Raw genomic sequence first — 56,344 nt, 5'->3', positions numbered from 1 at the left:
GCCTTTTCTTCACCTCCCCCGGGATCGCCGCCTATATCTGGCTGAGCGCCGTTTTGATCCTGCTCGCCCTGTTATGGGGATAAAGGATGATAGAAACGTTTGTTTGAGACATACTAAGAGTATTAGCTAAAAATGAGGGATTCGTTTGCAACGAGAAAAATTTTCTTCCCGCCTCGGCTTTCTGCTCATTTCGGCGGGCTGTGCAATCGGTTTGGGGAACGTCTGGCGCTTCCCCTACATCGCCGGGCTCTACGGGGGCGCGGCCTTCGTGCTCATCTACCTGTTCTTTTTGGTGATCCTGGGGCTGCCCATCATGGTGATGGAGTTTTCGGTCGGCCGTGCCAGCCGCAGGAGCGCCGCGGCCTCCTTTCGGGTGCTCGAGCCGCAGGGCTCGCACTGGCACCTGTTCGGCTATGTGGCGATGGCGGGCAACTACCTGCTCATGATGTTCTATACCACCATCGGTGGATGGATGCTCGCCTACTTTTTCAAGATGCTGCGCGGGGAGTTTGTGGGCCTCAGCCCGCAGGAGGTGCCGGGGGTCTATGACGCCATGCTCGCCGACCCCAAGGGGATGGTCCTTTGGATGCTGCTGGCCGTGCTGCTGGGGTTTGGCATCTGCTCGCTCGGGCTGCAGAATGGGGTGGAGCGGATCACCAAGGTGATGATGTCCAGCCTCTTCGTGGTGATGCTCGTCCTGGTGGTGCGCGCCGTCACCCTGCCGGGGGCCGGCGAGGGGCTGCGCTTTTATCTTTACCCCGACTTTTCGCGCATGCGCGAGCAGGGCTTTGCCACCACCGTCTTTGCGGCGATGGGCCAAGCCTTCTTCACGCTGAGCATAGGCGTCGGATCAATGGCGATCTTCGGCAGCTATATCGGCAAGGACCGCCGTCTGACGGGCGAGGCGGTCAGCGTCACCGCGCTGGACACCCTGGTCGCCCTGCTGGCGGGGGCCATCATCTTCCCCTCCTGCTTCGCCTTCGGGGTCAATCCGGACAGCGGGCCGGGACTGGTCTTCAAAACCCTGCCCAATATCTTCGGCGCCATGCCGGCCGGGCGGCTGTGGGGGACGCTCTTCTTCGTCTTCATGACCTTTGCCGCGCTCTCGACCATCGTGGCGGTGTTTGAAAACATCCTCTCCTTCGCCATGGACCTCTGGGGGTGGGGCCGCAAAAAGGCGGTGGTGATCAATATCCTGCTCATCTTCCTGCTCTCGCTGCCCGCGGCCCTGGGCTACAACTATCTTTCCGGGATCACACCGCTGGGGGCGGGAAGCACCATCCTCGACTTCGAGGGCTTCCTCGTCTCCAACAACTTCCTGCCGCTGGGGTCGCTGGTCTACCTGCTCTTCTGCGTCACCCGCTACGGCTGGGGATGGGACAACTTCATCGCCGAGGCGGACACCGGCAAGGGGCTGCGCTTCCCGAAGTGGGCGCGCTTTTATGTGACCTTCCTGCTGCCGCTGATCGTGCTGGTCGTTTTCGCCTATGGCTACCTGGAAAAGTTTTTCCTAAAGGGATGAACGGGCTGATTTTAAAAACCGAACGCCTCCTTCTCTGCCTGCCCGGAGGGCAGCAGCGCGCCGCGCTCCAGCGCCTGCCGCACTTTCCCGGATGGCTGGGCGACGAGGGCCAGCCGGAGGGGTATGGCTGCCTCGCGGCGCTGTGCAAAAATGAGCCGGCGGGCGCGATGGGGCTATTCTCCTGCACGCTCGGCGGCCGGCGGCTGTGCGGCCTCTACTACGGGCTGCTGCCCGCCTTTTGGGGCCGGGGCCTTGCCGCCGAGGGGGCGGCGCGCTGTCTGTCCTATGCCTTTGAGGCCCTGCGCTCCCCCTTCGTGGTGGCGCCGGTACCCGCTTCGGACCTGCCCGCGCGCCGGGTGGCCGAGCGGCTGGGAATGAAAATCGAAGGGGAGCAGGGCGGGAAGCTGGTCTACTGCCTGCACGCCCCGGGCGATACGGGGACAATATAAGGCCAAACGCCGATATGATGGATAAAGGAGTAGCTATGGAACTGCAAGCCAAGACGGTCGCGCAATCGCGCACCGAGCAGATACAGATTTTGATGCCCGAGCACATCAACGGCTACAGCCGCCTCTTCGGCGGCAAGCTGATGGAATGGATCGACGTGGTCGCCGGGGTGGTGGCCCGCCGCCACTCCGGGCGGGAGGTGACCACCGCCGCGATCGACAACCTGCAGTTCAAGGCCGCGGCCCACATCAACAGCACCGTCGTGCTGATCGGGCGGATCACCTATGTCGGGCGCACCTCGATGGAGGTGCGGGTGGACGCCTTTGTCGAGGAGCTCGACGGGCGGCGCCAGATGATCAACCGCGCATACCTGGTAATGGTCGCGCTCGACGAGCACGAGCAGCCCACCCCGGTGCCCCCGCTGATCCTGGAGAGCGAGGAGGACCGCACCGAGTGGGAGGCGGGGGTGCGCCGGCGCAACCTGCGCCGGGAGCGCCGGGCCGAAAATTATTGAAGAGGAGGAGCCCGGTTTGTTTTGCTGTCCGCTCTGTCAGCGGCCCCTGTTTGTGCGGCAGCGCGCGCTGTGCTGCGCCGCGGGGCACAGCTTCGACCTGGCCGCACAGGGGTACGTGAACCTCCTGCCGCCCAACCGCGGCGGCAGCCGCGACCCGGGCGACAACGCGGGGATGATCCGCGCGCGCACCACCTTCCTTGAAAGCGGGGGCTACGCCCCGCTGCGCGAGGCGCTCTGTGAGACGATCGGCGCGCTGTGCACCTCCCCTTCCCCCGCCATCCTGGATGCGGGCTGCGGCGAGGGGTATTACATAGACGGGCTCTGCGCCTACCTGCAAGCCTTGGGCTGGGAGCCCACCCTCTACGGGATCGACCTGTCGAAACACGGGGTGCGCCACGCCGCGCGGCGCTGCCCTAAGGGGCAGTTCGCGGTGGCGAGCATCTTCGAGCTGCCCTTCTCCGGGCACTGCCTGGATCTCGTTTACAACGTCTTTTCCCCCCTCTGCCCGCAGGAGTTTCACCGGGTGCTGCGCCGGGGCGGGCACTTTGTGGCGGTCTATCCGGCGGCGCGGCATCTCTACTCCCTCAAGGAGGTGCTCTACGAGCACCCCTATGAAAACGAGGAGAAGAGCTTCGAGCTCGAGGGTTTTTCCATCACCGGGCGCCGCCGCCTTTGCTACGACTTCACCGCCGAGGGGGCGCAGGTGCTGCAAAGCCTTTTCATGATGACCCCCTATTACTATAAGACCCCCATCGAGGGCGCAAAGCGGCTGGCCGGGCTCGAACGCCTTCGCACCACGGCGGACTTCTGGCTGGTCAGCTACCGCAAGCGGGGAAAGTTATAGGAGCCCCTTCATTTCCTTATCCTTTATCACAAAATAATATAGTGAATTTGTCTAAAATTAAATTGACATTTTATGAAATTATGGATAGAATGGAAACAGGAAACCGATCACCATCGCGCACACGGACAGAAGGAGGCTTTTTACCATGCCGAAAGCAAACGACAATCCACTATTGCTGCTAGACAACGGGAACATGATGTCGGTCGTCAACGAGGGGGAGTTTAAGTGCTCCAACCTCTCCTTCCATGAGGCGAAGGCCATCATCGAAATGTATGATGAGAAGGATATTATCAAGTGCTTCACCAACAATGGGATCGAGGACATCATCTTCAATTACCTCGGGATCGCGCGCAAGGAGTACGAGTATAAGCATGTGCGCAATATGCGCCCCGGGCAGGACGCCATCGCCTTCAAGTTGTACGAGACCCCCTCCGAGACCCAGCCGGTCATCGAGGCGGGCGACGGGGTGGAGGCCAAGAAGATCAAAAACGTCTATGTCTACTGCCAATACATCGCGCGGATTAAATAAAATTAAGTAACCGGCCCCGGGCAAAAGCCCGGGGCCGGTTCTTTGCATTGGCGCGCATCTTATTCCAAGGGCACTTTTACCGCGCGCCGCGCCTTGGGCTTGCGGTAGTCGAAGAGCAGCGCACACCCGGTCCGCTCCCTCCCCGGGGAGAGCAGGTCGAAGGAGAAGACCTCCAGATGGGTGATCCGCCGCAGCACGGCGGGGTCCTCCCCCTCATAGTCCGGCAGGTACCTCCCGCGGTTATGAGGCTCCTCGTAAAAGGTCCGGATGGGGCGGTACCACTTTGTCTGGTCCCGGCCGGCGAGGCAGGCGGGCAGCTTCTTCGGTTTGCCCTCCAGACAGATATCCAGCAGGATGAACTCCCCCAGCAGCGGGCCGTCGGCCCCGCAGCGCTGCGTGCCGAAGGCGTAGAGCCAGTCGTAAAGGGTGGTGCGCGAGAGGCTCTCCCCCGTCCAGCCGCCCTCCTCGAGAAAGCGCCGCAGCGCATGAAAGGTGTCAAACGCGCCCCGGCCCTCGAGCAGGAAGCGAAGCGTATGCGCGAAGGCGCCGCTGTTGTAGTAGCTTTCGACCATCTCTTCCACCCCCTTGAGGGTAAAGAGCTCGTCCGCCGAAAGGTGATCGGTAAACAGCACCTCATAGGGCGGGCAGGCGCGGGAGACGATCCCATAGCGGGGCGCATCCCGCTCCATCCTTGAGCCGGGCAGCACCTTTAAAAACCCGAGCTGGAGCTGGTCCGGCCCCAGCGAAAAGACGGTGTCGAAGGAGCGGGCAAAGTTTTGGTAGTCCTCCAGCGGCAGCCCGGCGATCAGATCGAGGTGCAGGTGGATGTTCCCATTTTCGCGCAGCCGGGACATTACCTCGCGAAGATGCGAAAGGTCGGCGCCGCGCCGGATGGCGCGCAGGGTGTCGGGGTTCACCGACTGCACCCCGATCTCGAACTGGAAGAGCCCGGGGCGTGCCCGGCCCAGGAGCCCCAGCTCCTCCTCGCCCAGCAGCTCGGCGGTGATTTCAAAATGGAAGTTGGTAAACCCGTTGTCCCGCTCCATCAGGTAGCGCCAGATGGCCATGCAGTGCTCCCTGTCGCAGTTGAACGTGCGGTCGCAAAATTTCACCTGCCGCACCCCGGCGGCGAGGAAGCGCCCAAGCTCGGGCAGCACCAGCTCCAGGGGCTTTCGGCGCACCCGGCGCTCCAGCGAGCTCAAACAATAGGTGCAATGAAACGGGCAGCCGCGCGAGGACTCGTAGTAGACGATCTGGTGGCGCAGCGCGGCGAGGTCGGGATAGCAAAAGGGCAGCTCGCGCATCTCCATCGGCGCGCACAGCGGGGTTTCGCAGACCTCCCCCTCCCGCCGAAAGGTCAACGACGGGACCGACGAGAGGTCCCCGCCGCTCCTGAGCGCGCGCAGCAGGCGGTAGAGCGGCTCCTCCCCCTCGCCGCGCAGGATGCCGTCGGCAAATGGCAGAGACGCCAGCAGCTCCTTCGCATGGAAGGAGACCTGCGGCCCGCCGAGGTAAATCGCCGCCCGCGGGCAGAGGGTGCGCAGGTCCCGCACGAGACGGCACACCAGCTCCCAGTTCCAGATATAGCAGGAGAAGAGGTAGCAGTCCGCCCTCTCGGCATAGAGCGCGCGCAAAATCGCATCGGGGTGCTGGTTGATGGTAAATTCCATTGCGCGCACCCCGTCAATCCCCCGCTGTGCCGCATAGGCGGCCAGGCCGCGCGCGGCGAGCGCGGTGTGGATGTATTTGGCGTTAATCCCGGCGATGATTGTTTTCATCCCTATCCTTACCCCTCTCTCGGGAATTGCGTGGCTGGCTTCCATTCTACCCCACCGGAAGGCAAAAATCCAGCGGGGACGAAAAGAATGTGTTTTCTTTTGCCAGAAACTGTGATAAAATGTTTTTATACCGGTTGCTGATTGGAGGGGGACTTTTTGGCAACTCAGATAACGGCTACAAATCCAAACGCCATGCGCGAACAGATCAAAAAACAGCTGGACGCGCTGCAACGCAAAAAACGCCGCCGGCGCAAGATATTCGTCCTGCTGCTGGCGGCCGTCATCGTCTGGCTGGTGATGACCTATGTCGTCGGGCTGGTGTTCGTTTCCGGCAATTCGATGTATCCGACCCTGAGCGACGGGGACCTGGCGCTCATCCTGCGCCTCTATAAGACCCCGCAGGCGGGGGACATTGTCTTCTTTCGCCCCGGCGAGGGCGAGGCGCCCGTCTTCAAGCGGGTGATCGCCACCGGCGGACAGACGGTGGACATTAATTTTAGGCGGGGCACGGTCCTGGTCGACGGCGAGCAGCTCGACGAGCCATACATCAGCACCGGGACCAAGCAGAAGTACGACGTCGAATTCCCGCTCGAGGTGCCGCCGGGGCAGATGTTCGTCCTGGGCGACAACCGCGAGATATCGCTCGACAGCCGGCACAGCTCGGTGGGCATGCCGGACGATTCCGCCCTGATGGGCAAGGTGATTTTCCTATTTCGTATGGGAGTGAAGTGACCATGAAGGCTTTTAAGGAAGCGGGTCAAACGTTGGCCTTTCTTTCTGTCGGCCCGCTCGGGGAGCGCCGCGCATATATGGACCTGTTGCTGCTCGCCGACCCCTGCGTGGAGATGGTGGAGCGCTATCTCGGCCGCGGGGTCATGCTCGCCGCAATGGAAAATGGGCAGGCTGTGGGCGTAATTGTCGCGGTGCCCGAGGCGGCGGAATGCTGGGAGATCAAAAACCTTGCGGTGCGCGAGGACATGCACCGCAGGGGCTTTGGCCGGGCGCTGATCGCCGCCTGCGAGCGGGAATGTCAAAAGCGCGGCGCCTCCCGTATGACGGTGGGCACGGCGGACACCAGCCACGGGAACCTGGACTTTTATGAAAAATGCGGCTACCGCCGGGAGCGGGTGCTCAAGAACTTTTTCACCGACAATTACCCCGAGCCGGTCTACGACGAGGGCGAGCAATGCGTGGACATGATCTATCTCGGCAAAACCTTATGAATCGACGGTCCCCGCCGGGGAAGCCCGGTGGGGACCGGTTTTTATCTTTATCTGGAAACGGAGTAGTACAATGGAAAAACAAATCTGGAAGCCCGGCACCCTGCTCTCTCCGGTGCCGCCCGCCATCGTCACCTGCGGGTCGATGGAGCGCCCGAACCTGCTCACCGTGGCCTGGACGGGGATCGTCAACTCCAATCCGCCCATGACCTACGTCTCGATCCGGCCCGAGCGGTACTCCTACGGGCTGATCAAGGAGAGCGGGGAGTTCGCCATCAACCTGACCACCGGCGCGCTGGTGCGCGCGGCGGACTTCTGCGGGGTGCGCTCGGGGAAGGACCTGGACAAGTTTGAAGCCGTCCATCTCCATCCGCAAAAGGCGGAGAAAATCTCCGCCCCCCTGCTCGCGGAGAGCCCCTTGAGCCTCGAGTGCCGGGTTGTAAAGGCGCTGCCGCTCGGCTCGCACGAGATGTTTTTGGCCGAGATCGTGGCGGTGCAGGTGGATGCCTCTCTGGTGGATGAAAACGGCAGGCTCAACCTCGGCAAATGTAACCTCGCCGCCTACGCCCACGGGGAATATTTCGCGCTGGGCAAGCGGATCGGCACCTTCGGCTTCTCGGTCAAGAAGCGCCGCCGGAGCCCGCCCTCCCGGAAAAAGCAGGCGAAATAACAACGGCCCGGCATTCTGCCGGGCCGCTTTGTTCTTACCGTATCAACCACTTACACCTCGATCGTGCGCACATGCGCGGCATCTGAAAAGAGGTTCATGATGTCCGCGACGTCGTACGCTTCGGGGAACTTGGCGGTGAATTCCATGTCGATCGCCCCGCTCTTGTGCCTTTTCGCCTTGACACCCAGCACCTGAATGCCGTGCTCGCGCAGGATTTCCCGCAGCGCGTCGACCGTCTCCACCGAGGAGTCGTCCAGCTCGATGTAGATCTGCTCGGCCACCGGGATCTTCATCCAGCGCAGGTCCTTGTGCAGCAGCACCTGCACCAGGATGATCAGCAATGTGGAGGCGATCCCGATGACGTACATCCCGCCGCCGATCGCCATCCCGACGCCCACCGTCGCCCATATCCCCGCCGCGGTGGTCAGCCCGCTGACCCCCTGCCGGCGCACAAAAATCATCCCGGCTCCCAGGAAGCCGACGCCGGTGACGATGCCCGCGGCCACACGGGAGGGGTCGAGATTTATGCTGTCGTAGATCACCACGTCGTAAAAACCGTACTTTGAAATGAGCATCATCAGCGCCGAAGCGAGGGACACGATCAGGTGGGTGCGTATCCCCGCCTCCTTGAGCCGGTTCTTGCGCTCGAAGCCGATCAGCGCGCCGCAGACGGCGGCTATCACCAGGCGAAGCAGGTACTCCAGTTGGGTCAGGATCAGTGCGACGGTTTCGCTGTCCATTTTGTCAGCCTCCAAAATTTACAATAGGATCAGTATACCATTTTTCTTCGTTTGAGACAAATCGCTGCATTCCAAACGGCGCGGGGCCCCGTTTTGCATAAAACCCTGCAGCTGTCATTTTTTTGCCCGGATGATCACCGTACCGCGGTTTTCGTAGAGCGCCTCCGCCTTCTGAAAGCCCGCGTTTTTCAGAAGTGTCAGCTGGTGCTCCAGGGTCAGCGGGATGTCGATGTGGACAAACTGCCCGGGCGGGATGCCAAATTTCTGCCGCCGGTATTCGTACCCTTCCAGGCAGAGCCGCTTCTCCTCGTCGCAGCAGGCGACATAGTCGCATTCCAGATAGCACCCTCCCCGCTTGATCGCGCGGCAGAGCTTTTCGTAGAGCGCCTGCTTTTTGTCCGGCTTAAAGTGGTGCAGCGTCTCAAAGGAGAGGGCCGCACCGAAACGCTCCTCCCCCAATGGATATGCAAAATAATCCGCCTGAATGAGCGTGATCCGGCGGCCGGGATACTTTTCCCGGAGCTTCCCCAGCATGGTGCCCGACAAATCGATTCCGGTGACCTCGATTTGGTCGAAGCGGCGGAACACCGAAGCGAGCTCCAGCCCGGTGCCGCAGCCGATGTCCAGCAGGCTCCGGGGGTCCCCCGGAAAATAGTCGGCGATGTGCTCGTATTCCTTTGCCCAGCGCCCGAGGTGTCTGTCCTCGTAAATGCCGATCCTGTTGTGAAAAAAATCCGCCATCTCCTCGGGCGCCTCGTCCCGCACCGAGCTTAGCCACTCCCGAAGCTCCTTTAGATAGGCTTCCTGCTCCTGTGGCGTTCTGACTTTACTTTCCAGCATAGGCCGCTCCTTTTATAAATGTCGTTGTATTCTCCATTATAATACAAAAAGCCGGGATGGGCAAAAGAAGCGCCAAAACCATATGGTTTTGACGCTTCTTTTTTGTCAGCCGTTAAAAAATTCCGCGGTACCGATTTTCTTGATGTTCACCTTGATCCGCTCGATCGAGGCGAGCAGGTGGCTCGGGCTGTCGTCGGTAGCCAGGTATTGCAGCTCGGCGGTCAGCGAGGTGATCTCGTCGAGCTGCGGATGGCGGATGAAGCGCAGCAGGCGCTCCTCCCTATCCTCCCACTGCTCGCCGTATAGGCGGCACATTTCAGAGAGCTCATCCGGGCCCGCCTCCCCCGAAAGGGCGGCCTGCTCAATCCTGTCAAGCTGGGCGGTCATCTCCTCGGCCGCGGTGCTGTACTGGTGCAGCGAAAAGGTACAGACTCCCAGGATTGCCGCCAAGAGCGCCAGGGAAATATAAAAGCGTCCCATCAGGCCACCTTCTCCTTCTTAATGATGTGGTAGTTCGCCTGCCGGTTGCAGGTCATTAAAAAAATGTCCTCGAGCCGCACCTTCTGATCCCCCAGGGTCTTTTCCAGCCACTCATGGCGCAGGTTGCAGTAGCGCAGCGCCTCCTCGATGAGCTGCCCGTCCGAGATCATTACCACCGGCGGGGCGCTCTCCTGCCCGTCACTCGGCAGGTTCAGCATTTCGGCGGTGACATTGCGGGCCTCGAACTTTTGATAGACCGACACCTTTCCGGTGGTCTCCACGATGGCGAAGGCCACGTCCGCGATGTCAAAGACGTTGTTCTGGCGCAGCTGCTCCATCAAATCGTCGATCGAAAAGCGCAGGTCGCGCAGCTGGCGCTGGTCGATCACCCCGTCGCGGATCACGATCTTGGGCGACCCGGAGAGAATCTTGCGCGCACGCTTACTCTTGAGCGCCACCGTGGACATGATCACCTCGCAGCTGACCAAGGTCAAAATCGGCAGGATGCCGGTCAGCAGCGGGATGTCAACGTCCTCGATGGGCAGGGTCGCGATGTTTGAGATCAGGATGGTCACCACAAATTCCGAGGGCTGCAGCTCGCCGAGCTGGCGCTTGCCCATCAGGCGCAGCCCGACGATGATCAGCGCATAGAGGATGATGGTTTTGAAAAAGATTGTAAACATCCGGCCTTACACTCCAATCCGTTTTGTACGTTTAACTTCCATTAGTATTGTTTTTCCCACCATAAATATACCCGCCAAAGCTGGTAATAATAGCGTTAGCTGTGCCCGCTTATGTTGATAGGAGGCGATTCGTTTGTTTTCATTTTTAAAGAAAAAGGTGCGCCAGGAAAAACGCCGGGAATACCAGCCGCCGAGCCCCGTGCCGGGTGAGAATGAACGGCTTGTGGCCTCGCTGTCCGACAACATGATCAAAATACGGGGGCTGTGCGGCAATTCCTCCGATTTGACCGACCGGCGCATCGCGGTGGGCGGGGTCGAGATGGCGGTGCTCATCAGCGAGGGGATGGTGAGCCTCGCGACCTTTTCCGAGATCATGGCCGAGCCGCTGATGAACTCAGGCCTCGGGCCGGACAGCACCCCGCAGGAGGTGCTGCAGTTTACCCGCACCCTCTCGCTGCTCGGGATGGACCAGAAGGAATTTTATACCTATGCGGAGCTCTTCACCTTCCTCGACTCGGGCTTCGCGGTCCTGCTCATCGAGGGCGAGGCGCTCGGCGTCGCCTGCGGCATGCAGGGCTTTTCCTTCCGTTCGATCTCCGAGCCGTCGAGCGAGGTGAACGTGCGCGGCAGCCGGGAGGGGTTCGTTGAGCCCATGCGGATCAACATGACCATGATCCGCCGGCGGATCAAATCCCCGGCGCTGCGCTTTGAGATCATGTCCTGCGGAGTGCGCTCCAAGACCGACATCTGCCTGGTCTACATGTCCGACACCGTCTCGGGCTCCCTGCTCGACAAGGTGCGTGGGCGGCTGCGCAGCGCCAAGCTGGACGTGGTGCTCGAATCGGGCTACCTCGAACCCTTTTTGGAGGAGGGGCCGCTCTCCCTCTTCCCCGGCGTGGGCACCACCGAGCGCCCGGACACCCTGGTGGCCAAAATCTGCGAAGGGCGGGTGGCGGTGCTGGTGGACGGCACCCCCTTCGCGCTGATCACCCCTTACCTCTTTAACGAAAACTTCCAGAGCATCGACGACTATACCCACCGTCCCTATTACGCCACCTTCATCCGCTTCCTCAAATATGCGGCGTTCTTTCTGACCATCCTGCTGCCCGGGGCCTATGTCGCGCTGGCCACCTTCGACCCCGAGCTCTTCCCGAACGCCCTGCTCTTCAACATCGCCACCAGCGAGGAGAGCACCCCCTTCCCATTGATGTTCGAGGCGCTGATCATCCACTTCATCTATGAGCTGATGCGCGAGGCCGGGCTTCGCCTGCCCCGCCCCATCGGGCATGCGGTGAGCATCGTCGGCGCGCTGGTCATCGGGGATGCGGCGGTGACGGCGGGCCTCATCGGCGCGCCGATGGTGATGGTGGTCGCCGTCACCGCGATCAGCTCGTTCGTCATCCCCACCCTTTACCAGTCGATCACCGTGCTGCGTTTCGCCTTCATCCTCATCGGGGGGACGCTGGGTGTGTTCGGGATCACCCTGGGGCTGACGGCAATGCTCTGCAACCTCTGCGCCAAGCGCCCGATGGGGATCCCCGAGACCGCCCCCGCCTCCCCCTTCTCGGCCTATCCCATGCGCGACATCTTCACCCGGGTGAGCTGGCGTACCCTCGGCCAGCAGCAGCTCCAGGTGCAGGACCTGCCAGGCAGCGAGGTCGACGATTCAAGGCAATAAAGAAAGGAGTCCTGGCTTTTGCCCCAGATCACAGTTTCACAATTTTTCATCATGCTCTTCCTCTGCCGCTCCTTTTCCTTTTTCACCATCGTGCCCGGACTGCGCGAGTCGGCGAGCGGGTCGGCGGGGCTCGCGAGCCTGGTCCTCTTTGTCGTATTCAGCGTGCTCATCATGCTGCCGAGCTTTCTGATCCTGCGACGCCAGAAGGGGGTCGGGCTGATCGAATTCGCCTACCAGCGCTCCCAGGGCGCGGGCTTTGCCTGCGCCACCCTCTTTGCGCTGCTGGCGCTGAGCGTCGCCATCGACAACGTGGTCCATTTTGCCGTGTTCATCACCTCGGCCGTCTATCCCAACGACTCCAACGTGATCTTTGTGGTGCTGTTCACCCTGGTAGCGCTCTACATGGTCTATCTGGGACTGGAATCCACCGCCCGTTTTTCGGGGCTGGCGCTGATCCTGCTGCTGGGCTCGCTGGTGATGATCGTCCTCTCCCTGGCCCGGGAGTTTGACACCGTTGGGCTGATCTCCCCCTTCATCAATGGGATCAGGCCGGTGGTGCAGGGCGGGGCGGTCACCGTCAACGAATCCAGCGAGCTCATGCTGGTCCTGCTCTTCATCCCCTACCTCAAGGGGAACGTCAAAAAGGGGTTTTTGTGGTGGGTGCTGGGGGTGTTCGCATTGCTGGAGGGGATGATCTTCGTCACCCTGTGCACCGTTGGGCAATACGCCGTCACCCAGTCCTATCCGCTCTACGCGGTGGCCAAGATGGCGCGGCTGTTCTACTTCCAGCGCATGGATGCGGTCCATATGGTCATCTGGACGATGATCGGGCTGATCAAGAGCGCGCTCTACCTCTTTATCGCGCAGCGCTGCCTGTGCTTCCTCTTCGGCGCCAAGCGCAAAAACACCATCCTGCTCGCCCTGGGTGGGATCACCATCCTCTGCTCCCTGCTGCTGGCGCACTACTTCACCGCCTACCAGGCGCTGTATAACTTCACCCTCACCGGCATCCCGCTCTATGTGGCGGTCCTCCTGGTGCCGGTGCTGCTGATCCTCATCCCGGGGCGGCGCAGGAAGGAGGATAAGGCATGAAACGTTTGTCTTTGCTGATTGCCCTTGTGCTGTCCCTTTCCTTGCCGCTTTGCGGCTGCATGGAGACCATCCGCCTCAAGGACCGGGCCATCGTGCAGGCCGTCGGGGTGGACTATGAGGACCAAAAATTCCAGCTCACCTTCCAATACTTCGTACCCAGCGGCAGCGGCGGGCAGACCGCCTTCGACGCATCCGAGCTCAACAACAACATCATCCGCAGCGAGGGCGACACCATCACCGAGGCGGTGAGCGAGGCCACCCGCAAGGAGGGCAAGCAGATCTTCTTCGGCTCGAACAAGATCATCGTCATCGGAAAGGCGATGGCCGAGGAAAACCTCAAAAAAGCGGTGGACTACTTTAACGCCAACCATCAGCTCCATCCGAGCGTCTACCTGATGATCGCCGAGGAGTCGGCCTCGAAGATCGTCACCGCGCAGATCAGCCGGGGGATCGTCCCGGCCTCGGCCATCGAGCAGGTGGCCGACAACGCGATGAACCACCGCCACATGAACGGCGGGCGGATGGTGGACGTGGTGTCCAAGCTGGAAACCGGCCACGACTCGGTGGACGTGCCGATGGTAAAGCTCAGCCAGCAGAGCGGGAAGCCCGAGGTGGAGATCGACGGCGGAGCGCTCATCAAAAAGGACAAGATGGTGGACACCCTCACCGAGCAGGAGATCCAGGGGATCATCTGGTTTTTGGGCAAAATGGAGGACGCGACCATGACCGTCTCCCTGCCCGAAAAGGGCAGCGCCGCGCTGGAGATACTGGAGTGCTCCTCGCGCATGAAGCCCCGCCTTGAGGAGGGCAGGCTGGTTTTTGATGTGAAGATCCGCTGCGACAGCGCGCTGCGCGAGCTGATCTCGGACGAGGGCGGAGACATCACTCAGGAGATCGTTCCCCTGGTGCAGCAGATGCAGGAACGCAAAATCCGGCAGCTGATCAATCTCGCACTGAACAAAACCCTGCGCGGGCACGGCGCGGATATTTTGCGCCTCACCGACCACGTCAAGAAGTATCTTCCAAACTATTACAACGAACACCGCGACAATCTTGAAGCCATGTTCGAAAATTCGGGGTTTAATTTTGAAATTGTATGTAATATTAGCAGAATGGGGCTTGAAGCATCCGGAAATTAGGGTTAAAATAAGGATGGTACAATTTTCCTGAAAATAATACAAATTCTAGTATTTTATGCCTTTAATTTTCCTTCCGGGAGCAAGAAAATTTTGCGGCTTGGAAATATCCCGTGCCGGGAGGCACGCGGAATTTCTATCTAAAAGCAAAAGGATTTGCCTATCATATTATCGCCCGACCCGTGGGAAATTAAGTTTGGATTGTCTGGTGCAATCCAAATCAAAATGTTTGCCGGATGGCATCCGTCTGTTTCAGGCGGGCGGGAAAGGCGGTTATTCCAATGAGAAGGTTCTACAAGGCGGTGGCAGGCGTGCTGTCCATCTGTGTGATGGGCGTGCTGTCTCTCGCCATATACGTCGGGAACACGCTTCCAGACCAGTTCTACGTCGCACAGGGCGAACAGCTCAAAATCCATTATCCGTTTGAGCTGCACCCCGAGGCGCAGAACACCATGCTGCCGATCGAATCCTACGACACGGCGGGCAACACCTACGCGCTCAACCTGCGGATGTTCGGCGGGGTGAGCGTCAAGCAGGTGCAGGTGCAGGTGGTGGACCGCAAGATGGTGGTCCCCTGCGGGATTCCCTTCGGGATCAAAATGTTTACCGAAGGGGTGATTGTGGTCGGCATGTCGGACGTCGACACCGACGCCGGGCTGCTCAATCCGGCCAAGGCGTGCGGGATCCAGATCGGCGACATCGTGATGAGCATAAACGGCACCAAGGTCTCCTCCAACGAGCAGGTCGGCGAAATCGTGCAAAAGAGCGGCGGCGTGCCGCTGAGCGTACAGCTCAAGCGCGGGGATGAGGTCTTTAATCTAAAGCTGAGCCCCATCCTTTCCAGCATAGACGGCCAATATAAGGCCGGGATCTGGGTGCGCGACTCCTCGGCGGGGATCGGCACCATGACCTACTACGACCCCAAATCCGGCTGCTACGCGGGGCTGGGGCACGCGGTATGCGACATCGACACCCAGATGGTCATGCCGCTGTATTCCGGCGAGATCGTGCGCGCCAACATCAGCGGCGTCTCGCTCGGGCACGCGGGCGCGCCCGGCGAGCTCAAGGGGATGTTTGTGGACAACCGGGCGATGGGCACGCTGGACGTGAACAACGAGACCGGCGTATTTGGAAAGCTCTATTCCTCTTATCCCTACAACCAGCCGGTGGAGATGGCCCATTCCTATGAGGTCGAACGTGGACCGGCCAGCATTTTGTGCACCGTTTCGGGCGAAACGCCGGAAATCTATTCGGTGAATATCGACCGCCTCAACGGCGCCAGCGAAACCGACACCAAGAATATGGTTATTTCGATTACCGATCCTAAATTACTTGCCAAAACCGGCGGAATCGTACAGGGCATGAGCGGAAGCCCGATCCTGCAAAATGGCAAGCTGGTCGGCGCGGTAACCCACGTTTTTGTCAACGATCCGACAAAAGGTTACGGGATCTTCGTCGAGAATATGGACCATACCATGAAGGGTGTCGCAGTGGAAGAAGCAAGGGCTTCGTGATATATTACAAAATTTTCCAGAAATGTTTGAATAACTATATAATGTATATTTTACGACAGCCACTTGCAATTACTACCAATATATGGTAAACTACGGTCATCAGGGAATGTAAGAAAATTCCAATTAGACAATCGGAGGTAACATCATGAATTCCAAAATCAAGGTTCTCATCGGCGACGACTCCAACAAAGATTTCTGCGCACAGCTCGCATCGATCCTGCGCCACTACGGGGTGAGCATAGTCGCCTGCCCCAAGGACGGCAAGCGGGTGGTCGAGATGATCAAAACACAGCATCCAACCGTGGTGCTGATGGATGCCTTCATGCACAATCTGGACGCGATCGGGGTGATGAAGGAGATCGCCTCGAGCGACCTGCCCGACGCGCCCCTCTTCATGACGATGTCCACCTGCGACAACAAGGTGCTCCAGCGGGAGCTGACCGCCACCGGTTCGGTCTATCATTTCCTGCAGCCGTTCGACGTGGAGGTGATGGCGGAACGCATCGTCCAGATGGCGGGCAACGAGCATCCGATGGACCTCACCAGCAAGAGCGGGAACCGTGAGGTGGACCTCGAGGTGATGGTCACCGAGATCATCCACCAGATCGGCGTGCCCGCCCACATCAAGGGCTATCACTACCTGCGGGATGCGATCATCATGTGTGTGCAGACCCCGGAAATCATCAATTCGGTGACCAAGCAGCTCTATCCCAACGTGGCCAAGCTGCACGACACCACCTCCTCGCGCGTGGAGCGCGCCATCCGGCATGCGATCGAAGTGGCCTGGGACCGCGGCGACGTGGACACCCTCAACAGCTACTTTGGTTATACCATCCACAACCAGAGAGGTAAGCCCACCAACAGCGAATTTATCGCCATGATTGCGGATAAGCTCCGCCTGCGGCTCAAGGTCGCCAACTAAGCCTTCGAGATTGTCTATCCGGGCGGGCAGCATACGCTGTCCGCCCTTGTTTTTATTGCCGGAACGCCGGCCACAAAAATTTTAAAAAGGAGGGAAACGAATGCTCACCTACCGCTTGGCATCCCCCGCGGACGCCCCGCAGCTCGCGCGGCTGCGCTGGCTCCACGAGTGGGAGCAGGATTCAAATCAGCCGATGGCAGAAGCACAGTTTCTCCCGCTGTGCGGGGCTTTTCTGGCAAAAGCCTTGGAAGAAAAATCCTATTTTTGCTTTTTGGCCGAGGAGGAAGGGAAAATCATCTCGAACGTCTGGGTCTGCCGGGTACCGAAGATACCGAGCCCCCGCGAGGCGCAAGGACAGATCGGCTACGTCACCAACGTACATACCCTGCGGCAGTACCGCAGCCGCGGGATCGGCAGCGCGCTGATGGAACGGGTAAAAGCCTTTGCAAAAGAAAACGGATATGAGCTGCTCTTTGTCTGGCCGAGCGGGCGGGCCGTCCCCTTTTATGAGCGGCAGGGCTTTCGCGCCGAAAATGAAATGATGGAATGTCCTCTCGCCTGCGAATGATTGCATCTCTTCTGCTTTTGGTTTATGATAAAACCAAACGGAGGCGGACAATATGATAAAGAACACCTGGTGCATCTACTTCAGCCCCTCGGGAACGACCAAAAAAACCGTCAATCAAATCGCGGCCGGGATTCAAAAAGAGTGGCGGGAATGCGACCTGCTGGCCCAGCGCGAGCCTATGCCGGAGCTCGGTCCGGACGATCTGCTGATCGCCGGGGCGCCGGTCTTCGCCGGGCGGATTCCCTCCCCCTGCGCCGAGCGGCTGCGCGGCGTCCGCGGCGACAAAACGCCCGCGATCATCGCGGCGGTCTACGGCAACCGGGACTATGACGACGCGCTGCTCGAGCTGCAGGAGCTGCTGGAAGGACAGGGCTTCCGGGTGATCGCGGCGGCCGCCGCGATCGCGCAGCACTCCATCTTCCCCGACGTCGCCGCCGGGCGGCCGGACGAGGAGGATCTGCGGCAGCTTCAGAATTTTGCCGGTAAGTGCGCAAAGCTGTTGGAGAGCCTGCCGCAGCCGGGCAGGCCCAGCGTCAAGGGGCACGCCCCTTACCGCGCGCCCGCTCCGGTCCCGCTGAAGCCCTCGGCGGACCGCTCCTGCACCCGCTGCGGGGCCTGCGCTAAAATTTGCCCCACCGGGGCGATCGACCCCAGGTACCCCCAGGAAACCGACAAGGAGCGGTGCATCTCCTGCACCGCCTGTATCGCGGCCTGCCCGCAGCATGCCCGCGCCTTTCGCGGGCCGGCTTACAAGATTGCCAAGGCGGGCTTCGTCAAAAAGTTTTCCGCCAGAAAAGAGCCCGAATTTTTCCTTCTTTAGGCGCTAAAAGCCCCGCCCCGGCAAACGCCGGGGCGGGGCTTTTCTAATTTTGATTTATCCCTTGACCGCGCCCGAGGTCAGGCCCGCGATGATGTACTTCTGGAAGATGAGCGCCAGCAGCACCGGGGGCAAGCTCGCAATTACGCCGGAGGTGCAGGTCAGGATGTAATCCGCGCCGTACTTGCTGGAAAACTCGGTGATCAGCACCGGCAGGGTCTTGGCCGCCAGCGAGGTGAAGTTGAGCGCGTAGAAAAACTCGTTCCAGGAGATGATGAAGGCGAAGATGGTGGTGGCCGCCAGCCCTGTCGAGGCGACCGGCAGCACGATCAGGAAGAAGGAGCGCAGCCGCCCGCAGCCGTCGATCATCGCCGACTCCTCCAGCTCGGTGGGGATCCCGTCGATGTAGCCCTTCATGATCCAGATGACGAAGGGGAGCACGAAGGAGAGATAGACCACCGTCAGCGCCCAGATGTTGTCCAGCAGCTTCGCGCGCAGCATGATCATGTACAGCGGGATGATGATCGCGATCGGCGGGATCATCTGGGTAAAGAGGATGGCCATGAAGGTCTGTTGCTTGAAGCGGAAGCGGAAACGCGAGAAGGCGTAGGAGGCGAGGATCCCCACCGCCATCGAGACGGCGGTCACGCAGACAGTGACGATCGCACTGTTTTTCATCGCGTACATGAACTGCGAGGCCGCGTCGGTGGTGGAGTTCGAGGTCCCCAGCAGCATATCCTTGTAGTTTTGCAGCGTCGGGTGCCGGGGGATAAACTTGAGCGGCACCTCCATCAGGTCCACCTTGGTGGAGATGCTCGAAATCACCATCCACAGATAGGGCGCCAGGACATAAACGACGATCAGCAGCACCAGCGCATAGAGCCCGGTGCGCTTAAGGACGTGTTTGAGTTTTTTGTTCATCTTGCTCCCTCCTCTAATCTTCCTTGCTGGCGAACACCTTGATATAGATGAATGTCAGCACGAAGCAGACCATCGACAGCATGTAGGACATGGCCGAGCCGTAGCCGAACTTGAGGAACTTAAAGGTGTTCTTGTGAATGAAGAAGGTCATCAGCTCGGTGCCCGAGGCGGGGCCCCCGCCGGTGAGGATGAAGACCAGATCGAAGGTCTGCAGCGCCCAGATGGTCTTGGTGATGGCCAGAATCAGCACCACCGGCTTGATCAGCGGCAGGGTGATGGTACGGAAGGTGTGAAAGACGTTCGAGCCGTCCACCCTGGCCGCCTCGTAGATGTCCGGGGAAATATTGGCCAGCGCCGCGATGGTCAGCAGCACGACGTAGGGGGTCTCCTTCCAGATGTTGGCGAAGAGCATGCAGTTGAGCGCGCTCAACGGGGTGCCCAGCCAGACCTGGTAGCTGTCGATCAGCCCCAGCTTCAGGAGCAGGGCGTTGAAGACGCCGTAGTTGGCGTTGAAAATCCACTTCCACATGACCGCGTTGACCACCGTGGGCAGGGCCCAGGGCAGGATCATGATCCCGCGCACAAAGCCGCGGCCCTTGAATTTCTGGTTGAGCACCAGCGCGATCCCGACCCCCATGAAGATTTCGGTGAAGACGGTGATTACCGTAAAGTAGACCGTCAGCGAGATCGATTTGAGGTAATAGGTGTCCTGGAACATTTCGATGTAATTTTTGAGCCCCACGAACTGGTAGGTATTGCTGGAGAAGTTGATCTCGTGGAAGCTCAGATAGATCGAATAGAGGATCGGCAGGATCAGCACGCCCAGGATGATCAAAATGCTTGGCGCAATCAGAAGCTGGGGCAGATGCCTATCCAGGAACGGGCGGCCGTCATGCCGCTGCCCGCCTTGGTTTTTGCTCATACTTCATCACATATCCTTTCACAGCGGGACAGCCGCCACCGCTTTTAAAATTTCATAGAAGGGTTTGCCCTTTGGACACCGGCAATCGCTGCGGCTGATGCCTTGCTCCGCCGGTTTCCCCATGGAACCCCTTCCGTTCGCAAATCGGCTCCGCAGGCCCACAGGGCCTGCTCACCGCCAGTTTGCTCTGAAGGTGTCCCTACGGCAGGCAAAGCCCGCCTGCGGGACAAACTTGATAGCCAGTGCGGCGCGGGCATTTACCCGCGCCGCCGGCAATCCACAGCCCCTACGCCTGGGGCTGGATCTTCTTGCACTGCTCTTCCATCTCCTCGAGCCCGTCGTCCACCGAGACCTGGCCGAGCAGGATCTTCTGGGACTCCACCAGCACGACGTTGGCAAACTCGTCGTACCAAAGCAGGCTCGGCAGGCCCTTGGAGTTGGCCGCCTGCTTGCCGAAGCCGGACCAGTGCGGGTACTTCGCCAGCAGGTCGGGGTCGTTAAAGAGCTCGCTCCAGATCGGCAGCGCGCCGATCTCCTCGGCCTTGCGCTTGTCGAACTCCTTGGAGGACATGTATTTAATGTAATCCCAGGCCGCGTCGTAGTTCTTGCTCGCCTTGGGGATGGCCATCGCTTCCGGCAGGGTCAGGACCGCCTGGGTCTGCCCGTCGCCCGAGACCGAGTAATCGGCCACGGCGATCTCGCCGACCACCTTGGAGGTGCTCTCGTCGTTCGAGGACTGATAGATTCCCGGCCACGCCTGCACGCAGAAGGCGGTGTCGCCCATGTTGAAGATATTGGCGACCGTCTCATAGTCGGAGGTCATCGAGCCCGGGTCGACGATCTTGTCGGTGTTGAGCCCGTTCGCCACGAACTCGTAGGCCGCCTTGACCCCGGGGTCGGTGGTGATGGTGAGGTTGCCCTCGCTGTCAAAGAAGTCGCCCCCGAAGGAGTAGACCACGAAGAACATCTCGTTGACACAGGATTGCGCCTGCATATAGGAATCCGAGTAACCGAACTTGGTCAGCCCCTTCTCCTGCATGACCTTGGTCTGCTCCTTCAGCTCCTCCCAGGTCTTGGGGGGCTCGCTGAAGCCGGCCTGCTCGAGTTTGGCCTTATTGTACATAAAGAAGCGGGTATCGTTGTTCCAGGTGATCCCGTAGAGCTTGCCGTCGTAGGAGAACTTGTCGATCAGCCCGGGCAGCATGCCGGTCTTCATCTCGTCGGTGACATAGTCGTCCAGCGGGATGATCCAGTTGTTGGTGACGAATTTCGGCACCCAGGAGTTGTCGAACTCGATCACATCGTAGGAACCGCCGCCCGCCGCCATCTCGGTGGTGATCCGGTCGGCCACGTTCTCCCAGCTCATGTTGATCAGCTCGACCTGGTTGCCCGACTCGCTTTCATAGCCTCGGGTTTCCTTCTCCATGAAGCCGATGTTGTCCATTTCATGCTTGGGCATGAGCACCGTAATCTTGCTCGCCCCTTCGGACGAAGCTTCTGGCGCCGCTTCGCCGCCGGCCTCGGAAGCGGGGGTCTTGGGTTCGCCGCTCGCGGCGGGCGTCCCGCTCTTGCTCGAGCAGGCCGTCAGGGAGCTGGCCGAAGCCAGCATGCAGGCCGCCAACAGTATGGAAAGTATCCTTTTTTTCATCTTGCTCGTTCCTCCCTTTATTTCGGTTGCATATAAAGCCGGGCGGGGTGCCGCGATCTGTCTGCCGCCGCTTTGCGTGATTTTATTGTAGCACCGGCTTTCATAAAAAAGCTATCTCCCGTTTCGGTTTTCGTTCCCAAAATCCAGCATTTTCCCATCGCCCAAATCGGCACTCCATCGTCAATATTTTGTTTCGGCGGTCCACCAAACCGCATGACGGCGGGCTTTTCGCCCGTTGGGGCGGAGGATGGGCCTTTTTAGAGAAGTGCGCAAATACAATCGTTGTGTTATACTGTACTTGTGCAAATGGCAGAGTAGAGGGGGCAAAGCGTTGGAAAAATTCGTACCGAACCGCCGCAGCGTCATCTTTAAATGGCTCCTGTCCTATATCTCAATTTTGATCGTGCCGCTGCTGGTGAGCGGGCTGGTCTATATGGGCTACTCCCGCGCGCTGCGCAGCGAGATCAACGATGTCAACGCGGCGCTCCTGCGCCAGGTCAAGAGCGATGTGGATGCGCGCCTGTCCGACACCGAGACCCTCTCGGTGCAGATCGGCTGGAATCCGCGGCTCAAGTCCCTGATCGCCGACCGTTCGGAAAACTATCCGGCCGACGCTTATAACCTGATCATGCGGGACTTCAAGGTCTACCGGATGTCGAACAGCTTCATCGAAAATTTTTACATCCTGCTCAAGGATAAAAACGCCGCGCTCTCCAACGTCACCGTGCTGCGCGACGATTTGTACGAGCAGATGATCGACCGCTACCGTCTGCTCTCAAACGGCGAGCCGCTGCGCCCGCTGTTGTGGAACAAGCACGCCAGCGAGTTCATCACCCTGCAGGAGGAGAGCCGTCCCGGTGAGGAGCGCACCGTGGTGGCGCTGCTGCAATCCCTGCCGCTGGACAGCTCGGTGGACGTGAACGCCACCTTGCTGATCCTGCTCAACAACTCCCAGCTCACCGACACCATCCGCAACATCCAGTGGATCGACCGCAGCGTCGTGCTGCTGCTGGACGAGAACGACAACATCCTCGCCTCCAGCGAGCCGTATACCCTGCCCACTGAATTGCGCTACTCCAATCTGGACGAGCAGAACGACCTGTACACCTACACCGACGAAAGCGGCCGGGCGTACACCGTCGCGCACACCACCTCGGACGTGATCGGCTGGAAGTACGTCTCGATCACCCCCAACGAGGTCTTCTTCGAGAAGTCCAACGACATCAGGCGGATCACCTATATCACCATCCTGTGCAGCCTGCTGCTGGGGCTGGTGATGTCCCTGTTCTTCGTCAAGAGCAACTACCTGCCGGTGCGCAAGCTCGTGGGGGTGCTCGCCGACAAGGCGGGAATCCCGTTCGATCAGCGGCACAACGAGTTCGGCTTCATCGAGGACGCGCTCTCCTCCACCCTGGGCGACAAGCAGAAGGTGGACCGGGTGCTGGATAAACAGCTGCAGCACCTGCGCCAGAGCTTCCTCGGCAGGCTCTTAAAGGGGCGGGTGGACCCCTCGATGAGCGTGCAGGAGGCGCTCTCGCTTTACGATCTGCACTTCTCCTCGGACGATTTCGCGGTGATGGTCTTCTACATCAAGGAGATCGAGGGCAAGGCCCTGGGCGGTATGGACCGCGAAAAGCAGTTCCAGCTGGCCCGCTACATCATCCGCAACGTGTTCGAGGAGCTGATCGGCCGTAAGCACTTCGGATTGATGACCGAGGTGGACGATTTGCAGGCGGCGCTGTGCAACCTCTCGCCCGGCGCTGCCGACCCCGAGGGGGACCTCGCCGACGCGGCGCGGGAGGGCCTGCAATTCTTGCAGGAAAACTTCGGGATCCACATCAGCGTCACCCAGAGCACCGTCATGCACTCCCTGGAAGAGATCCCGGCGGCCTATACCGAGGCGTATACCGCGACCGAATACAACATCCTGATGGGCCGGGCCGACCTGACCTCCTACCGGGACATCGAGCTCGGGCTCAAGGAGGGCAACCAAACCTACTATTACTACTACCCGCTGCAGGTCGAGGTCCAGCTGACCAACTTCATCAAGTCCGGCGACTACAACAACGCCAAAAAGATTTTAAACGAGCTGTTCGAGATCAACTTTAAGCAGTTTTCCCTCCCGAGCATGATCACCAAGTGCTTCATGTTCAACCTCACCAGCACCATCATGAAGACCATCTATGAGATCACCGCCCCCGACCACAACGACCTCAGCGAGCTCGGCGCGGTCGAGCGGCTGCTGGGCTGCCAATCGGTGACCGAGATGGACATGGAGCTCAACAAAATCCTCATCCGGCTGTGCGAGTACACCCGAGAAAAGAACGAGGCGAGCGATTTGATCCGGCGCGCCGTGCAGTATATCCAAAAGCACTACAGCGACGAGGCGCTTAGCATCACCCAGATCGCCGAGCAGCTCAGCCTGTCCCCCTCCTATCTCTCCAAGCGCTTCAAGGAGGTGCACGGCCTCGGGCTGCTCGACTACATCAACAAGACGAGGATCGAGGCGGCCAAGGTCCTGCTCACCGGCACCGAGCGCACCATCCAGGAGATCGCCGAGTCCTGCGGCTTCACGGGGAGCAACACCTTCATCCGCACCTTCAAAAAATACGAGGGGATCACTCCCGGGAAGTACCGCGAGGTCTCGTCCTCCCCCCAGGAATAAGCGGAAGCGTTACCATTGTTTTTTCGGATTTTGCGAATTTTCGTTTTCCCCGCCTCGATGGCGGGGAATTTTTTTGCCCGGGTCCGCTCTAAAATTTCCTTCATCTGCTTATCCGGCTCTCAAAACAGGAATACTAATCAAAAAGGGCGCGTCCGCAACCTATCTTTGCGCCCTTTTGAGTGTGCCCGGAAGGAGTCAAGTTCTGATGAAAAAATCTTACGGCCGCATCTGGATCGGGCTGCTGCGCCTGATCGCCTGGATTTCGCTGTGCGGCAGCCTGCTCGGCGGGGCCGCATGGCTCTGCTATGATTTTTCGCCCGGCGGCGGGATCGCGGCGGGCTCCCTTTCCTTAGGAGGTTTTGTATGGTTTTGTCTGCTCATGTTCGGCGCAAGCCTCGCGCAAAATATCTGCCAGATGCGCGCCCTGCTCGAAAGCCGGCACACCCGTTCGCTGCTCAGCGGGCAGCCGAGGGTGGTGGAGGTACCCGTCGCACCCGCCCCCGCCCCGGCCATGTCGGCCTGCCGGGGCGGCGGGTATCCCGCCTATCCGCCCGCGCCGGCGCGCATGGGGGCGGACCCCGCCTTCATCCAGGCGCAGATCGGCGCGCTCGACGATTTTTGCAGCCGCGGGGCGATCTCCCGTTCTGCCTGGCAGGCTCTGCGCCGGGAGTGGCAGAGCCAGCTTTAAAGGACGGGCATACCGCCTTGTGCTGCGCGGAATGGAACGCCGGGGAGCCGAATATATTTTTGATGCGGCGCCGTCCGGTCTGAGCCAAGCGGCGCCGCGCAAAAATGACAGAGCGAGGCGGCGATACGATGTATCCGGTTTATGAATATCTCGGCACCGAGCAAAAATGTGAAGACATCCCGCTGGCGTTCCCCCCGCAGCATCAGGACGTCCAGCCCGGGATCGAGGCGGTGATGACCCCCCGGCCGATCAGCGAGAACCCCTACCGCCAAGAGGGTGGCAAGCTCGCCGGGCGGGTCGCCCTGATCACCGGCGGGGACAGCGGGATCGGGCGGGCGGTGGCCTATGCCTTCGCCGCAGAGGGGGCGGATATCGCCTTCGTTTTCCTGAACGAGCAGCAGGACGCCAAGGAAACCCGCGAACACGTCGAGGCGATGGGCCGGCGCTGCCTGGCGCTGCAATGCGATCTGCGCAAGGAGAGCGAAGCGCAAAAGGCGGTGCGCCAGGTTATCAGTGCCTTCGGGCGGCTGGATGTGCTGGTCAACAACCACGCCGTGCAGTTCGTGCAGAAAAGCATCCTCGACATCAGCGAGCAGCAGCTGGAAAACACCTTCCGCACCAACGTCTTCGGCTTCTTTTTTATGATCAAGGCCGCCCTGCCCTATCTCAGGCGCGGGGCCTCGATCATCAACACCACCTCGGTCACCGCCTACCAGGGCGAGCCCACCCTGATCGACTACAGCGCCACCAAGGGGGCGATCCTCGCGCTGACCCGCTCGCTCTCCCTGTCCCTCGAGAGCGCCGGGATCCGGGTCAACGGGGTGGCCCCCGGGCCGATCTGGACCCCGCTGATCCCCGCCTCCTTCTCCCCAAAACAGGTCGAAACCTTCGGCACCGGCACCTCCAAGGTGCCGATGAAGCGGGCGGGGCAGCCCTATGAGGTGGCGGGCAGCTATGTTTTCCTCGCTTCGGACGATTCCAGCTATATGAGCGGGCAGGTGCTCCATCCCAACGGCGGGACGGTGGGCTGCTCCTGACGATCTCCCATGCGGGCCGCCAAAGCTTTGGCGGCCCGCCGGCGTTTGGATGATTTTTTTCGTTGTACACTGTTTTTAGTTGTGATATAATAAAAAATAGCTCTTTGAGCTATTTTTTAAAATTCTCATGGCCAGCCTACGGCCATGTCCAATTTTATTGCTTTGCTTACGCTGAGCTATATTTAAATTCTTATGGCTGTAGGCCGATCACCGGAGGGAACCACAGTTGTTTTTTGATAAGCTTGAACGGGTCATCCTGGTCACCGGGCACTACGGCAGCGGGAAGACCAATTTTGCCGTCAACCTGGCGCTGGATTTGCAGAAGGCGGGGCGGCGGGTGGCGGTGTGCGATCTGGACATCGTAAACCCCTATTTCCGCACGGCCGACTTCACCGCGCTGCTGCAGCAGCGCGGGATCGAGACGATCATGCCGCCGTTCGCCAACACCAACCTGGACATCCCGGTGCTGGGCGCGGGGGTGTCCGCCGCGCTGGGCGACCGGGAGAAAACCGTGATCGTGGATGTGGGCGGAGACGACGCGGGGGCCATCGCCCTCGGGCGGTACGCGCCCGAGATCGCGAAGCGCCCCTACAGCATGCTCTATGTCCACAACCATTACCGTTTCCTCGAAAACGGGGCCGAGGAAACCAAGGAAATATTGGACGGGATCAACGGAGCCGCGAGACTTACCTGCGGCTTCCTCGTCAACAACTCGAACCTCGGCGAGGAGACGAGCGCCGCAGTGATCCAAAGGGCTTTGGGGCCCGCCTGGGAGCTCTCCGCCCTGTGCGCGCTGCCCCTGCTTTGCACCACGGCCCCGCGCGCGCTTTGTGGGGAGCTGCAAAGTGTCGAGGATATTTACCCCATCGACCTGTATGTCGACAAGCCCTGGAACAGGCAGCATTTATAGATTATTCGATAAAGGAGGCATATGAAATGCCGAAAGTTACCATTGATGAAAACGTCTGCAAGGGCTGCGGCCTCTGCGTACATACCTGTCCCAAGAAGGTTTTGATTCTGGACCCGGACAGGCTCAACGCCAAAGGCTATAACCCGTCCATCGTCAAATTCGCCGATCTTTGCATCGGCTGTGGGATGTGCGGGATGATCTGCCCAGACAGCGCGATAACCGTAGAAAGGTAGTTGATTAGCAGTGAGCGAACGAGTTCTGATGAAGGGGAACGAGGCTCTGGCCGAGGCCGCCATCCGCGCGGGCTGCCGCCACTACTTCGGATACCCCATTACCCCGCAGACCGAGATCGCGGCCTATATGGCCAAGCGCATGCCCAAGGTCGGCGGGACCTTCCTGCAGGCCGAGTCCGAGGTCGCCGCCATCAACATGGTGCTCGGCGCGGCGGCCGCCGGCGTACGGGCGATGACCTCCTCCTCCTCGCCGGGGATCTCCCTCAAGAGCGAGGGCATTTCCTACATAGCCGCCTGCGACCTGCCCTGCCTGATCGTGGACGTGATGCGCGGCGGGCCGGGCCTGGGCGGGATCCAGCCCTCCCAGGCGGATTACTGGCAGGTCACGAGGGGCCTCGGGCACGGCGACAAGCAGCTGCTGGTCTTCGCCCCCTCGACCGTGCAGGAGATGGTGGACACCGTCTTTAACGCCTACCATAAGGCCGACACCTACCGCATCCCCGCCGTCATCCTGGCGGACGGTATGCTCGGTCAGATGATGGAGCCGGTCTCCTTCCCGGACGAGGACAAGGCCGAGGCGATCGAAAAGCCCTGGGCCACCAACGGTCACAAAGGAAAGAGGACGCACAACATCGTCAATTCCCTGCTTTTAAAGCCCGAGCAGCTCGAGCAGACCGTCTTCGAGCGCGCCAAGCGCTATGAGCAGGTCAAGCAGAATGAACAGCTCTGGGAGGAATACAGGATGGAGGACGCCACCCTCGCGGTGGTGGCCTACGGCGCGAGCGCGCGCATCGCGATGAACGCGATCGACGCGGCGCGGGAAAGCGGCCTTCAGGTGGGCCTCATCCGCCCGATCAGCCTCTGGCCCTTCCCCGAGAAGGCGATTGAGGCGGCCACCGGCAAGGTCCAAGGGTTCCTCTGCGTGGAAATGAGCATGGGCCAGATGATCGAGGACGTGCGCCTGGTGGTCAGCGGCCGTAAGCCGGTCGCGTTTTACGGGCGCACCGGCGGGATCATCCCGACCCCGGACGAGGTGCTTTGTGAGATCAAGAAGCTGATGGGAGGCGAGAGATAATGGCCATCGTATATAAGAAGCCCTCCACCCTGACCGACGCGACCCTCTCCTACTGCCCGGGGTGCACCCACGGGATCATCCAGAAGCTGGTCGCCGAGACCATCGAGGAGCTGGGGATCGACGGGATCACCATCGGCGTGGCGCCGGTCGGCTGCTCGGTCACGGCCTATGATTACTATACCTGCGACATGGTGCAGGCCGCCCACGGGCGGGCCCCCGCCGTCGCCACCGGGCTCAAGCGTTCGCTGCCCGACAACGTGGTTTTCACCTACCAGGGCGACGGGGACCTGGCCGCCATCGGCACCGCCGAGACGGTGCACGCCGCGACCCGGGGTGAAAACATCACCGTCATCTTCGTCAACAACGCCATTTACGGCATGACTGGCGGCCAGATGGCCCCGACCACCCTGCCCGGGCAGGTCACCCAGACCACCCCCTACGGGCGGGATCCGAAGGTGGCCGGCTGGCCGGTGCATGTATGCGAGATGCTCGCCACCCTCGACGGGCCGGCCTATCTCGAGCGGGTGACCGTCTGCGACATCCCGAACATCCGCAAGGCCAAGGCCGCCATCAAGAAGGCTTTCCAGACCCAACTCGCGGGCAAGGGCTTCTCGATGGTCGAGGTGGTTTCAACCTGCCCGACCAACTGGGGCCTCACCCCGGTGGAGGCGCTGGATTGGCTCAAGGACAACATGCTGCCCTACTACCCGCTGGGGGTATACAAGGACAAAACCGGGGAGGGGGAAAACTGATGGCTGCGACAAACATTCTTCTTGCCGGCTTCGGCGGACAGGGGATCCTCTTTGCGGGAAAGGTGCTCGCCTACGCGGGGCTGATGGAGGAGCGCCAGGTCAGCTGGCTGCCCTCCTACGGCCCTGAGATGCGCGGCGGCACCGCCAACTGCAGCGTCTGCATTTCAGACCATCCCATCGGCTCGCCGCTGGTGCTCGCACCGGACGTGCTGGTGGCGATGAACACCCCGTCCTATGACAAGTTCATCGACGCGGTGGTACCCGGTGGACTGGCCATCCTGGACAGCGCGCTGGTGGACCGCAGGTGCGAAAGAGAGGACATCACCGTCTGCTACGTCCCCGCCACCAGCCTCAGCAAGGAGCAGGGGCTCGACGGGCTCGCAAACATCATCCTGATCGGGAAGATGATTGCCGAGCGTCCCTTCGTGAGCAATGAGAGCATCGACAAAGCGATCGACAAGTGTGTGCCCGCGCGCAAGGCGCATTTAATTGACGCCAACAAGCGCGCCATCGCCCTGGGGGCGGCTCAATAACGTTTTACACCCCCCAACACCTATATAAATCCAAGGCCGCCGGAACGTCCGGCGGCCTTTTTGCAATTAAAATGACCGCAAGCAACGCATGCTTGCGGTCAGGATTTCTAGGCCTTTCCCCATAAACTGGGAAATTCAAAACAGTTTCATGGAAATTTTGACTTAATTTTACCATATACTTGCATTTTTTTCAAGCGTCCCGGCTATTTTGCTCTCCTGCAGCCCGGTTCCCGCGCTTTGGCGACCGCAAGCATGCGTTTCTTGCGGTCATGAAGGAAGGGAAATATCCGATGAAAAAGATCAGGTTATACTGTCTCGCCGCGCTCGTCCTGCTGGGAACGCTCCTCGCCGCCACTGCGGCGGCAGGGGCGCAGGCCGCCGGGTATCAGAGCGTGCGCGGGATCGAGGTGGAATTCACCCCCTCCCCCCGCACCGGGCGCTACCGGTTCGAGGTCTATGAGGCGGGGAGCCAGGAAACCGCCTGCTCCAAGTCCTTCGACTCGCTCACTGGAGAGCAGGCGGTTTTCCTGCCGGTCGAATGCCTGCCGGAAAAGACCTATACGATCAAGGTCACCGCCCTGCCCGAGCCGGGCCGCGAGGGGCTGGACGCCGCCTCGAGCAAGGAGCAGGCGTTCACACCCCAGCCGGTCTGCGGGCATACCGCCGCGGAGGGCGGCTTCCTCTACGGCAGCGGCACGGCGGACGATCCCTATATCGTCTCCTGCCCCGCACAGCTGCGACACCTCGACCACGACGCGCACAGGCGGGCCGGACAGTACTTTCTCCAAAGCCGGGACATCGACCTGCTCGACCCTGCGTTTTACCGGGATGGGGAGCCCTTTGATGCGGACAGCGACCCCGAAAACGGCAACTGGGTGCCGATCGCCAAGCAACACTCTGCCAATACCGGTTTCATCGGGCAGTACGACGGCGCGGGTCATTCCCTATACAATCTGAGCTACTGCGCCACAGGCAACGCGACGGATATGGGCACATACGGTTATGATTCAGGGGTCTTCGGCTACGTCTCCGAAGGCATCATTCAAAATCTTGGAGTCGAAAACTTCTCGTTCTCCGGAAAGTTGTTCGGCGCCGGTGGGATTGTCGGCGCCTCTCATTATAATGCCAGCATCCGGGGCTGCCGGGCCATCAACGGAACACTTGAGGCCCCCTCCTGTGGAGGCATCGCGGGCTATTTTCATGCCTCAAGCGGCAACCTGGCGCTTTCTGATTGTTACAGTGCGGGTGTCGAAGTAAAAATTACCATCTCTAATTCAAGTTATACCTATCATGCGGGCGGTGGCATCGCCGGGTATCTCTTTTGCAGCACGGGCTATTCTGCGCAGCTGCACAATTCTTATTCGCTCCCCAATGCCATGGGCGGCACCGCCGTCCCCGGCGCAGTGGTGGGAAGCCGCCTGCTCCACTCCTCCTTCAACTATGGCTCGGTTTCGGATTCCTATTATTTGTCCGGCTCCGCCAGCTATGGGATCGGTTCCCCGGCCTCGAACAGCGGAGCCGCACCCCTCGGAGAAGCCGCCTTCGCCGCCGAGAGCTCCTTCCCCGGCTGGGACTTCGTGGACACCTGGACGATGGGAGAAGTGATCTATACCGATGTCTCAGGCAGCGAGCGCACCATCTCAGCTCCGGTGCTCCAGGCCTTCGAGCGCCGCGAAAGCGGCGCGCGGACGCAAGGCGTGGCTTCGCCGGAAAGGGCCTCCATCGGCCTTTCCCAATAAAGAGAACAAAGAAGGGCAGCCCGTCGGCTGCCCTTTTTTGTATTTCTTTATTCCGCGGCTTTCATTTTCTCGATGTACTTGACCACGTCGCCCACAGTCTTGATGGTCTGGATGTCCTCATCCGGAATCTCGGTATCGAACTCGTTCTCCAGCTCCATGACCAGATCCACGAGATCCAGCGAATCGGCGCCCAGATCCTCGGTGATGGAAGCCTCCATGGTGACCAACTCGGCATCGACGTCCAGCTGCTCGACTAAGAGCTGACGTACCTTCTCAAAAATATCCATTGATTTTCCTCCTGATTATCTGTTTTTAAATATCAAACAACCGGGTTTATTCGGTGTATTCCCCGATTAATCTGAACTTATCATATCGTTTCTGTAACAAAATATCAATAGGCAATTTGTTTAATTTTAACAGAGTGCTCCGTAGATATTCAGCGATATTACTAGCCATCAGAGGCGGGTTCATATGCGCCCCGCCGGCAGGCTCGGCAATGATCGCCTCGGCAATCTTCATTTCCACCAGGTCGGGCGCGGTGATCTTCATCAGATTGGCCGCCTCCTTTTCCCGGCTCGGGTCCTTCCAGAGGATGCTGGCAAATCCCCGCGGGGAGATGACCGAATAGACCGCGTTGGAGAGCATGGCCAGCTCGTCGCAGACGCCCAGCGCCAGCGCGCCGCCGCTGCCGCCCTCGCCCAACACGATGGACACGATGGGGGTACGCAGCTGCATGAGCTCCATCAAATTTCGGGCGATCGCCTCGCCCTGCCCGCGCTCCTCGGCGCCCACGCCGCAGAACGCGCCGGGGGTGTCGATGAAACAGATCACCGGACGGTGAAACTTCTCGGCCTGCTTCATCAGCCGCAGGGCCTTACGGTACCCCTCGGGATGGGGCATGGAGAAGTTGGAGCGCTTGTTTTCCTCGAGGTTGTGGCCCTTGACCTGGGCGATGACGGTGACGGGCATCTCGTCTATCTTGGCGATCCCGCCCCAGATGGCATGGTCGTCACCGAAGCAGCGGTCGCCGTGCAGCTCGTAGTGCCGGTCAAAGATCATCGGGATATAGTCGGTCGCGGTGGGCCGGGTCTTCTCCCGCACGATCTGCAGGCGGTCCCACGCGCTGGGCTGTGCAGTTTTAGCCATTCTCGCCCACCTCCCCGGCCGGTTTTTCAATGTGCATTTTCAGGATATGCCCAAGGGTGCGGCGCAGCTGGTGGCGCGAGACGATCATATCCACGAATCCATGCTCGAGCAGGAATTCCGCCGTCTGGAAGTCGTCCGGCAGCTTTTCCTTGATGGTCCCCTCGATCACCCTGCGCCCCGCAAAGCCCACGAGCACCTTCGGCTCGGCGATGATGATGTCCCCGAGGGAGGCGAAGCTCGCGGTCACCCCGCCGGTGGTGGGGTCGGTGAGCACCGTGATATAGAGCAGCCCCGCCGCATTGTGGCGCGAAACGGCGCCGGCCGTCTTGGCCATCTGCATGAGCGAGATGATCCCCTCCTGCATGCGCGCCCCGCCCGAGGCGGTGAAGAGGATGACCGGCAGCCGGAGCTTTGCAGCGTGCTCGAAGGCGCGCGCGATCTTCTCCCCCACCACCGAGCCCATCGAGGCCATCAGAAAGCGGGAGTCCATGATCCCAATCACGCAGGGATGCCCCTTGATGGTGCATTCCCCGGTGAGGATGGCATCCCGAAGGCCGGTGCTCCTTTGCAGCTGCTCGAGCTTTTTGGGATAGTTGCGGAACTCCAAGGGGTTGACGCTCTTCATGTCCGGGTCAAGCTCCACAAAGGAATCCGGATCGGCGGTCAGCGCCAGCCGCTCGAAGGCGGAGAGCCTGGAGTGGTACGAGCAGCTCGCGCAGACCTTGTGGTTCTTTTCATAGTCGTCCATCATCACCACGTTGCCGCAGCGCGGGCAGCGCCAGAGCAGGTCGGTCGGCACGTTTACCTTCTTGTCGGCGGCCGAGATGATGGGCATGGCGACCCGGCTTTTGACCTGCTGGAACAGTTCCTGGATCAAGCACAGTCACTCCTTTCGTGAAAGCCGGAGCCTATTGCTCCAGCTTGCGTGTTAGATAGCCGTTGTCATAATCCCCGGCGATAAAGTTGGGGTCCGCGATAATCGAGAGCTGATAGTCGATGTTGGTCTGCACCCCGTCAACCAAGAACTCGGCCAGCGCCCAGCGCATCTTGGCGATGGCCTCCATGCGCGTCGGCGCGTAGGCGATCAGCTTGGCGATCATCGAATCGTAGTACGGGGTGATGGTGTAGCCCGCATAGACCGAGGAATCGATCCGGATCCCCGGGCCGCCGGGCATGTAGAGGGAGCTCACCTCGCCCGGGCAGGGCCGAAAGCCGTGCGCGGGGTCCTCGGCGTTGATCCGGCACTCGATGGCATGGCCCTGCGGGGCGATCTCCTCCTGCCTAAAGGTGATCGGCTCGCCCGCCGCGATACGGATCTGCTGCTTGACCAGGTCCACCCCGTAGACCATCTCGGTGATGGGGTGCTCGACCTGTATCCGGGTGTTCATCTCCATGAAATAGAAGTTGCCCTCCCCGTCCAGCAGGTACTCCACCGTCCCGGCGTTCTTGTATCCCACCGCCCTGGCGGCGGCGAGGGAGGCCTCGCCCATTTTTTGACGCAGCGCGGGGGTCATCTGGGGCGAGGGGCAGGGCGTCTCCTCGAGCACCTTCTGGTTGCGCCGCTGCAGTGAGCAGTCCCGCTCGCCGAAGTGCACGGCGTTGCCGTGCTCGTCGCAGAGGATCTGCACCTCCACATGGCGGGGGTTCTCGATAAACTTTTCTAAGTACACCTCGGCGCTGCCGAAGAAATTGAGCGCTTCCTGCTGCGCGGCGGTATAGGCCTTCTCAAGCTCCTGCTCGTCCATCACCTTGCGGATCCCCCGTCCGCCGCCGCCGGCGCTGGCCTTGACCATCACCGGATAGCCGATCTCCCGTGAGATCGCCTTGGCGTCCTCCAGGGAGCGCACCACCCCGTCCGAGCCGGGAATGACCGGCACGCCGGCGCGCTTCATGGTAATCTTGGCCTGAGCCTTGTCGCCCATGCGCTCTATACTCTCCGCGTCCGGACCGATAAACTTGATGTCGCAGCGCTGCAACAGCCGCGCAAAGGCCGCGTTCTCGGACAAAAACCCAAAGCCCGGATGGACCGCATCCGCGCCGGTGACCTCGCAAGCCGAAACGATGGCCCGCATATCGAGATAACTCTCCTTGGTCGGGGCAGGGCCAATACAGACCGTTTCATCCGCAATCTGGGCGTGCAACGCCTGGCGGTCCGCCGTCGAGCAAACCGCCACCGTGCGCACTCCAAGCTCGCGGCAGGCGCGTATGATCCGCACTGCGATCTCGCCGCGGTTGGCAATCAGGACTTTATCAAACATAACCGACACACCTTGCTGTAAAAAATATAAAGCCTACTGGTCGTTGGCTTCGGAGTAAGCGAAGGTCATCTCACAGGTGACCGCCCGCTTGCCGTCCACCGTGGCGGTCCCCTTGCCGACCCCGATCGAGGCGCGGGCTTGCGCAATCTCAACCTCCAGGCGCAGGGTCTCCCCCGGCAGCACCTGGCGGCGGAAGCGCGCCTTGTTCACCCCGGCGAAGAGCGGAATCTTCCCCTCGTTGCCTTTGACGCTCATCCCGCAGACGGCGGCCGTCTGGGCGAGCATCTCGACCATCAGCACCCCGGGGGTCACCGGGTAGCCGGGATAGTGCCCCTCAAACCAGAAGCTGTCCGGCGCAATGTATTTCTGCGCCACGCAGCGCACCCCGGGCTCGAGCTCGAGCACCTCGTCGATCAAAAGAAAGGGATCGCGGTGCGGGATGATTTTCTTGATCTGTTCCTTATCCATCAATGCCATTTACTGCTTGCCTCCTATTCCATGCGCAGGATGCGCTGGCCGTACTCCACCGGAGTGCCCGACTCGAGCAGCACCTCGGCCACCACGCCGTCGCACTCGCTGGTGACCTCGTTCATCAGCTTCATCGACTCGATGATGAAGAGCACGTCCCCCTTGTGCACCACGCTGCCGGCCTGCACGAAGGGCGCCTGGTCCGGCGCGGGCGCGGCATAGAAGGTGCCCACGATCGGGGAGGTCACATAGCTGCCCTCGTCCCCCGCAGCCGCCTGAGGCTCCGCCTCGGGCACGGGCTGCGCCGCCGCGGCCGCGGCGGGGGCCGGAACGCTCACAAAAGTCTCGCCGCACTCGCGGCGCAGTTTCAGGGAATACTCCCCTTCGCCGATCTCCAGCCGGGTGAGGGAATTGTCCGCAAAGGCCTTGATCAGTTCCTTGATCTCCTGCACCGAATAGCTCATTCCTCGTTACCTCCCGCCTCTTCCTCGTACTTCTTAAAGCACAGGGACGCATTATGTCCGCCGAAGCCCAGGGCGTTGGACAGCGCAAAGCGCAGCTTGTGCTCCTCCCTGGCGCCCCCGGTCACGTAATCCAGGTCGCACTCCTCGTCCGGCACCTTGTAGCCCACGGTGGGCGGGATAATCCCGCTCTGGACCGCCTTGACGCAGGCGATCGCCTCGATGGCGCCCGCCGCGCCGAGCATATGCCCGGTCATCGACTTGGTCGAGCTGACGGCGAGCTTCTTTGCGTGCGCGCCGAAGGTGGCCTTGATCGCCCTGGTCTCATACAGGTCGTTGAGCGGGGTGGAGGTGCCGTGCGCATTGATGTAGCCCACGTTCTCGCAGGCGATCTGCCCCTCCTCGATCGCCAGCTCCATCGCCTTGGAGGCGCCGAGCCCCTGCGGGTCCGGGCTGGTGATGTGATAGGCGTCGCAGGTCGCGCCGTAGCCGATCAGCTCGCCGTAGATTTTCGCTCCGCGCGCCTTGGCGTGCTCGAGCTCCTCCAAAAAGAGGATCCCCGCGCCCTCGGCCATCACGAAGCCGCTGCGCTCCTTGTCAAACGGGATGGACAGCCGGTCCGGATCGGTGGATTTGGTGAGGGTCCCCATGTTGTTGAAGCCCGCCATCGAGAACCGCTCGAGGGAGGCCTCGCTCCCCCCCGCCAGGGCACAGTCGAGGTAGCCGTGCTTGATGTTGCGGAACGCTTCGCCGATGGCGTGCGCGCCCGAGGAGCAGGCGGTGACGGTGCAGAAGTTTGCCCCCTTATAGCCCAGCTCGATGGCGATGGAGCCCGCGGCCATGTTGGAGATCATCATCGGGATAAAGAAGACCGACACCCGCGAGGGGCCCTTTTCGATGTACTTGGTATGCTCGGTGTTGATGGTGTTGAAGCCCCCGATCCCGCTGCCGACGATCACGCCGACCCGAAACGGGTCCTCTCCCTCGAGCGAATAGCCCGACATCCCGACCGCCTGCCTTGCCGCGATCACCGCAAACTGGGTGAAGCGGTCCATGCGGCGGGCCTCCTTCTTGCCGATCCCGTGCTCCACCGGGTCAAAATTATGAATCTGCGCGGCATAGGTGATCCCCATGTCCTCGCTCTCAAAGCCTTCGATCTTGCGAAAGCCGTGCTTGCCGGCTATCATGCTCTGCCACATACTGTCGGCGTCCATCCCGATCGGGGAGAGCGCGCCCATGCCGGTAACGACTACTCTTCTCATACTAATAACCATTCCTTTCCCGAGAATTCACACCGGTTCCGGCTCTGCCGAACTGGCGGCCCGGGGACCGCCAAGGTGAAAATTCCGTGAGTTTGAAAGATCTGTCTTTCAAACCTTCACATCATCATGCCGCCGTCGATCACGATCACCTGGCCGGTGATGTACGACGCATTCTCCGATGCCAGAAACGACACGGTATTGGCAATATCCTCCACCTGGCCGAAATGCCCGAGCGGGATCTGGGCGAGGATCTTCTCCTTGAGCTCATCCGAAAGCACATCGGTCATGGCGCTTTTGATGAATCCCGGCGCGACCGCGTTGACGGTGATCCCGCGGGGCCCGAGCTCCTTGGCGGCGGTGAGGGTCATCCCCACAATGGCCGCCTTGGAGGCGGAATAGTTGAACTGCCCGGGGTTCCCGTAGAGCCCCGCCACCGAGGAGACGTTGATGATCCGCCCGCTGCGCTGGCGCATCATCACGGCCCCGGCAAATTTGCAGATGTTAAAGACACTCTTTTGGTTGACCGCGATAACCTTGTCGTACTGCTCCTCTTTCATCCTGACGAGCAGGCCGTCCGCCGTGATCCCGGCGTTGTTGACCACCACGTCGAGCGAGCCGAAGCGCTCCTTGATGGCCTTAATCATCTCATCGCACTGGGCGTGGACCGACACGTCGGCGATGAAGCACTCGGCCTCCACCCCGCGCTGCCGGCACTCCGCGGCGACGGCTTCGCCGTGGGTGTCGCGGTTGTATTCGTCCAGGCAGTTGATGGCGACGTTCATCCCATCATCGGCCAGCCGCCGCGCGATGGCCGCGCCGATCCCCTGGCTGCCTCCGGTAATCAATGCTGTTTTAGCCAAATTGCATTCCCCTTTTTCTAATCCTTATAAACTGCCGCCAACTTTCGGCGGCTTCCCTGCGCCGTTTGAACCCATTCTAACAGAACTCGGACACAAAGAAAAGTGGTTCCGATAAATATTGCTACCAATTAAAAACCGACGCGCCGTAGGTCAGCCCCGCGCCGAAGCCCACCACCGCGATGGTGTCCCCGCGCTTAACAGCGCCCTCGCGCACCGCCTCGTCCAGCGCGATCGGGATGCTGGCGGAGGAGGTGTTGCCGTATTTGTCAATGTTGAGATAGGCCTTTTCCATCGGCAGATGCAGATGCTTCATGGCGGTCTGCACGATCCGCACGTTGGCCTGGTGCGGGATGATCAGGTCGAGCTCCTCCGGCGCGATCCCCATCTTTTCGCAGGCCTTCCCGATCGCCAGCGGCATGACGCTGGTGGAGAACTTATAGACCTCCTTGCCGTTCATATGGATGAACCCGTCCTCGGCATAATCGAAGGACTTGTGCCCGTTTCGCCCGGTTTCGGTCTCGAAGGGGGTCTGCGGATAGACGCTGGCGGCGTAAAGGAACTGCGCGCCGTCGCCGTCCGCTCCCATATAGGAGGCGAACTTATTTTCCCCCCGGCTCACCACGCAGGCGCCGGCGCCGTCCCCGAAGAGCACGCAGGTCGAGCGGTCGGTAAAGTCCGCGATGTGCGAGAGGGTCTCGGCGCTGACCACCAGCGCGTGCTCGATCTCCCCGCAGGAGATGTAGCGGTAGGCCAGGTCCAAAGCGTGCACAAAGCCGCTGCAGGCGCAGCTGATGTCCAGGCAGAAGGCGTTTTTAGCCCCGATGGCCTGCTGCACCAGGCAGGCGACCGACGGGGTGTGGAAGTCCGGCGTGATGGTGCTGCAGACGATCATCCCGATGTCCGAAGCACTCCCGTCAAATCCTTCGAGCGCATGCCTCGACGCCTCGGCGGCCATGTAGGAGGTGGGCTCCCCCCCAGCCATGCACCGGGTCTTGATCCCGGTCCTGGTCGAAATCCACTCGTCGTTGGTCTCCACAATTTTTGCCATGTCGTCGTTGCTGACGACCGTCTGCGGGATATAACGCCCCGTGCTGACGATGGTCATTCCATTCAATAAAAGGACCCCCTTGAATTTATGTTAGGATTCTGGTAATATTTAAAAGAAATGTAACAGTTGTTAATGTAACGCATGTTACGATTATCATACCGATTTTTGACAGGGATGTCAATAGATATTTTTTGAACAAGTGGGCAAAAGGAGTAAAAATATGGAAAATCTTTCGGTTTTATTCTGTGGCCAGGGGTCGCAGGCGCCCGGAATGGGCAAAGAGCTTTGCGACAACTTCGCCTCGGCGCGGGAAATTTTCGAGTGCGGGAGCGACATTCTGGGGTTCGACCTGCAAAAAACCTGCTTCGAGGGGGACGAGGCCGCCCTCGCCCCGACCGCGGTGGCGCAGCCGGCCATCTTCGCGGTATCCCTGGCGGGGTACCGGGTGCTGGAGCGGGAGCTGGGGCTCGCGCCCTTCTGCGTCGGCGGGCATTCGCTGGGCGAATACGGCGCGCTGAGCGCCGCCGGGGTCTGGAGCATGGAGGACGGCTTTCGCGTCATCAAGGCGCGGGCCGCCGCGATGGAACGCGCGGCGCAGAGCGCCGGGGGCGTGATGTTCGCCATCATCGGGCTGGATGAAAGCACCGTCGAGCAGGTCTGCGAAGAAACAGAAGGATATGTGCTGCCGGTCAACTACAACTCCCCCATCCAGACGGTGATCGCCGGGGAAAATGGGCCCGCCGAGGCGGCGGTGCAAAAATTCCAGGAGCTGGGGGCCAAGGCGGTCAAGCTCGGGGTAGCCAGCGCCTTCCATACCAAGCTCATGCAGAGCGCGGCCGACGAATTTTGCGAAGCGGTGCGGGGAATCCCCTATAACCGACCGGCGCTGCCCTTCTACTCCAACCGGGATGGGGAGTGCATGGAGGACTTCGGCGACCTGTACGGCTATCTGCACGCGCATATGCTCTCCCCCGTCCTCTTCACCCGGGAGCTCACGGCCATGCGGCGCGACGGCGCGGCGCTTTTTGTCGAGGTGGGCCCCGGCAAGGTGGTAAGCGGCCTTGTCAAGCGCACGCTGAACGGGACCAAGCCCATTAGCCTGGAGAACCTGTCCGGCGTGGAAAAGCTGAAGGCGCTTCTGAATTAGTTTTTCAAAAGGCTGCGGGGCCGCTTCCTGTTTTGGAAGCGGCCCCGCTTTTGTGGCTGCATTAGGGGTTGAGGATGATAGCTGCGCGCGGTGAAACATCTGTATTATAGCAATAGCCCTGTGTTATTTGCCCGGTATCCTTTCGGACTACACAGACTCCGATATTTCCATATGCGTTGAGATATGGACTTCTGGTCCAGCCATTTATTCCGTTAAATACTGTCTTAATATAGCTATAGTTAGAATATGTTTGACCTGCCATGTTGAAAATTTGTAATTGCCGCAGTTCTCCGGGTCCGCTCCCCACATAGGCGGGTCTTCCACTGGCGCCATATATTTCACCTGTGCTCGGTAGCCAGACTCGATTATTGCCTCCCAATCCCTTATGTACTGCCAGTTTGCTTTTATAGCTTCCTAACTCCTCGTAAAAGGCATCATTAAGATATTGCTGTATCTCGCTGCCCTCCCAGTTGCGGGAGTTCGCCGCAAAACGCCGGTACGCTACATTTCCCCTTTGCAACAACACCACCGACCCAGCATTGCCGCCGTAGTCCGAACCGTTACTGTCCGCCAGCCACCAAGTCTTTCCTCCCCAGGAAATTTCTGACCCGGCCGCCGTGCTAACCAAGATGCTTTTTTCGGCAAATTTTCCGCTCCCGTCATTAGCAGAGGCGCGTATCGTAACATTGCCGAATGCCTTAGCGCTCACTGCCCCCACACTGCTTACAGAAGCATAATCGCTGCCTGAAACGATACTCCAGGTAACATCGCGGTTGAGTGCCGTGGACGGCGCGACGTTTGCCGTTAGGCTCAGCGCACTCCCAACCAAGACGGAATTTTCACCGCTGATGGTAATGCCCGTGACCTTCTGGTCGGTCACGGTAACGGTGTAGGGCGTGCTGGTCACGCCGTCGGCGGTGGCGGTGAAGGTGGCGGTGCCCGCCGCGGTCGCGGTCACCAGCCCGGAGGTGCTGATGTTGATATCGGCGCTGCCGCCGGTCTTCGCCCAGGTCACCGCCGGGAGGGTCGCGTTCGAGGGATTGACCGTCGCCGCAAGCTGGGTGGTGACGGTGGTCTTGTCGCTGGTGCGCACCAGCGAATTGGTACCGCTGACCATTACCGAGGCCACGGGAATCTTGTCCTTGACCGTGATGGTGCTGCTCCCGCTTTTACCGCCCACCGTCGCGGTGACGGTGGCGCTCCCCGGCGCGACCGCTGTTACCAGCCCGGTCTGGTTGACCGTCGCGGCGGCCGGGTTGCTGCTGCTCCAAACCGGGGCGGCGTTCGGGGTCACCGTGGCGCTCAGCTGCACCGTTCTCGGCTCCCCCAGGGTGTAAATCGTATAGCTGTTCGGACTGACGCTCACGCTGCCGATGGTTACCACCGTGACGATGCAGCTCGCCTTGTACTGCGCCGTGTCCGGCGCACCCTTGATATGGGCGGTGATCGTCGTGCTGCCCGCCGTCTTGCCGCTGGCGTCGATGGTGGCGCTGCGCCCGTCCGCCGCGACTGTCATCGCGGCGGCGCCGGGATTGCTGTTCGTCCATTCCAGTTCGTCGCTGGATACCCCGCCCGTCAGGGCGGCCGAGAGGGTGAACTGCGTCTCGGCCGCCGTGCCGCCGGTGAAGAGGGTATAGGCGGTGTGGCTCAGCGACACCCCTGTCACCGCCGAGACGTTGACCGTGCAGGAGGCCTTCACCTTGCCGCCATAGACGCTGGCGGTGACGGTGGCCGTCCCGCCGGTGTGGGCGGTGATGAGGCCGGTGCTGTCCACCGACGCGACGGCCTCGTTGCTGCTCGTCCAGAGGACCTGTTCGGCGTAGCCGTTCGCCTTCATGTAGGGGTGGCCGGTCGGGCCGGTGGAGCCGGAACTGCCATTTTTCGTCGCGGCGAGCTGCACGCTCTGCCGCCCCTGGGCGTTGTTCGTTTGCAGATAGAGGGTTTTCCCGGTCGCATCGGTATCCCCGCTCTTGATCGTCAGGCTCTTGATCGCGTTGTAGGTCATCACCGTTTCCTTCACCCCGGCCGCGTGGAAGCCGGGGGCGCTGCTTTGGGAGGTCACGGTGATGGTGAAGTCGGTGTCCTCCTGGGGCGGGGCGGAGAAAGAAATCCTGTAGTCCCAGCCCGCCCCCTGCCGCACGCCGTAGAGGGCCTCGCCGCCGCCCGCCGGGGCGGCGGCGACGGTGAAGCCGGTGATCAGGTCCGGATTGTTGTTGCCCAGCTTGATGGTGATCGCTTCCGTCTCCGCCCCGGCGGAGAACAGTGCCGCCCGGGCCGTTCTCCCCTCGGGGGCCGGGGCGGGCTCATAATCGAAGCCCCCGCTCTCGCCGAGCGTCGCCCCGGCGGGCAGGCAGAGCCCCGCCGTCAGCGACAGCGCGAGCGCGAGGCTGCAAAGGCGGCGGTTCATCGCACTCCGCCCCCGCTGTATCCGCTCTCCCAATCCGTCCCGGTGCGAATGCCCGCAACATCGATCTCGAAGTCGTCAAGCGGTATCCGCTCGCTCTCCGGGATGATCCAGTCCCACCGCTTCGCGAGGGCGTATTCCCCGGCCGTCAGCTCCCCGGCCTCGTACATCGCGGTGTAGATTTCTTTCAGGGCTTCCCGGTCTTCAGCGGCGATCAGGCCCGGAACATCCGCAACCGGATGTTCCGGGCTGACGCTTCCCCCCAACGTAAAGCCGCCCAGCATACAGAGTGCCAGCGCGGACAGGATGATGGCTAACAGCTTTCTTTTCATGCTTTCGTCCCCTTTAGAAAGACCGCTAGTAATAACTTCTTGGGGCCAAAACTTTCGCGGGATACTGCTTAAAACCTCCAAATCCCCTTGCATTTTTCACCAAAACAGGATATACTTAGAAATGAATGGAAGAGCTTGGAGATTTTCTTCTGATTTTACGCAAAAAACGCACAATCAAGACCGCAAGCAGTTATTGCTTGCGGTCTTTTTCGATTCGAGACAAAAAAGGTGTGAAAATGCCCTTTTTATATCTGGACTAATATGGCGGGGATTGGTACAATAAGAATAGATAACCTATCAAGCGTTTAGGAGTGGGTAAGCATGAAAATAATCGTAGAGAAAACCTATGAGCGGATGTGCCGCATGGCTGCCAACATCCTTTCGGCCCAGATCATCCTCAAGGCCGATTCGGTGTTGGGCCTCGCCACCGGTTCCACCCCCTGCGGGATCTACAAGCAGCTGATCGACTGGTACAACAAGGGCGACGTCGACTTCTCCAAGGTGCGCACGGTCAACCTCGACGAATACGTCGGTCTCGCACCCGAGCACGACCAGAGCTACCGCTATTACATGGACCAAAACCTGTTCGACCACGTCAACATCGACAAGGCGAACACGCACGTGCCCAACGGCCTTGCCAAGGACGCCCAGGCGGAATGCCTGCGCTATGACAAGCTGATCCAGTCCCTGGGCGGAACCGACGTACAGCTGCTGGGGATCGGCCTCAATGGGCACATCGGTTTCAACGAGCCCAGCGACGTTTTCGACACCGGCACGCACTGCGTCGACCTGACCGAGAGCACCATCGAGGCCAATTCCCGCTTCTTCGAGCGGGAGGAGGATGTGCCGCGGCAGGCCATCACCATGGGAATCAAAACCATCATGCAAGCGAAAAAAATCGTGTTGGCCATCAATGGGGAGAAGAAGCGCGAGATCGCCAAAAACGCCCTCTACGGCCCCGTGACCCCCCGCTGCCCCGCATCGGTGCTTCAGCTCCATCCCGACGTCACCGTCGTTTTGGACGAGGCGGCCGCCGGACTATTGGGATGATTTAACGCCAAAAAGTCAAGGACCAATGGTCCTTGACTTTTTTTATGTGAAAAACTAATTGCCCAGGGACAGCTGTCCGGTATAGTCCGCCGCGCGAACGGCAGCCGCGTCCCGCTGCTCAAAAACGCGCAGCACCGGGGCCGCCATCGTTTGGCGGGCGCCGGACAAGTCCAGGCGCGTAACGCTGCCCATTGTCCAAACGCTGTCAAAATCCCAACCGGCAAAGCTGGACTGCAATGCGAATTCGTCCTGCCCCAGATTGCTACCCTTTCTGGTCGGCCAATTGGAAATGGAGTAGCAGGAGGATACGACATTCCCCGTGTAGCCCTGTATTCCGTCCGCCTCGGTAACATTGTCATTGGTGCAGCTTCCAATATTATAGCAGCAAGCGATACTTCCCGACATCGTCTGCGAACTGATACCGGCGGTCTGGTTGATCCCAGTGATCCGCCCGGAAAAATAGCAGTCCCGGATGGTCATGTTATTTCCAAATCCCGCAAATATTCCTCCGGAAAAAGAATAGGTCACGGCGGGCAGGTTGATATCCGCTTCACTATAGCAACGCTCAATGGTCAGCGATGCAGTGCCCCGCGAACCGCAAACAAAGGAAGCTGCATAGGCCCTGCTCCCCTCGATCTTGCAGCTGGCATCCATTCCAAGATTGCGAAGCGTCATATCCTTTGCCACGAACAAGGAAGCCGGATAGCCGTATCGACCATCTGCCTGGCCATTCCTCCAATAGTGTTCGGCATTGCCAACCACTATGTTTTGAATGATGTATCCACCTCCGTCATAAATGCCGGAAAATCCGCCCACATGGCTCTCACTATCCGCACTATCCTCATTCGGCCAGATCGGAGAAAAGATGCCAAAGGAGCTGAAATCAAGGTCGCGCGTCTGCAAGAAGCTGCCTCCATCGTGTTGCCGCACATGGTCAAACTGTTGGGGTGTTGAAACGATAAATGGATCGTCCGCCGTGCCGCTGCCGTAGAGGAAGCCGCCCTCCGCGGCGGTATGCCCGCAGACCGGCTGGGGTATGAACGCCTGCTCCTTGCTCGAGGCGGTATCCAGCCCCTCGCGGCCCGGCTCGGGCAGGGCGGTGACCTTGATCGTATAGGTCTTTTCCGGCAGGCATTCGACCGGCAGGAAAACCTTCTGCGCCCCGGTGATCGAGTCGAAGGACTTGGAGCAGACAGCCTCTTGGCTCCCCGCCTCATAGACCTCGAACCGGTAGCGCCCGGTTCGGGGGGAGGGGGTGAATTCCACCTCGATCCCGCGCACGCTCTGATAGGCGGCGGCCTGCGCGCCTGCCGCCGCTGTGGGCAGCGCCAGCCAAAGCAGCAGGAGCAGCACACAAAAGCCAACATTTTTCATCAATCTTCCTCGCCTTCTTGACCGCTAGAAAGGTTAGCTTCCGGTCAAAATGGGGCGGGATTTCCGTCACCGGCGGGCACAGATGAGCAAAACGCTTGTAATATTTTCAAGGATATGGTAAAATCAAGGTGGTTTTTCAGGATCCCGGCTTTTTCCTGTGAATTTCGGGGTAAACCACAAATCGTTAAGACCGCCAGTTAACCTTACTGGCGGTCTTTTTTATGTCTATATTCAGTTCGGCCTCTGCCCGACGTTTTCAATGATCCGCTCGCAGGCCAGGCGCAGAGCCTTGTGCTGGGGCTGCCGCAAGAGCGGGTCAGAAGCCAGCACCCCGAGCGCCGCGCCCTGCGCCTGCTGCAGTACCCCGACATCCTCGGCCATGTCCGCGATCTTCATCTGCGGCAGGCCATGCTGGCGCTGGCCAAAAAAGTCGCCCGGTCCGCGCAACCGCAGGTCGGTTTCGGAGATGGCAAACCCATCTGTGGTGCGGCACATGGCGCTCAGGCGCTCCCTGGCCAGAGATCCGCGCGCGTCCGAGACGAGGATGCAGTATGACTTGTGCTCGCCCCGCCCCACCCGGCCCCGCAGCTGGTGCAGCTGCGAGAGCCCGAAGCGCTCGGCGCTCATGCAGAGCATGACCACGGCGTTTGGCACGTCCACTCCCACCTCGATCACGGTGGTGCAGATCAGAAGCTGGATCTCCCCCTCCTTAAAGGCGGCCATCATCTGCTCCTTCTCCTTTGGACGCTGCTTGCCATGCAGCAGCCCCACCCGATAGCCCCGGAATTCCCCCTCCATCAGCTCTTTCGCCAGCTGCTCGGCGGCAGGCAGGTCGGTTCCTCCCTCCTCGTCCTCGCTGACCAGGGGGCAGACGATATACGCCTGCCGCCCCTCGTCGAGCAGGCCGCGGATGAAATTGTACGCGCGGGGGAGCTTCTTGGTGCTGATACAGAAGGTGTCGATCTGCTGGCGCCCCTTCGGGCACTCGTCGAGCACCGAAATATCCAAATCCCCGTAAATGATCAGCGCCAGGGTGCGCGGGATGGGAGTGGCCGACATGACCAGCACATGCGGGTTTTCGCTCTTTTGCTGCAGCGCCACGCGCTGCCCCACGCCGAAGCGGTGCTGCTCGTCGGTGATCACCAGCCCCAGCTTATGAAAGCGCACCCCGCCCGAAATCAGCGCATGGGTGCCCACGCAGAGCTTGGCTCCGCCGGTTTCGATCCTCTCTTCGGCCAGGCGGCGTTCCCTGGCACCCATCGAGCCGGTCAGCAGCACGCACCCGCACCCGGACGGTTCCAAAAACGAGCGGAAGGTGTCGTAATGCTGCCGCGCCAGAATCTCGGTCGGGGCCATTACGGCGCACTGATAGCCGCTCTCGATCGCGGCAAGACATGCCGCCGCCGCGCAGAGGGTCTTGCCCGAACCGACGTCCCCCTGCAGCAGCCGGTTCATCGGGGTTTCCTTCGTCAGGTCCGCGCAGATTTCCTCCACCGCCCGGCGCTGCGCCCCGGTCGGCTCGAAGGGCAGCGAAGCATAAAACTGCCCGGGCGAAAACGGCGCTATGCGCACCTCGGTGCTGGCGCGCTCCCGTCCGCGGATCGAGCGCAGCGCCAGCGAGAGGGTGAAGAGTTCCTCAAAAATCAGCCTCTCCCGCGCGCGCTGGCACTGCTCCTGGGACTGCGGGAAGTGGATGGCGGCGATCGCCTCCTCCAGGGGGCAGAGCCCCTGCTCCTCCCGGACCTGCGGCGGGATAGGGTCTTGCAGCCACTTGGCCGCCTGCAGCGCCTGGCGCATGTTCTGCGAGACCGACTTGGCGCTGAGCCCCGCCGTCAGCGGGTAGACCGGCAGCAGCCCCGGCTGCCCGCCGAGCTGCGCGGGGTCTACCACCATCGGGCTTGCCATGGCAGGCTTCGGGAGTCCCTCGGCCCGGCCGTAGAAGAGATATTCCTGCTCGAGCTTCAGCCCCTCGACGGTATATTTGGCGTTAAAGAAGGTGACCGCCAGCTCGTCGCCATTCTCGTCCACAGCAGTCAGTTTGAAGAGGGAAAGCCCACGGCGGATGCGCGCCTCGGGCCGCTTGCGCACCAGGGTGGCGCGCACCGCGCAGCTTTCGCCGCTTTGCAGCTCGCGCACCGGCACCGGGCGGCTCAGGTCGATATAATCCCGCGGGAAGTGGTAAAGCAGGTCGCGCACCGTGCGCACCCCCAGCTTTTCATAGAGCTTCGCCTTCGCCGGGCCCACCCCTTTGAGGTACTGTATGCTGCTCTGTGGATCCACCTTTCCACCTCCCCTCAAAATCTTCGCTTCCATTTTACCCCAAAGCCGCCCCCTTCGGCAAGACTTTATTGGGGGAATCCCCCGCCGCCCTCGGAAATCACCCGCAGGCAGGCGGCAAGCGGGGTTTCCTTGGCGGGATCGACGGCGACATCGGGGCGCGCGCCAGAAAGATTGGAGCAGGACCCATTCGGCAAGAGGGTATAGTCCGCGCTGTAGCGCACGATCCAGCCGCTCTGGGGCAGGGCCAGCGCCGCCGGCTCCTCCTCAAGTCCTCCGGATGCCGGGCGCGTCCCGATGAGCGTGGCCAGGCTCCCGTTCTTCATCATGGTGGCGGCATAGCGGGCCGCGCGCTCTCCCCGCCCGTCGGTGAGCAGGTAGAGCCGCCCTCCCGGCCCCGGCCCGGCAGGCTCCACCCGCCGTTCGAGCATGCGGGCATGGGTAAATCCGCCGATCCCCCCGCCCGGCCAAAACAGCTGGGGCAGCTCGGACACCGGCCGCCACGCGGGGTCGGAGAAGTCGAAAAATTTGCTGTTTTGCTCCCCCGCCCGGGAAAGCTGCCAGTAGCGCAGCGTCAGCGGCTCCCGGATATTCGGCGCGAGCAGAAGCCCGTCCACATACTCCCGGCTGTCTCCCGTGCTGCCGCACAAATCGAGGATGACCGACTGGGCCCCCGCCGCCTGCCGGTAGAAGTCCAGCAGGAAATCCCGGTCCGGCCCGATCCGCTCCTCCGACAGGTCCGGAATCCGGATATAGGCAATCCTCCCGTCCTCGTAGAGCCCCGCCTGCACGTTCCCATTCGAGCGCAGATTTTGCGGCAGCGCCGGATTTTGCGGCCGGGCGGGTGCGGGGCGGTAATCCCAGGAGGTCTTGGTATACTGCATCTGGGAATAGACGCTCCTGTAGGTGTCGATCAGCCCGTAGGGCTCGCCGAGCTTTTGGTAGCTCTCCTGCGCCTGCGCGCTGTTATAGAGCGCCGAAAGCTGGGAGATGAGCCTGCTCTCCCCCGCCCGTGCCTGATACTCCCCGGCGAGCTCGGGGAAGCGATAGGGGTCGTCCTCCAGGCGCAGGCCGCCAAGGCCCTTAAACGTGCCCGAGAGCAGGTCATGCAGCCCGGTGTAAAAATCCCCGTCGCTGCCGGTGGCGGCAATCTGGGGGCGCAGCTTTTGATAAAGCTCCTGCCGCGTCATCCCGAGCCTTTGCTCAAGGCTTTGGAGGTAGGGGTAGTTTTCCTCAAGCGTTTTAAAGAGTGCGTCGAAGTCTTCGGCCATCTGCCCGCCGCCGAGGTTCTGCCAATTGAGCGCGGCGATCCGCTCATCGGGGGTGATCTCGGTGGAATATTTCGTGAAATCCGGTTCCTTGGGCTGCCCGTTTCGCCGCAGATGCGCCGTCTCCTGCCGCGGCTGCCCGTCCTCCATCAGACGCCCCATCACCACAAAGCGCTGGTAGGGGTTCTCCTTTTCGCTGCCGTACTTGTGCGAGCAGCAGGACAGGGTCATGACCTTATCTTCTCCCCCCACCGGCACGCCGTAGTCATAGAGGGAGCGGCGCTTCATGTCTTCGATCAGCAGCGAAAAGGCCGCCGCCGGATACTCGGGCAGGATGTAGCTGACCGGCTCGGTGTTGGCGTCGAGATAGGCCACGGCGAAGATTTCATAGGTCTGCACCCCCTGCTCGGTGATGAAAAAGAAATAAGGATGCCTCCCGGCAAACGTCTCGTCGGTGAAGTGCATGAGCTGGGCGAAGCGCTCTCCCTGCGGATCATCCTTTACCCCGCGCGGGTTGCCGAGGTTGTGCCCATAGAGGATGGTGTTCTGCGAAAAGGTCCCGCCCCGCCCGTCGCCGAGGGTGCACTCATAGTCCACAAAAACGCTGCCGCTCTCGCGGTAATTCTTCTCCCCGTCGTGGAAACGGTAGTAGTCGTTGTCGCTGGTCTGCAGCACCGGCTCGTTGATGGCCGTGTCGGGGATGTAGAGCCAGCCCACCGTGTCGGGGTTGCGCCGCCGGCTTTGGCGCAGCAGCTGCGCGACGTCCGGCACCTCGGGCTGGTAGGATGGCGCTTCCGTCGCGGACGGCGCCGGCTTCTCCTGGGAATAGCCCGGTGCCGGGGCGGCCAAAGAGGGGGCCTCCCCCTTAGGCGCAGCCTCCTCCCCCGCGCAGGCGCCGAGCGCCAAGGCCGCCGCCAGCGCCAACGCCGCCATGCGGCCCGGATTACGTGCGCTCATTTTCCCATCCCCCTTCCTTTCCTTTTATTATAACAGGCCGGGACAGGCCAAATGTTAAGAGAAATTGAAAGTGGGCCGCACAAAATTTTGCCCAGCCGCTTCCAATTTTTCTTCCATGGATTGACAGATCTAAGGTTATCGCGTATAATACGAACAAAAGGAGAATATGTGCATAATTAATAGTACACATATTATCTTTTTTAAATTATTTATATATAATGTATGAATTTATCCCCTTTTATTTTCCAAAACAGAATTTGCCGCTTGCCTGATCTACGGGCAGGCGACTTTTTTTGTGCAGATTCACATGTTTCCTCTCCAGTATCTGGCTTGCCAAAGCTGTAGATTTAGTCACGCGGCAGGGATATCGGACCGCCAAGCGGTTGGGTAGATAAAGAAAAAGGAGAGATCATTATGAAGAAAAAAATGCTGGCGCTCTTGCTGGCATGCAGCATGGCGCTGGGCACCGCCCTGGGTGGCGGCGCCGCGGACGCCGAGGCGGCCGCAGTCCCGGCCGACCGGCTGAGCCAGCACAATACCATCGTCACTGGCGTGAAATTTGAAAAAGAGGCCGGGAAGATCACCTATTCCTACGAGGACTCCATCACCTGGCCGACCCAGACCCCGAACACCGACCTGGGCGGGGTCAAGAGCACGATCTACGCCGACCTGCTCATCACCCGTCCGTCCGACGATGTAACCGCCGTCGAGATCGACGGCGAGCCGGTCGCGCTGGACGACAGCGCCAACGGCACCACCCCCACCGGGATGCTAAAATACTTCCCCGTCGGGCAGACGATCGACAGCCAAAACTACGCCTACGCCGAGGGCAAGACATGGGAAGTGACGGTCAAATGGTTCACCGGTTCGTCCGGCGGCTACACGCTCAAGTCCACCGAGATGGTCACAGTGACCCGTGCGGCATATTCCGGCGAGGGCAGCACCGACGCTTCGGTCCGCACCAAGGTGCCCGCCGACAGGCTTTCGCAGTATAACACCACCGTCGAGGGGATCACCCTGCAGACCGGCGAGGGCACTGCGCGCTTCGCCTACGGCGAGGAGATCACCTGGCCGGGCGATCAGGACCCGAACGTAGACCTCGGGGCGGACGCCGACAGCGTCTACGTCGACCTGCTGATCGAGAAGCCCCAGGACGCCACCGCCGTTAAGATCGGCGGCGAGATCGTCAAGCTCGAGGATGCCGACCCGCCCACCGGCGCGACTAGCCAGGGGCTGCTGCATTACTTCCCCGTCGCGCTCAGGGGCAGCGACAACACCGTCGCCGGGCTGACCGAGGAGAAGTCCTGGGTCCTGGACATCGACTGGTACAAGGGCAGCTCCTCGTCTGATCTCCAGCTGCTCAAGCTCGAAACCGTCACCGTGACCCGCGAGAGCTACACCCCGCCCGTGGAGCCTGAGGAGCCGTCCGTCGCCGAGGTGAAGGTCTCCCCCGTGACCCTGAAGCTCACCATCGGCGAATCGGCCGAGCTCACGGCTACCGTGAAAATGAATCCCGAGGAGGCCGAGTCCCCGTCGGTCAGCTGGTCCTCCAGCGACGATGCGGTCGCTTCGGTTGACGACAATGGCGTGGTGACCGCCCTCAAGGACGGGACCACCACCATCGCCGCCACGGCGGGCGGCAAGCACGGCAGCTGCGCGGTGGCCGTGGGAGATAACGAACCCGAGCCGGAGCCCGAACCGACCCCCGACCCGGAACCCGCTCCCGATCCGGAACCGCAGCCCACGCCGGGTGGTTCCTCCGGGTCCAGCCACGGCGGGGGCGGCGGCAGCGGCAATGTCTGGGGCAACACCGGCAATCCCTATGCCAACAACTCCAGAGCTTCCTCCTCGGTGGCCGGCAAGGCCCTGACCTCTTCCACCGTCGCCAGCCAGACCAGCAAGGCGGTCGCCGCCGCGCTGAAGAACGATCAGAAATCCGCGGACGTGGTAATCAAGAACGCTCTTTCGGCCAGCCCGAAGGTCTTTGAGGACATGCTGAAGGCCGCCAAGAAGGCGGGCGGCGAGCAGGTACGCCTGCTGGCGGATTCGACCGTCGGCGGCAAAATCCAGGCCCGGCTCTACATCGACGCGGCACAGGCCGCCAATCTGGGAGGGGACATCAAGCTCGGCGCCAAGACGGACGATGCGAAGGCGCGCACCCTGTTCGACAAGTATTTCAGAAACGAGTGCCGGTTTGTCAAGTTTAGCCAGGCCGGCAGCTTCGGGATGGAAATCCAGGCCGCGGTACGGGTAAACCTGGAGAGCATGAAGGTCGAAAACCTCAGGTTCTACAGCTATGACCCCGCCTCCAACTCCTACAGCCTGATCGACAATCCGCAGTATTTTGTCGACGCCAACGGCTTCCTGCACTTTGCCACCCAAAAGGGCGACACCGTCGTCATCAGCGACGGCCTGCTCTCCCGCAAATAACGACATCCTCCAAAACCGATTGCCGGGCGCTTCGCAATACTGCGAAGCGCCCGGCAGCTTTTCTCGCACAGAAAGGAGCCCCCGGCGATTCCACCGGGGGCTCCTGTTTAATGAATCTCTTAGTCGCTGACAAACGGCAGCAGACCGATGTGACGGGCACGCTTGATGGCGACCGTCAGCTGGCGCTGATGGCGCGCACAGGTGCCGACCACACGGCGGGGCATGATCTTCGCACGCTCGGACATAAACCGGCGCAGCTTGGCGACGTCCTTGTAGTCGATGTTCTCGACCTTATCCACACAGAACGCGCAAACCTTACGTCTGCCCTTTCTGCCTCTGCCTCTTTCTCTATCCATAGCCATGGCTGAATCCTCCTTACTACAGGTTTTGACCCCGTTCCCACTTAGAACGGCAGATCCTCATCACTGGTGATCTCCTGGAAATCATCCACGCTGCCGCTCTGGTAAGAGACCGGCTGCGCGGCGGGCTGACTGGCTGGCGCATCGAAATTCGTGTAGGAGGGAGAGCCGCCACCGTTTTCGGCCTTGGAGCCGATGAAGCTGGCGTTGTCCACGACCACCTCGACGGCGGTGCGCTTGTTGCCCTGCTTATCCTCATAATTTCTCGTCTGGATCGACCCTTCCACCCCGATGAGCTTGCCTTTGTTAAAGTACTTCGAGATGAATTCGGCCGTCTGGCGCCATGCGACGCAATTGATGAAATCGGCCTGACGCTCGCCGCCATTGGAGTATCTGCGGTCAATGGCCACGGTAAAGGACACCACCGAGAGGCCCGACTGGGTCGAACGCAGCTCGGGATCCGCCGTCAGTCTTCCTACGAGAATCGCTTTGTTAATCATGTTGAACCTCCTGCGCCTTGTGCGGCAAGCTTATTCCTCGCTCGCCGGTTCGCTGTCTGCCTTCTTCTCCTCGGGCTTCTTCTCCTTCGCCTTCTCAGACTCAGGCTCCTTCGCCACGATGAGGGTGCGCAGGACACCGTCGGTGATCTTGTAGCGGCGGTCCAGCTCGGACGGGAAGGACGGAACGCTGGTGAAGTTGATCAGGTAGTAGTACCCCTCGGTCTGATCCTTGATCTCATACGCCAGGCGGCGCATGCCCCAGTCATCGACCGAATCAATGGTACCGTTCTCCTCGATGATCTTGGTGAAACGCTCGATCATCTCCTTGATGCCTTCCTCCCCCAATTTGGGACTGAGCACCATGATCGTTTCATAGCTCTGCATTAGTTTTGCCATGTAAAACACCTCCTTTTGGACTTTGGCCCTGTATCTGGCGTACAGGGCAAGGATGGCACCGCGCCCGTTAAGAGCACAGTACAACAGATAAATTATAGCAAAGGCACGTCCGAAAGTCAAGATTTTCCGTCAAGTTTTCTTTCCAACTTTCCCACTGCGGTCAGCGCGGGCAGACGGCGCCGATATAATCGCGCGCGTCGAGGTACTGCCCGTTTTTGCGGATCTCAAAGTGGCAGTGGTTGCCATAGGCGTTGCCGGTCTGGCCGACCTCGCCGATCTTCTGCCCCTGCACCACCTCATCGCCCACCTGGACGGTGTTGCGGCTGTTGTGGGCATAGAGGGTCTGGATCCCGTTGCCGTGGTCGATGATGATATGCCGCCCGTAGCCCCAGGCGGTATAGCCCGAATAGATGACCGTGCCGGTCGCCGCCGCGCGGATGGTGGTGCCCGCGGGAATCGCGGTGATGTCGTTCCCGGTGTGGCCCGCATAGCCCCAGATCGGCATGGTGATCTTCCCGCCGTCCACCGGCCACATGAACATCCCGCCGTCGAGGTCCTCGACGATGTCGTTTTCCCCCAGCATTTCGGCGCTGGGGCGCTTGCCGCCCACGATGATGTGCTGCGGCACCGGGTTTCTGATGATCCGGCTGGAGACCACCTCGCTGGAGAGCTGCTCCCCGTCGAGATAGGTCACATTCGAGACGACCTCGCGCAGCCCCGGCTCGCCGTCGGTGACCACGCTAAAATAGCCGATCAGCTCGTCGTTGTCCACCTCGCGGTTGGTGGTGTAGGGAATCTCCTCCCGCAGCGTCTCGCTGCGCACGCTCAGCAGACGCAGGTAGGGCACCCGCCCCGAGATGAGCAGGCTGTCGCCGGGCATCAGGCTCTCGGTCACGCCGGGGTTGAGCCGCTCGAGCTCCTCGAGGGAGATCCCGTTGTGCCTCGCGATGTTGATCGGCATGTCGCCCGCCTGCACGGTGTAGCGCCGCTCGGCGGCCACCTCGGAGTCGAGCAGGCTGAAGATGTCCTGCGTGCCGACAGTCGAGCTGACCGGATAGAGCCCGCGGCGCACCTGGAAGCTGCGGCTAAAGCGCACCGACTCGGTCTCCGGGTCGCTGTAGCCCAGCGTCAGACGCTGATCCAGCTCGGAGAGCAGCCAGTCGCAGTCGGCCATCGCGCCGATGAAGCGCCCGTCGATATAGACCCCGTAGGCCTCGAACAGGTCGTTGCCGGACAGGCGGATGAGCTTGTCCGCCAGCTCCTGGGTGTCGAGGTACTCCTCATCCCCCATAATTTGCAGCGTAAAGCGGGGGATGGTGTCGTTGGGGCTCTGGTATTCCTCGTGGATGATGCGCTCGCGCATCAGCTCCTCCGCCTCGTCGAAGCGCGCCTCACTGTCGATGATCCCGAGCTGCTCTCCGTTGTACTCCACCATCAGCCCGTAGCGCAACGAGGTGTAGTACTGCACGGTATGTACCAAAAACCAGATGGCCGCGATGGGCGCGAGGATATTAAAGAGCGTGACGAGCAGCCGCCAGAAGGCGTGCAGGAGCCTTCCGCCCACCACCCGCACCACCGTGCCGGTGGGGAGGCGGTCCTCCTCGCGCAGCGGCTGCCGCGCGCTGCGCAGATAGGTGAAAATCAAGAGGAACTGGCGCAGGGGCCGCAGCCACTCCCGGCTGGCCAGGTGCAGCGCACGGCGGTTCTGCTCGTGCTGGCGGCGCAGCGAGGCGTACAGGTAAGCGCGCACCCGCAGCAGGCGGCGGTGGATGCGGCGCATGCGGTAGATCGACATCTGCCCCACGCTGTAGCAAACGGCATAGCCAAGCAGGAAGAGGATCGAAAGACAGTCCGAGAGCGCCTGCCAAAGCGCGCTCCCCCCGTCCCCCGGGGCGCCGCCCTGCTTGTCCTCCTGCCCCAGCAGCAGCGGGTCGTGCTGCTCGGGCCGCGCGCGCCTGCGTTCCTTCACTGTCCTTCACCTCCCCGGCTTTGACTTCTTTTAAAAAACCACATAAATTGGCATACTATTCTATTATATGGGAAAATACAAGGTTTGTAAACGTTTTTACCCCGTTTTTCATGGAACCTTCACATCTACCCACAAAAAACCGGCCGTCCGGGAAACCCCGGGCGGCCGGTTTGCACGTTCAGTAGCGCAGGTAGTAGATCATCAGGTCCTCGCCGTTTCCCAGCGCCCCCTGATTGTTGCGATAGAGCTGGTAGCCGTACCGCTCGTAGAAGCTGTAGGTGCAGTTGGTGGTGGTCCACAAAAATGAGCTGTGCAGGCCGCGTCCCTTACAAAAATCGATGTAGCGGTCCATCAGCCGCCTGCCCAGTCCCTTGCCCCGCACCTCGGGGCTGAGGATGAAGAGGTTGATCTCGCTGTCGAATTCTTCGTCGGTGTCCTCCCCCATCCGGTCGTGCTCCTTGAGGCCCCGCAGCGCCGCCAGCGCCGCCTTGCGCCCGCCGAAATGCCCCAGACAGAGGTGGAGCCAACGGGTAAAGCGCATCCAGCGGTTTTTCAGCTTCCAGCAAAGCCGCGTCATGGGCGACGCCTTTTCGTTTCCGCCGAAGAGCAGCCCCATGACATGCCCCTCCCGGTCCAGGATGACGTCGGTGTGCTCGGAGGGGATCACGCAGTCGCGCACATAGTACTCATACAGCAGCCCGGGGCGGCGCAGGCCGCAAAAGCCCTCGGTGAAGTCCCAGGTCTGTGCCACGATCTCGGCGCATTCCTTGAGATGGCGCCTCGAGTAGGGTACGAAGCGGTACTCCTCATCGCTTTCCGGCGCGTTCATCTCGGGATCGCCTTTAAAGAAGCGCAGCACGCAGATGGACGCCACCAGCAGGGTGATCGCCTCGGCCACCGGCGAGGAGAGCCAGACGCCGTCCAGCCCCAGCGCGCGCGGCAGAATCAGCACGGTCGGCAGGATGGCGATATACCCGCGCAGCACCGACAGCGCCAGCGAGGGCTTCGGCCGCGAGATGGATGCGAAAAAGAGGGTGAACACGATGTTGAGCCCCAAAAAGAAGAAGGCCAGGAAGTAAAGGCGCATCCCCCGCATCGTCAGCTCGGTCAGCCCCGGCGTGCCCGCCTGGTTGAAGGCCCCGGCGAGCGGCCGCGCGAAGAGGGCGCAGCACAGGTAGACGGCGGCCCCCACGATGAGGGCAAAGGAGCAGGCCAGGCGCAGCGCCTTCTTCACCCTGGCCTGGTTGCGCGCGCCGTAGTT

The 56,344-nt window shown here is 60.9% G+C and carries 55 protein-coding genes (2 of these 55 cut by a window edge); 28 read left to right on the top strand and 27 right to left on the bottom strand.

The window, feature by feature from the left end:
- The 6 genes from B5477_RS06115 to B5477_RS06090 form a co-directional block, all read left to right on the top strand.
- On the top strand, window positions 1-83 hold the 3' end of the coding sequence (locus B5477_RS06115) for a CPBP family intramembrane glutamic endopeptidase (RefSeq protein WP_079698878.1). The gene continues 910 nt to the left of window position 1, outside the view; only the last 83 of its 993 coding nucleotides appear in the window; the start codon falls outside the window, past its left edge; it ends in the stop codon at window positions 81-83.
- Window positions 84-145: 62 nt separating this feature from the next.
- Entirely contained in the window at window positions 146-1,522 is a 1,377-nt protein-coding gene (locus B5477_RS06110; RefSeq protein ID WP_079698877.1) for a sodium-dependent transporter, read from the top strand.
- Window positions 1,519-1,971, top strand: coding sequence for a GNAT family N-acetyltransferase (locus B5477_RS06105; RefSeq protein WP_079698876.1), 453 nt, complete (start codon window positions 1,519-1,521; stop codon window positions 1,969-1,971). The genes B5477_RS06110 and B5477_RS06105 overlap by 4 nt, the downstream gene beginning before the upstream one ends.
- A gap of 35 nt (window positions 1,972-2,006) precedes the next feature.
- Complete coding sequence (locus B5477_RS06100) at window positions 2,007-2,483, top strand: acyl-CoA thioesterase (RefSeq protein ID WP_242942134.1); 477 nt, start codon at window positions 2,007-2,009, stop codon at window positions 2,481-2,483.
- A gap of 16 nt (window positions 2,484-2,499) precedes the next feature.
- The gene (locus B5477_RS06095; protein ID WP_079698875.1) at window positions 2,500-3,327 is read left to right on the top strand and encodes a putative RNA methyltransferase; all 828 of its coding nucleotides are present in this window, start codon (window positions 2,500-2,502) and stop codon (window positions 3,325-3,327) included.
- Window positions 3,328-3,472: 145 nt separating this feature from the next.
- Window positions 3,473-3,856, top strand: a complete 384-nt coding sequence (locus tag B5477_RS06090; RefSeq protein WP_079698874.1) for a hypothetical protein — start codon at window positions 3,473-3,475, stop codon at window positions 3,854-3,856.
- Between the two features lie 59 nt (window positions 3,857-3,915).
- Here the strand turns inward: B5477_RS06090 and B5477_RS06085 are convergent, their stop codons facing one another.
- Window positions 3,916-5,634: a B12-binding domain-containing radical SAM protein gene (locus tag B5477_RS06085; protein WP_159448951.1), complete on the bottom strand. Its 1,719-nt coding sequence runs from the start codon at window positions 5,632-5,634 to the stop codon at window positions 3,916-3,918.
- 156 nt (window positions 5,635-5,790) lie between these two features.
- Here B5477_RS06085 and lepB point away from each other — a divergent pair, with 156 nt between their 5' ends.
- From lepB to B5477_RS06070, 3 genes are all read left to right on the top strand, one after another.
- Window positions 5,791-6,366, top strand: a complete 576-nt coding sequence (gene lepB, locus B5477_RS06080) for a signal peptidase I (protein ID WP_143533553.1) — start codon at window positions 5,791-5,793, stop codon at window positions 6,364-6,366.
- Window positions 6,367-6,368: 2 nt separating this feature from the next.
- Window positions 6,369-6,857, top strand: a complete 489-nt coding sequence (locus B5477_RS06075) for a GNAT family N-acetyltransferase (protein ID WP_079698871.1) — start codon at window positions 6,369-6,371, stop codon at window positions 6,855-6,857.
- A 70-nt stretch (window positions 6,858-6,927) separates the two neighbouring features.
- Window positions 6,928-7,524 carry a flavin reductase family protein gene (locus B5477_RS06070; protein WP_079698870.1) on the top strand — a complete coding sequence of 199 codons (597 nt, stop codon included), beginning with the start codon at window positions 6,928-6,930 and terminating at the stop codon, window positions 7,522-7,524.
- 50 nt (window positions 7,525-7,574) lie between these two features.
- Here B5477_RS06070 and B5477_RS06065 read toward each other — a convergent pair whose 3' ends face one another.
- The 4 genes from B5477_RS06065 to B5477_RS06050 form a co-directional block, all read right to left on the bottom strand.
- Complete coding sequence (locus tag B5477_RS06065; RefSeq protein WP_079698869.1) at window positions 7,575-8,264, bottom strand: MgtC/SapB family protein; 690 nt, start codon at window positions 8,262-8,264, stop codon at window positions 7,575-7,577.
- 114 nt (window positions 8,265-8,378) lie between these two features.
- The gene (locus tag B5477_RS06060) at window positions 8,379-9,104 is read right to left on the bottom strand and encodes a class I SAM-dependent methyltransferase (RefSeq protein WP_079698868.1); all 726 of its coding nucleotides are present in this window, start codon (window positions 9,102-9,104) and stop codon (window positions 8,379-8,381) included.
- Between the two features lie 105 nt (window positions 9,105-9,209).
- On the bottom strand, window positions 9,210-9,584 hold the full coding sequence (locus B5477_RS06055) for a DUF4363 family protein (RefSeq protein ID WP_079698867.1): 375 nt from the start codon (window positions 9,582-9,584) through the stop codon (window positions 9,210-9,212).
- Window positions 9,584-10,267, bottom strand: coding sequence for a DUF421 domain-containing protein (locus B5477_RS06050; RefSeq protein ID WP_242942133.1), 684 nt, complete (start codon window positions 10,265-10,267; stop codon window positions 9,584-9,586). Before B5477_RS06050 ends, B5477_RS06055 begins: the two co-directional genes overlap by 1 nt.
- A gap of 133 nt (window positions 10,268-10,400) precedes the next feature.
- On the opposite strand from B5477_RS06050, the gene B5477_RS06045 reads away from it, so the two are divergent.
- The 7 genes from B5477_RS06045 (at window position 10,401) to B5477_RS06015 (ending at window position 17,997) form a co-directional block, all read left to right on the top strand.
- On the top strand, window positions 10,401-11,945 hold the full coding sequence (locus tag B5477_RS06045; RefSeq protein WP_242942132.1) for a spore germination protein: 1,545 nt from the start codon (window positions 10,401-10,403) through the stop codon (window positions 11,943-11,945).
- A gap of 18 nt (window positions 11,946-11,963) precedes the next feature.
- Window positions 11,964-13,037, top strand: a complete 1,074-nt coding sequence (locus tag B5477_RS06040; protein ID WP_079698865.1) for a GerAB/ArcD/ProY family transporter — start codon at window positions 11,964-11,966, stop codon at window positions 13,035-13,037.
- Window positions 13,034-14,176 (top strand): Ger(x)C family spore germination protein, encoded by a 1,143-nt coding sequence (locus B5477_RS06035; protein ID WP_079698864.1) that lies wholly within the window; start codon window positions 13,034-13,036, stop codon window positions 14,174-14,176. Before B5477_RS06040 ends, B5477_RS06035 begins: the two co-directional genes overlap by 4 nt.
- A gap of 278 nt (window positions 14,177-14,454) precedes the next feature.
- Window positions 14,455-15,687 carry a SpoIVB peptidase gene (gene spoIVB / locus B5477_RS06030; RefSeq protein WP_159448950.1) on the top strand — a complete coding sequence of 411 codons (1,233 nt, stop codon included), beginning with the start codon at window positions 14,455-14,457 and terminating at the stop codon, window positions 15,685-15,687.
- 145 nt (window positions 15,688-15,832) lie between these two features.
- Window positions 15,833-16,609 (top strand): sporulation transcription factor Spo0A, encoded by a 777-nt coding sequence (gene spo0A, locus B5477_RS06025; protein ID WP_079698862.1) that lies wholly within the window; start codon window positions 15,833-15,835, stop codon window positions 16,607-16,609.
- A gap of 100 nt (window positions 16,610-16,709) precedes the next feature.
- The gene (locus B5477_RS06020; protein WP_079698861.1) at window positions 16,710-17,177 is read left to right on the top strand and encodes a GNAT family N-acetyltransferase; all 468 of its coding nucleotides are present in this window, start codon (window positions 16,710-16,712) and stop codon (window positions 17,175-17,177) included.
- 52 nt (window positions 17,178-17,229) lie between these two features.
- The gene (locus tag B5477_RS06015) at window positions 17,230-17,997 is read left to right on the top strand and encodes a 4Fe-4S binding protein (RefSeq protein WP_079698860.1); all 768 of its coding nucleotides are present in this window, start codon (window positions 17,230-17,232) and stop codon (window positions 17,995-17,997) included.
- 54 nt (window positions 17,998-18,051) lie between these two features.
- Here B5477_RS06015 and B5477_RS06010 read toward each other — a convergent pair whose 3' ends face one another.
- From B5477_RS06010 to B5477_RS06000, 3 genes are all read right to left on the bottom strand, one after another.
- Complete coding sequence (locus B5477_RS06010; protein WP_079698859.1) at window positions 18,052-18,915, bottom strand: carbohydrate ABC transporter permease; 864 nt, start codon at window positions 18,913-18,915, stop codon at window positions 18,052-18,054.
- A 13-nt stretch (window positions 18,916-18,928) separates the two neighbouring features.
- Complete coding sequence (locus B5477_RS06005; protein WP_079698858.1) at window positions 18,929-19,837, bottom strand: carbohydrate ABC transporter permease; 909 nt, start codon at window positions 19,835-19,837, stop codon at window positions 18,929-18,931.
- A 286-nt stretch (window positions 19,838-20,123) separates the two neighbouring features.
- On the bottom strand, window positions 20,124-21,485 hold the full coding sequence (locus tag B5477_RS06000) for an ABC transporter substrate-binding protein (protein WP_079698857.1): 1,362 nt from the start codon (window positions 21,483-21,485) through the stop codon (window positions 20,124-20,126).
- Window positions 21,486-21,816: 331 nt separating this feature from the next.
- On the opposite strand from B5477_RS06000, the gene B5477_RS05995 reads away from it, so the two are divergent.
- The 9 genes from B5477_RS05995 to B5477_RS05955 all read left to right on the top strand — a co-directional run bounded on the left by B5477_RS05995 (window position 21,817) and on the right by B5477_RS05955 (window position 31,117).
- Entirely contained in the window at window positions 21,817-24,150 is a 2,334-nt protein-coding gene (locus B5477_RS05995) for an AraC family transcriptional regulator (protein WP_079698856.1), read from the top strand.
- Between the two features lie 205 nt (window positions 24,151-24,355).
- Window positions 24,356-24,838 (top strand): hypothetical protein, encoded by a 483-nt coding sequence (locus tag B5477_RS05990; RefSeq protein ID WP_079698855.1) that lies wholly within the window; start codon window positions 24,356-24,358, stop codon window positions 24,836-24,838.
- A gap of 128 nt (window positions 24,839-24,966) precedes the next feature.
- Window positions 24,967-25,875: an SDR family oxidoreductase gene (locus B5477_RS05985; RefSeq protein ID WP_079698854.1), complete on the top strand. Its 909-nt coding sequence runs from the start codon at window positions 24,967-24,969 to the stop codon at window positions 25,873-25,875.
- A 226-nt stretch (window positions 25,876-26,101) separates the two neighbouring features.
- The gene (locus tag B5477_RS05980; RefSeq protein ID WP_079698853.1) at window positions 26,102-26,785 is read left to right on the top strand and encodes a nucleotide-binding protein; all 684 of its coding nucleotides are present in this window, start codon (window positions 26,102-26,104) and stop codon (window positions 26,783-26,785) included.
- Window positions 26,786-26,811: 26 nt separating this feature from the next.
- A complete protein-coding gene (locus B5477_RS05975; protein WP_079698852.1) occupies window positions 26,812-27,018 on the top strand; it encodes a 4Fe-4S dicluster domain-containing protein in 207 nt (68 codons plus the stop codon).
- Between the two features lie 10 nt (window positions 27,019-27,028).
- Window positions 27,029-28,093 carry a 3-methyl-2-oxobutanoate dehydrogenase subunit VorB gene (locus B5477_RS05970; protein WP_079698851.1) on the top strand — a complete coding sequence of 355 codons (1,065 nt, stop codon included), beginning with the start codon at window positions 27,029-27,031 and terminating at the stop codon, window positions 28,091-28,093.
- Entirely contained in the window at window positions 28,093-28,845 is a 753-nt protein-coding gene (locus B5477_RS05965) for a thiamine pyrophosphate-dependent enzyme (RefSeq protein ID WP_079698850.1), read from the top strand. The genes B5477_RS05970 and B5477_RS05965 overlap by 1 nt, the downstream gene beginning before the upstream one ends.
- Entirely contained in the window at window positions 28,845-29,378 is a 534-nt protein-coding gene (locus tag B5477_RS05960) for a 2-oxoacid:acceptor oxidoreductase family protein (protein ID WP_079698849.1), read from the top strand. Before B5477_RS05965 ends, B5477_RS05960 begins: the two co-directional genes overlap by 1 nt.
- A 290-nt stretch (window positions 29,379-29,668) precedes the next feature.
- Entirely contained in the window at window positions 29,669-31,117 is a 1,449-nt protein-coding gene (locus tag B5477_RS05955) for a hypothetical protein (protein ID WP_079698848.1), read from the top strand.
- A 47-nt stretch (window positions 31,118-31,164) separates the two neighbouring features.
- Here the strand turns inward: B5477_RS05955 and B5477_RS05950 are convergent, their stop codons facing one another.
- The 9 genes from B5477_RS05950 to B5477_RS05910 form a co-directional block, all read right to left on the bottom strand.
- The gene (locus B5477_RS05950; protein WP_079698847.1) at window positions 31,165-31,404 is read right to left on the bottom strand and encodes an acyl carrier protein; all 240 of its coding nucleotides are present in this window, start codon (window positions 31,402-31,404) and stop codon (window positions 31,165-31,167) included.
- A 46-nt stretch (window positions 31,405-31,450) separates the two neighbouring features.
- The gene (locus B5477_RS05945; protein ID WP_079698846.1) at window positions 31,451-32,263 is read right to left on the bottom strand and encodes an acetyl-CoA carboxylase carboxyltransferase subunit alpha; all 813 of its coding nucleotides are present in this window, start codon (window positions 32,261-32,263) and stop codon (window positions 31,451-31,453) included.
- Window positions 32,256-33,140 (bottom strand): acetyl-CoA carboxylase, carboxyltransferase subunit beta, encoded by an 885-nt coding sequence (gene accD, locus B5477_RS05940; RefSeq protein WP_423241245.1) that lies wholly within the window; start codon window positions 33,138-33,140, stop codon window positions 32,256-32,258. Before accD ends, B5477_RS05945 begins: the two co-directional genes overlap by 8 nt.
- Window positions 33,141-33,171: 31 nt before the next feature.
- Window positions 33,172-34,521: an acetyl-CoA carboxylase biotin carboxylase subunit gene (gene accC / locus B5477_RS05935; RefSeq protein WP_079698845.1), complete on the bottom strand. Its 1,350-nt coding sequence runs from the start codon at window positions 34,519-34,521 to the stop codon at window positions 33,172-33,174.
- A 33-nt stretch (window positions 34,522-34,554) separates the two neighbouring features.
- Window positions 34,555-34,998, bottom strand: a complete 444-nt coding sequence (gene fabZ / locus B5477_RS05930; protein ID WP_079698844.1) for a 3-hydroxyacyl-ACP dehydratase FabZ — start codon at window positions 34,996-34,998, stop codon at window positions 34,555-34,557.
- A 14-nt stretch (window positions 34,999-35,012) separates the two neighbouring features.
- Window positions 35,013-35,453 (bottom strand): acetyl-CoA carboxylase biotin carboxyl carrier protein, encoded by a 441-nt coding sequence (gene accB, locus B5477_RS05925; RefSeq protein WP_079698843.1) that lies wholly within the window; start codon window positions 35,451-35,453, stop codon window positions 35,013-35,015.
- Window positions 35,450-36,712: a beta-ketoacyl-ACP synthase II gene (gene fabF, locus B5477_RS05920; RefSeq protein WP_079698842.1), complete on the bottom strand. Its 1,263-nt coding sequence runs from the start codon at window positions 36,710-36,712 to the stop codon at window positions 35,450-35,452. Before fabF ends, accB begins: the two co-directional genes overlap by 4 nt.
- A gap of 116 nt (window positions 36,713-36,828) precedes the next feature.
- The gene (fabG, locus tag B5477_RS05915) at window positions 36,829-37,572 is read right to left on the bottom strand and encodes a 3-oxoacyl-[acyl-carrier-protein] reductase (protein WP_079698841.1); all 744 of its coding nucleotides are present in this window, start codon (window positions 37,570-37,572) and stop codon (window positions 36,829-36,831) included.
- A gap of 121 nt (window positions 37,573-37,693) precedes the next feature.
- Window positions 37,694-38,677 carry a beta-ketoacyl-ACP synthase III gene (locus B5477_RS05910; protein WP_079698840.1) on the bottom strand — a complete coding sequence of 328 codons (984 nt, stop codon included), beginning with the start codon at window positions 38,675-38,677 and terminating at the stop codon, window positions 37,694-37,696.
- 163 nt (window positions 38,678-38,840) lie between these two features.
- Here B5477_RS05910 and B5477_RS05905 point away from each other — a divergent pair, with 163 nt between their 5' ends.
- Window positions 38,841-39,767 carry an ACP S-malonyltransferase gene (locus tag B5477_RS05905; protein ID WP_079698839.1) on the top strand — a complete coding sequence of 309 codons (927 nt, stop codon included), beginning with the start codon at window positions 38,841-38,843 and terminating at the stop codon, window positions 39,765-39,767.
- A 61-nt stretch (window positions 39,768-39,828) separates the two neighbouring features.
- Here the strand turns inward: B5477_RS05905 and B5477_RS05900 are convergent, their stop codons facing one another.
- A complete protein-coding gene (locus B5477_RS05900) occupies window positions 39,829-42,174 on the bottom strand; it encodes an Ig-like domain-containing protein (protein ID WP_079698838.1) in 2,346 nt (781 codons plus the stop codon).
- Window positions 42,171-42,503, bottom strand: coding sequence for a hypothetical protein (locus B5477_RS05895; RefSeq protein ID WP_079698837.1), 333 nt, complete (start codon window positions 42,501-42,503; stop codon window positions 42,171-42,173). Before B5477_RS05895 ends, B5477_RS05900 begins: the two co-directional genes overlap by 4 nt.
- A 321-nt stretch (window positions 42,504-42,824) precedes the next feature.
- On the opposite strand from B5477_RS05895, the gene nagB reads away from it, so the two are divergent.
- Entirely contained in the window at window positions 42,825-43,553 is a 729-nt protein-coding gene (gene nagB, locus B5477_RS05890; RefSeq protein WP_079698836.1) for a glucosamine-6-phosphate deaminase, read from the top strand.
- 54 nt (window positions 43,554-43,607) lie between these two features.
- Here the strand turns inward: nagB and B5477_RS05885 are convergent, their stop codons facing one another.
- The 3 genes from B5477_RS05885 to B5477_RS05875 form a co-directional block, all read right to left on the bottom strand.
- Window positions 43,608-44,927: a hypothetical protein gene (locus B5477_RS05885; RefSeq protein WP_079698835.1), complete on the bottom strand. Its 1,320-nt coding sequence runs from the start codon at window positions 44,925-44,927 to the stop codon at window positions 43,608-43,610.
- Between the two features lie 231 nt (window positions 44,928-45,158).
- Window positions 45,159-47,207, bottom strand: coding sequence for an ATP-dependent DNA helicase RecG (gene recG / locus B5477_RS05880; RefSeq protein ID WP_242942131.1), 2,049 nt, complete (start codon window positions 47,205-47,207; stop codon window positions 45,159-45,161).
- A 65-nt stretch (window positions 47,208-47,272) separates the two neighbouring features.
- Entirely contained in the window at window positions 47,273-49,429 is a 2,157-nt protein-coding gene (locus B5477_RS05875; protein WP_079698833.1) for a S41 family peptidase, read from the bottom strand.
- 414 nt (window positions 49,430-49,843) lie between these two features.
- Here B5477_RS05875 and B5477_RS15405 point away from each other — a divergent pair, with 414 nt between their 5' ends.
- Window positions 49,844-51,859 (top strand): Ig-like domain-containing protein, encoded by a 2,016-nt coding sequence (locus B5477_RS15405; protein ID WP_079698832.1) that lies wholly within the window; start codon window positions 49,844-49,846, stop codon window positions 51,857-51,859.
- A gap of 119 nt (window positions 51,860-51,978) precedes the next feature.
- Here B5477_RS15405 and rpsR read toward each other — a convergent pair whose 3' ends face one another.
- From rpsR to B5477_RS05845, 5 genes are all read right to left on the bottom strand, one after another.
- Window positions 51,979-52,221, bottom strand: coding sequence for a 30S ribosomal protein S18 (rpsR, locus tag B5477_RS05865; RefSeq protein ID WP_079698831.1), 243 nt, complete (start codon window positions 52,219-52,221; stop codon window positions 51,979-51,981).
- Between the two features lie 41 nt (window positions 52,222-52,262).
- Complete coding sequence (locus tag B5477_RS05860; RefSeq protein ID WP_079698830.1) at window positions 52,263-52,718, bottom strand: single-stranded DNA-binding protein; 456 nt, start codon at window positions 52,716-52,718, stop codon at window positions 52,263-52,265.
- Between the two features lie 30 nt (window positions 52,719-52,748).
- Entirely contained in the window at window positions 52,749-53,114 is a 366-nt protein-coding gene (gene rpsF / locus B5477_RS05855) for a 30S ribosomal protein S6 (protein ID WP_341455981.1), read from the bottom strand.
- 160 nt (window positions 53,115-53,274) lie between these two features.
- Entirely contained in the window at window positions 53,275-55,083 is a 1,809-nt protein-coding gene (locus B5477_RS05850) for a peptidoglycan DD-metalloendopeptidase family protein (protein WP_079698828.1), read from the bottom strand.
- A 178-nt stretch (window positions 55,084-55,261) separates the two neighbouring features.
- Window positions 55,262-56,344 carry the 3' portion of an MATE family efflux transporter gene (locus B5477_RS05845; protein WP_079698827.1) on the bottom strand. Its footprint extends 897 nt past the window's final position, so 1,083 of the gene's 1,980 nt are visible here — the last part of the coding sequence; its start codon lies off the right edge, out of view; it ends in the stop codon at window positions 55,262-55,264.

It is taken from the genome of Provencibacterium massiliense (assembly GCF_900169495.1).
Lineage (GTDB): Bacteria > Bacillota > Clostridia > Oscillospirales > Ruminococcaceae > Harryflintia > Harryflintia acetispora.
The sequence above is the reverse complement of the archived record's forward strand: the minus strand, read 5'-3'. Positions and strand labels throughout refer to the sequence as shown.

What these genes read in the sequence shown, in the direction of transcription:
- B5477_RS06105 (WP_079698876.1), top strand. Translation starts at nt 1,519, where the DNA reads ATGAACGGGCTGATTTTAAAAACCGAACGCCTCCTTCTCTGCCTGCCC.
- B5477_RS06100 (WP_242942134.1), top strand. Translation starts at nt 2,007, where the DNA reads ATGGAACTGCAAGCCAAGACGGTCGCGCAATCGCGCACCGAGCAGATA.
- B5477_RS06090 (WP_079698874.1), top strand. Translation starts at nt 3,473, where the DNA reads ATGCCGAAAGCAAACGACAATCCACTATTGCTGCTAGACAACGGGAAC.
- B5477_RS06085 (WP_159448951.1), bottom strand. Translation starts at nt 5,634, where the DNA reads ATGAAAACAATCATCGCCGGGATTAACGCCAAATACATCCACACCGCG.
- B5477_RS06075 (WP_079698871.1), top strand. Translation starts at nt 6,369, where the DNA reads ATGAAGGCTTTTAAGGAAGCGGGTCAAACGTTGGCCTTTCTTTCTGTC.
- B5477_RS06070 (WP_079698870.1), top strand. Translation starts at nt 6,928, where the DNA reads ATGGAAAAACAAATCTGGAAGCCCGGCACCCTGCTCTCTCCGGTGCCG.
- B5477_RS06065 (WP_079698869.1), bottom strand. Translation starts at nt 8,264, where the DNA reads ATGGACAGCGAAACCGTCGCACTGATCCTGACCCAACTGGAGTACCTG.
- B5477_RS06060 (WP_079698868.1), bottom strand. Translation starts at nt 9,104, where the DNA reads ATGCTGGAAAGTAAAGTCAGAACGCCACAGGAGCAGGAAGCCTATCTA.
- B5477_RS06055 (WP_079698867.1), bottom strand. Translation starts at nt 9,584, where the DNA reads ATGGGACGCTTTTATATTTCCCTGGCGCTCTTGGCGGCAATCCTGGGA.
- B5477_RS06050 (WP_242942133.1), bottom strand. Translation starts at nt 10,267, where the DNA reads ATGTTTACAATCTTTTTCAAAACCATCATCCTCTATGCGCTGATCATC.
- B5477_RS06035 (WP_079698864.1), top strand. Translation starts at nt 13,034, where the DNA reads ATGAAACGTTTGTCTTTGCTGATTGCCCTTGTGCTGTCCCTTTCCTTG.
- spoIVB (WP_159448950.1), top strand. Translation starts at nt 14,455, where the DNA reads ATGAGAAGGTTCTACAAGGCGGTGGCAGGCGTGCTGTCCATCTGTGTG.
- spo0A (WP_079698862.1), top strand. Translation starts at nt 15,833, where the DNA reads ATGAATTCCAAAATCAAGGTTCTCATCGGCGACGACTCCAACAAAGAT.
- B5477_RS06020 (WP_079698861.1), top strand. Translation starts at nt 16,710, where the DNA reads ATGCTCACCTACCGCTTGGCATCCCCCGCGGACGCCCCGCAGCTCGCG.
- B5477_RS06015 (WP_079698860.1), top strand. Translation starts at nt 17,230, where the DNA reads ATGATAAAGAACACCTGGTGCATCTACTTCAGCCCCTCGGGAACGACC.
- B5477_RS06010 (WP_079698859.1), bottom strand. Translation starts at nt 18,915, where the DNA reads ATGAACAAAAAACTCAAACACGTCCTTAAGCGCACCGGGCTCTATGCG.
- B5477_RS06005 (WP_079698858.1), bottom strand. Translation starts at nt 19,837, where the DNA reads ATGAGCAAAAACCAAGGCGGGCAGCGGCATGACGGCCGCCCGTTCCTG.
- B5477_RS06000 (WP_079698857.1), bottom strand. Translation starts at nt 21,485, where the DNA reads ATGAAAAAAAGGATACTTTCCATACTGTTGGCGGCCTGCATGCTGGCT.
- B5477_RS05990 (WP_079698855.1), top strand. Translation starts at nt 24,356, where the DNA reads ATGAAAAAATCTTACGGCCGCATCTGGATCGGGCTGCTGCGCCTGATC.
- B5477_RS05985 (WP_079698854.1), top strand. Translation starts at nt 24,967, where the DNA reads ATGTATCCGGTTTATGAATATCTCGGCACCGAGCAAAAATGTGAAGAC.
- B5477_RS05975 (WP_079698852.1), top strand. Translation starts at nt 26,812, where the DNA reads ATGCCGAAAGTTACCATTGATGAAAACGTCTGCAAGGGCTGCGGCCTC.
- B5477_RS05965 (WP_079698850.1), top strand. Translation starts at nt 28,093, where the DNA reads ATGGCCATCGTATATAAGAAGCCCTCCACCCTGACCGACGCGACCCTC.
- B5477_RS05960 (WP_079698849.1), top strand. Translation starts at nt 28,845, where the DNA reads ATGGCTGCGACAAACATTCTTCTTGCCGGCTTCGGCGGACAGGGGATC.
- B5477_RS05955 (WP_079698848.1), top strand. Translation starts at nt 29,669, where the DNA reads ATGAAAAAGATCAGGTTATACTGTCTCGCCGCGCTCGTCCTGCTGGGA.
- B5477_RS05950 (WP_079698847.1), bottom strand. Translation starts at nt 31,404, where the DNA reads ATGGATATTTTTGAGAAGGTACGTCAGCTCTTAGTCGAGCAGCTGGAC.
- B5477_RS05945 (WP_079698846.1), bottom strand. Translation starts at nt 32,263, where the DNA reads ATGGCTAAAACTGCACAGCCCAGCGCGTGGGACCGCCTGCAGATCGTG.
- accC (WP_079698845.1), bottom strand. Translation starts at nt 34,521, where the DNA reads ATGTTTGATAAAGTCCTGATTGCCAACCGCGGCGAGATCGCAGTGCGG.
- fabZ (WP_079698844.1), bottom strand. Translation starts at nt 34,998, where the DNA reads ATGGCATTGATGGATAAGGAACAGATCAAGAAAATCATCCCGCACCGC.
- accB (WP_079698843.1), bottom strand. Translation starts at nt 35,453, where the DNA reads ATGAGCTATTCGGTGCAGGAGATCAAGGAACTGATCAAGGCCTTTGCG.
- fabF (WP_079698842.1), bottom strand. Translation starts at nt 36,712, where the DNA reads ATGAGAAGAGTAGTCGTTACCGGCATGGGCGCGCTCTCCCCGATCGGG.
- B5477_RS05910 (WP_079698840.1), bottom strand. Translation starts at nt 38,677, where the DNA reads ATGACCATCGTCAGCACGGGGCGTTATATCCCGCAGACGGTCGTCAGC.
- B5477_RS05905 (WP_079698839.1), top strand. Translation starts at nt 38,841, where the DNA reads ATGGAAAATCTTTCGGTTTTATTCTGTGGCCAGGGGTCGCAGGCGCCC.
- B5477_RS05900 (WP_079698838.1), bottom strand. Translation starts at nt 42,174, where the DNA reads ATGAACCGCCGCCTTTGCAGCCTCGCGCTCGCGCTGTCGCTGACGGCG.
- B5477_RS05895 (WP_079698837.1), bottom strand. Translation starts at nt 42,503, where the DNA reads ATGAAAAGAAAGCTGTTAGCCATCATCCTGTCCGCGCTGGCACTCTGT.
- nagB (WP_079698836.1), top strand. Translation starts at nt 42,825, where the DNA reads ATGAAAATAATCGTAGAGAAAACCTATGAGCGGATGTGCCGCATGGCT.
- B5477_RS05885 (WP_079698835.1), bottom strand. Translation starts at nt 44,927, where the DNA reads ATGAAAAATGTTGGCTTTTGTGTGCTGCTCCTGCTGCTTTGGCTGGCG.
- B5477_RS05875 (WP_079698833.1), bottom strand. Translation starts at nt 49,429, where the DNA reads ATGAGCGCACGTAATCCGGGCCGCATGGCGGCGTTGGCGCTGGCGGCG.
- B5477_RS15405 (WP_079698832.1), top strand. Translation starts at nt 49,844, where the DNA reads ATGAAGAAAAAAATGCTGGCGCTCTTGCTGGCATGCAGCATGGCGCTG.
- rpsR (WP_079698831.1), bottom strand. Translation starts at nt 52,221, where the DNA reads ATGGCTATGGATAGAGAAAGAGGCAGAGGCAGAAAGGGCAGACGTAAG.
- B5477_RS05860 (WP_079698830.1), bottom strand. Translation starts at nt 52,718, where the DNA reads ATGATTAACAAAGCGATTCTCGTAGGAAGACTGACGGCGGATCCCGAG.
- rpsF (WP_341455981.1), bottom strand. Translation starts at nt 53,114, where the DNA reads ATGGCAAAACTAATGCAGAGCTATGAAACGATCATGGTGCTCAGTCCC.